Source organism: Mesorhizobium sp. M2A.F.Ca.ET.042.01.1.1, from assembly GCF_003997405.1.
Taxonomy (GTDB): Bacteria; Pseudomonadota; Alphaproteobacteria; order Rhizobiales; family Rhizobiaceae; genus Mesorhizobium.
Map to the genome: position 1 here is coordinate 1 of NZ_RZRX01000002.1, position 55,665 is coordinate 55,665.

52 protein-coding genes, 1 tRNA gene and 2 pseudogenes (1 of these 55 only partly in view) are annotated in these 55,665 nt (G+C 64.2%); 27 read left to right on the plus strand and 28 right to left on the minus strand.

Annotation, left to right across the window (positions count from 1 at the left end):
- Nucleotides 1–45: 45 nt before the first annotated feature.
- Nucleotides 46–753 carry a pyrimidine 5'-nucleotidase gene (locus tag EOA23_RS00430; RefSeq protein WP_126063409.1) on the minus strand — a complete coding sequence of 236 codons (708 nt, stop codon included), beginning with the start codon at nt 751–753 and terminating at the stop codon, nt 46–48.
- A 149-nt stretch (nt 754–902) separates the two neighbouring features.
- Here EOA23_RS00430 and EOA23_RS00435 point away from each other — a divergent pair, with 149 nt between their 5' ends.
- The 3 genes from EOA23_RS00435 (at nt 903) to EOA23_RS00440 (ending at nt 3,544) form a co-directional block, all read left to right on the plus strand.
- Entirely contained in the window at nt 903–1,664 is a 762-nt protein-coding gene (locus tag EOA23_RS00435; protein WP_127302511.1) for a GGDEF domain-containing protein, read from the plus strand.
- 291 nt (nt 1,665–1,955) lie between these two features.
- Nucleotides 1,956–2,108, plus strand: coding sequence for a hypothetical protein (locus EOA23_RS35495; RefSeq protein WP_189341461.1), 153 nt, complete (start codon nt 1,956–1,958; stop codon nt 2,106–2,108).
- On the plus strand, nt 2,105–3,544 hold the full coding sequence (locus EOA23_RS00440; RefSeq protein ID WP_127302512.1) for a GMC family oxidoreductase: 1,440 nt from the start codon (nt 2,105–2,107) through the stop codon (nt 3,542–3,544). Before EOA23_RS35495 ends, EOA23_RS00440 begins: the two co-directional genes overlap by 4 nt.
- Nucleotides 3,545–3,624: 80 nt before the next feature.
- On the opposite strand, the gene EOA23_RS35500 is transcribed toward EOA23_RS00440, so the two are convergent.
- Nucleotides 3,625–3,792 (minus strand): hypothetical protein, encoded by a 168-nt coding sequence (locus EOA23_RS35500; protein WP_189341460.1) that lies wholly within the window; start codon nt 3,790–3,792, stop codon nt 3,625–3,627.
- A 95-nt stretch (nt 3,793–3,887) separates the two neighbouring features.
- Between EOA23_RS35500 and EOA23_RS00445 the strand changes: the two genes are divergently transcribed.
- Complete coding sequence (locus tag EOA23_RS00445; protein WP_127302513.1) at nt 3,888–4,376, plus strand: MarR family transcriptional regulator; 489 nt, start codon at nt 3,888–3,890, stop codon at nt 4,374–4,376.
- Nucleotides 4,377–4,770: 394 nt separating this feature from the next.
- On the opposite strand, the gene phhA is transcribed toward EOA23_RS00445, so the two are convergent.
- Nucleotides 4,771–5,604: a phenylalanine 4-monooxygenase gene (gene phhA, locus EOA23_RS00450; protein WP_126063405.1), complete on the minus strand. Its 834-nt coding sequence runs from the start codon at nt 5,602–5,604 to the stop codon at nt 4,771–4,773.
- 139 nt (nt 5,605–5,743) lie between these two features.
- On the opposite strand from phhA, the gene EOA23_RS00455 reads away from it, so the two are divergent.
- Both EOA23_RS00455 and bchE read left to right on the plus strand, forming a co-directional pair.
- Complete coding sequence (locus EOA23_RS00455; protein ID WP_127302514.1) at nt 5,744–6,220, plus strand: Lrp/AsnC family transcriptional regulator; 477 nt, start codon at nt 5,744–5,746, stop codon at nt 6,218–6,220.
- A gap of 102 nt (nt 6,221–6,322) precedes the next feature.
- Nucleotides 6,323–7,882, plus strand: a complete 1,560-nt coding sequence (bchE, locus tag EOA23_RS00460) for a magnesium-protoporphyrin IX monomethyl ester anaerobic oxidative cyclase (protein WP_127302515.1) — start codon at nt 6,323–6,325, stop codon at nt 7,880–7,882.
- Between the two features lie 93 nt (nt 7,883–7,975).
- Here the strand turns inward: bchE and argB are convergent, their stop codons facing one another.
- Nucleotides 7,976–8,869, minus strand: a complete 894-nt coding sequence (gene argB / locus EOA23_RS00465; protein ID WP_127302516.1) for an acetylglutamate kinase — start codon at nt 8,867–8,869, stop codon at nt 7,976–7,978.
- Between the two features lie 387 nt (nt 8,870–9,256).
- Here argB and EOA23_RS00470 point away from each other — a divergent pair, with 387 nt between their 5' ends.
- From EOA23_RS00470 to msrB, 4 genes are all read left to right on the plus strand, one after another.
- Nucleotides 9,257–9,796, plus strand: a complete 540-nt coding sequence (locus EOA23_RS00470) for a sigma-70 family RNA polymerase sigma factor (RefSeq protein WP_127302517.1) — start codon at nt 9,257–9,259, stop codon at nt 9,794–9,796.
- On the plus strand, nt 9,793–10,515 hold the full coding sequence (locus EOA23_RS00475; RefSeq protein WP_127302518.1) for an anti-sigma factor: 723 nt from the start codon (nt 9,793–9,795) through the stop codon (nt 10,513–10,515). Before EOA23_RS00470 ends, EOA23_RS00475 begins: the two co-directional genes overlap by 4 nt.
- Nucleotides 10,516–10,729: 214 nt before the next feature.
- On the plus strand, nt 10,730–11,284 hold the full coding sequence (locus EOA23_RS00480) for a fasciclin domain-containing protein (RefSeq protein WP_127302519.1): 555 nt from the start codon (nt 10,730–10,732) through the stop codon (nt 11,282–11,284).
- A gap of 224 nt (nt 11,285–11,508) precedes the next feature.
- Complete coding sequence (gene msrB, locus EOA23_RS00485; protein ID WP_127302520.1) at nt 11,509–12,012, plus strand: peptide-methionine (R)-S-oxide reductase MsrB; 504 nt, start codon at nt 11,509–11,511, stop codon at nt 12,010–12,012.
- A 305-nt stretch (nt 12,013–12,317) separates the two neighbouring features.
- Here the strand turns inward: msrB and EOA23_RS00490 are convergent, their stop codons facing one another.
- Together EOA23_RS00490 and EOA23_RS00495 are read right to left on the minus strand one after the other, a co-directional pair.
- A complete protein-coding gene (locus EOA23_RS00490; RefSeq protein ID WP_245473933.1) occupies nt 12,318–13,904 on the minus strand; it encodes a DHA2 family efflux MFS transporter permease subunit in 1,587 nt (528 codons plus the stop codon).
- 148 nt (nt 13,905–14,052) lie between these two features.
- On the minus strand, nt 14,053–15,246 hold the full coding sequence (locus EOA23_RS00495) for an HlyD family secretion protein (RefSeq protein ID WP_127302522.1): 1,194 nt from the start codon (nt 15,244–15,246) through the stop codon (nt 14,053–14,055).
- Between the two features lie 130 nt (nt 15,247–15,376).
- On the opposite strand from EOA23_RS00495, the gene EOA23_RS00500 reads away from it, so the two are divergent.
- The gene (locus tag EOA23_RS00500; protein ID WP_127302523.1) at nt 15,377–16,075 is read left to right on the plus strand and encodes a TetR/AcrR family transcriptional regulator; all 699 of its coding nucleotides are present in this window, start codon (nt 15,377–15,379) and stop codon (nt 16,073–16,075) included.
- A gap of 197 nt (nt 16,076–16,272) precedes the next feature.
- Nucleotides 16,273–18,732: a DNA translocase FtsK gene (locus EOA23_RS00505; protein WP_127302524.1), complete on the plus strand. Its 2,460-nt coding sequence runs from the start codon at nt 16,273–16,275 to the stop codon at nt 18,730–18,732.
- 30 nt (nt 18,733–18,762) lie between these two features.
- Here the strand turns inward: EOA23_RS00505 and yihA are convergent, their stop codons facing one another.
- From yihA to EOA23_RS00520, 3 genes are all read right to left on the minus strand, one after another.
- Nucleotides 18,763–19,398, minus strand: a complete 636-nt coding sequence (yihA, locus tag EOA23_RS00510; protein ID WP_281058737.1) for a ribosome biogenesis GTP-binding protein YihA/YsxC — start codon at nt 19,396–19,398, stop codon at nt 18,763–18,765.
- A 32-nt stretch (nt 19,399–19,430) separates the two neighbouring features.
- Complete coding sequence (locus EOA23_RS00515; RefSeq protein ID WP_127302526.1) at nt 19,431–20,069, minus strand: CatB-related O-acetyltransferase; 639 nt, start codon at nt 20,067–20,069, stop codon at nt 19,431–19,433.
- Between the two features lie 122 nt (nt 20,070–20,191).
- On the minus strand, nt 20,192–20,554 hold the full coding sequence (locus EOA23_RS00520; RefSeq protein WP_245473922.1) for a hypothetical protein: 363 nt from the start codon (nt 20,552–20,554) through the stop codon (nt 20,192–20,194).
- Nucleotides 20,555–20,670: 116 nt separating this feature from the next.
- Between EOA23_RS00520 and EOA23_RS00525 the strand changes: the two genes are divergently transcribed.
- The 3 genes and pseudogenes from EOA23_RS00525 to EOA23_RS00535 all read left to right on the plus strand — a co-directional run bounded on the left by EOA23_RS00525 (nt 20,671) and on the right by EOA23_RS00535 (nt 23,963).
- Nucleotides 20,671–21,135, plus strand: coding sequence for a MarR family transcriptional regulator (locus EOA23_RS00525; protein ID WP_127302527.1), 465 nt, complete (start codon nt 20,671–20,673; stop codon nt 21,133–21,135).
- The gene (locus tag EOA23_RS00530; protein WP_127302528.1) at nt 21,128–22,423 is read left to right on the plus strand and encodes an HlyD family secretion protein; all 1,296 of its coding nucleotides are present in this window, start codon (nt 21,128–21,130) and stop codon (nt 22,421–22,423) included. The genes EOA23_RS00525 and EOA23_RS00530 overlap by 8 nt, the downstream gene beginning before the upstream one ends.
- A pseudogene (locus tag EOA23_RS00535) lies at nt 22,420–23,963 on the plus strand (DHA2 family efflux MFS transporter permease subunit). The gene EOA23_RS00530 and the pseudogene EOA23_RS00535 overlap by 4 nt, the downstream one beginning before the upstream one ends.
- Nucleotides 23,964–24,684: 721 nt before the next feature.
- Here EOA23_RS00535 and yidC read toward each other — a convergent pair.
- The 3 genes from yidC to rpmH are packed head-to-tail and all read right to left on the minus strand — an operon-like array spanning nt 24,685 to nt 27,036.
- A complete protein-coding gene (gene yidC, locus EOA23_RS00540; protein ID WP_127302529.1) occupies nt 24,685–26,517 on the minus strand; it encodes a membrane protein insertase YidC in 1,833 nt (610 codons plus the stop codon).
- Nucleotides 26,518–26,531: 14 nt separating this feature from the next.
- Nucleotides 26,532–26,885 (minus strand): ribonuclease P protein component, encoded by a 354-nt coding sequence (gene rnpA, locus EOA23_RS00545; protein ID WP_095819059.1) that lies wholly within the window; start codon nt 26,883–26,885, stop codon nt 26,532–26,534.
- 16 nt (nt 26,886–26,901) lie between these two features.
- Nucleotides 26,902–27,036: a 50S ribosomal protein L34 gene (gene rpmH, locus EOA23_RS00550; RefSeq protein WP_008833937.1), complete on the minus strand. Its 135-nt coding sequence runs from the start codon at nt 27,034–27,036 to the stop codon at nt 26,902–26,904.
- 253 nt (nt 27,037–27,289) lie between these two features.
- Between rpmH and EOA23_RS00555 the strand changes: the two genes are divergently transcribed.
- Together EOA23_RS00555 and EOA23_RS00560 are read left to right on the plus strand one after the other, a co-directional pair.
- The gene (locus tag EOA23_RS00555) at nt 27,290–28,780 is read left to right on the plus strand and encodes a HAMP domain-containing sensor histidine kinase (protein WP_127302530.1); all 1,491 of its coding nucleotides are present in this window, start codon (nt 27,290–27,292) and stop codon (nt 28,778–28,780) included.
- Between the two features lie 186 nt (nt 28,781–28,966).
- Nucleotides 28,967–29,043, plus strand: a tRNA-Arg gene (locus tag EOA23_RS00560).
- Nucleotides 29,044–29,313: 270 nt separating this feature from the next.
- Here EOA23_RS00560 and EOA23_RS00565 read toward each other — a convergent pair.
- The 5 genes from EOA23_RS00565 to EOA23_RS00585 form a co-directional block, all read right to left on the minus strand.
- Nucleotides 29,314–30,282: a quinone oxidoreductase gene (locus tag EOA23_RS00565; RefSeq protein ID WP_127302531.1), complete on the minus strand. Its 969-nt coding sequence runs from the start codon at nt 30,280–30,282 to the stop codon at nt 29,314–29,316.
- Complete coding sequence (locus EOA23_RS00570; RefSeq protein WP_127302532.1) at nt 30,279–31,055, minus strand: alpha/beta hydrolase; 777 nt, start codon at nt 31,053–31,055, stop codon at nt 30,279–30,281. The genes EOA23_RS00565 and EOA23_RS00570 overlap by 4 nt, the downstream gene beginning before the upstream one ends.
- A gap of 126 nt (nt 31,056–31,181) precedes the next feature.
- Nucleotides 31,182–31,655: a cytochrome P460 family protein gene (locus EOA23_RS00575; protein ID WP_348628537.1), complete on the minus strand. Its 474-nt coding sequence runs from the start codon at nt 31,653–31,655 to the stop codon at nt 31,182–31,184.
- A gap of 63 nt (nt 31,656–31,718) precedes the next feature.
- Nucleotides 31,719–32,780 carry an alpha/beta hydrolase gene (locus EOA23_RS00580; protein WP_127302534.1) on the minus strand — a complete coding sequence of 354 codons (1,062 nt, stop codon included), beginning with the start codon at nt 32,778–32,780 and terminating at the stop codon, nt 31,719–31,721.
- 58 nt (nt 32,781–32,838) lie between these two features.
- Nucleotides 32,839–33,255, minus strand: coding sequence for an organic hydroperoxide resistance protein (locus tag EOA23_RS00585; RefSeq protein ID WP_126063384.1), 417 nt, complete (start codon nt 33,253–33,255; stop codon nt 32,839–32,841).
- A 237-nt stretch (nt 33,256–33,492) separates the two neighbouring features.
- On the opposite strand from EOA23_RS00585, the gene EOA23_RS00590 reads away from it, so the two are divergent.
- A complete protein-coding gene (locus tag EOA23_RS00590) occupies nt 33,493–36,318 on the plus strand; it encodes a winged helix-turn-helix domain-containing protein (protein WP_127302535.1) in 2,826 nt (941 codons plus the stop codon).
- A 75-nt stretch (nt 36,319–36,393) separates the two neighbouring features.
- On the opposite strand, the gene EOA23_RS00595 is transcribed toward EOA23_RS00590, so the two are convergent.
- On the minus strand, nt 36,394–37,020 hold the full coding sequence (locus EOA23_RS00595; RefSeq protein ID WP_126063382.1) for a TetR/AcrR family transcriptional regulator: 627 nt from the start codon (nt 37,018–37,020) through the stop codon (nt 36,394–36,396).
- Between the two features lie 88 nt (nt 37,021–37,108).
- On the opposite strand from EOA23_RS00595, the gene EOA23_RS00600 reads away from it, so the two are divergent.
- Nucleotides 37,109–37,879, plus strand: coding sequence for an SDR family NAD(P)-dependent oxidoreductase (locus EOA23_RS00600; RefSeq protein ID WP_127302536.1), 771 nt, complete (start codon nt 37,109–37,111; stop codon nt 37,877–37,879).
- Nucleotides 37,880–37,953: 74 nt separating this feature from the next.
- On the opposite strand, the gene EOA23_RS00605 is transcribed toward EOA23_RS00600, so the two are convergent.
- A complete protein-coding gene (locus EOA23_RS00605) occupies nt 37,954–39,093 on the minus strand; it encodes an aldo/keto reductase (RefSeq protein ID WP_245473923.1) in 1,140 nt (379 codons plus the stop codon).
- Here EOA23_RS00605 and EOA23_RS00610 point away from each other — a divergent pair.
- From EOA23_RS00610 to EOA23_RS00620, 3 genes are all read left to right on the plus strand, one after another.
- Nucleotides 39,080–39,991: an AraC family transcriptional regulator gene (locus EOA23_RS00610; RefSeq protein ID WP_245473925.1), complete on the plus strand. Its 912-nt coding sequence runs from the start codon at nt 39,080–39,082 to the stop codon at nt 39,989–39,991. The genes EOA23_RS00605 and EOA23_RS00610 overlap by 14 nt on opposite strands.
- Nucleotides 39,992–40,277: 286 nt before the next feature.
- Entirely contained in the window at nt 40,278–41,195 is a 918-nt protein-coding gene (locus EOA23_RS00615; protein ID WP_127302537.1) for an NADP-dependent oxidoreductase, read from the plus strand.
- Nucleotides 41,196–41,420: 225 nt separating this feature from the next.
- On the plus strand, nt 41,421–41,951 hold the full coding sequence (locus tag EOA23_RS00620; RefSeq protein ID WP_127302538.1) for a dihydrofolate reductase family protein: 531 nt from the start codon (nt 41,421–41,423) through the stop codon (nt 41,949–41,951).
- Between the two features lie 21 nt (nt 41,952–41,972).
- Here the strand turns inward: EOA23_RS00620 and EOA23_RS00625 are convergent, their stop codons facing one another.
- From EOA23_RS00625 to EOA23_RS00640, 4 genes are read right to left on the minus strand one after another with little or no spacing between them, the layout of a single operon-like run.
- On the minus strand, nt 41,973–42,809 hold the full coding sequence (locus EOA23_RS00625; RefSeq protein WP_127302539.1) for an N-acyl homoserine lactonase family protein: 837 nt from the start codon (nt 42,807–42,809) through the stop codon (nt 41,973–41,975).
- 17 nt (nt 42,810–42,826) lie between these two features.
- On the minus strand, nt 42,827–43,819 hold the full coding sequence (locus tag EOA23_RS00630) for an ABC transporter permease (RefSeq protein ID WP_126063377.1): 993 nt from the start codon (nt 43,817–43,819) through the stop codon (nt 42,827–42,829).
- Entirely contained in the window at nt 43,816–45,369 is a 1,554-nt protein-coding gene (locus EOA23_RS00635) for a sugar ABC transporter ATP-binding protein (RefSeq protein ID WP_127302540.1), read from the minus strand. Before EOA23_RS00635 ends, EOA23_RS00630 begins: the two co-directional genes overlap by 4 nt.
- Before the next feature lie 19 nt (nt 45,370–45,388).
- Nucleotides 45,389–46,324, minus strand: a complete 936-nt coding sequence (locus tag EOA23_RS00640; RefSeq protein WP_127302541.1) for a sugar ABC transporter substrate-binding protein — start codon at nt 46,322–46,324, stop codon at nt 45,389–45,391.
- Nucleotides 46,325–46,480: 156 nt separating this feature from the next.
- On the opposite strand from EOA23_RS00640, the gene EOA23_RS00645 reads away from it, so the two are divergent.
- Nucleotides 46,481–47,539 carry a LacI family DNA-binding transcriptional regulator gene (locus tag EOA23_RS00645; protein WP_127302542.1) on the plus strand — a complete coding sequence of 353 codons (1,059 nt, stop codon included), beginning with the start codon at nt 46,481–46,483 and terminating at the stop codon, nt 47,537–47,539.
- A 250-nt stretch (nt 47,540–47,789) separates the two neighbouring features.
- Here EOA23_RS00645 and EOA23_RS00650 read toward each other — a convergent pair.
- Nucleotides 47,790–47,987 (minus strand): annotated as a pseudogene (locus EOA23_RS00650) (hypothetical protein); the annotation flags it as partial.
- A 167-nt stretch (nt 47,988–48,154) separates the two neighbouring features.
- Nucleotides 48,155–49,018 (minus strand): alpha/beta hydrolase, encoded by an 864-nt coding sequence (locus tag EOA23_RS00655; protein ID WP_245473926.1) that lies wholly within the window; start codon nt 49,016–49,018, stop codon nt 48,155–48,157.
- A 153-nt stretch (nt 49,019–49,171) separates the two neighbouring features.
- Here EOA23_RS00655 and EOA23_RS00660 point away from each other — a divergent pair, with 153 nt between their 5' ends.
- The 4 genes from EOA23_RS00660 to EOA23_RS00675 all read left to right on the plus strand — a co-directional run bounded on the left by EOA23_RS00660 (nt 49,172) and on the right by EOA23_RS00675 (nt 52,590).
- The gene (locus EOA23_RS00660; RefSeq protein ID WP_126063373.1) at nt 49,172–49,765 is read left to right on the plus strand and encodes a TetR/AcrR family transcriptional regulator; all 594 of its coding nucleotides are present in this window, start codon (nt 49,172–49,174) and stop codon (nt 49,763–49,765) included.
- A 186-nt stretch (nt 49,766–49,951) separates the two neighbouring features.
- Nucleotides 49,952–50,683, plus strand: coding sequence for an NUDIX domain-containing protein (locus EOA23_RS00665; protein WP_127302570.1), 732 nt, complete (start codon nt 49,952–49,954; stop codon nt 50,681–50,683).
- 13 nt (nt 50,684–50,696) lie between these two features.
- Complete coding sequence (locus tag EOA23_RS00670; RefSeq protein WP_127302543.1) at nt 50,697–51,680, plus strand: SPFH domain-containing protein; 984 nt, start codon at nt 50,697–50,699, stop codon at nt 51,678–51,680.
- 13 nt (nt 51,681–51,693) lie between these two features.
- Nucleotides 51,694–52,590 carry an NAD(+)/NADH kinase gene (locus EOA23_RS00675; RefSeq protein ID WP_127302544.1) on the plus strand — a complete coding sequence of 299 codons (897 nt, stop codon included), beginning with the start codon at nt 51,694–51,696 and terminating at the stop codon, nt 52,588–52,590.
- Between the two features lie 27 nt (nt 52,591–52,617).
- Here EOA23_RS00675 and EOA23_RS00680 read toward each other — a convergent pair whose 3' ends face one another.
- The 3 genes in view from EOA23_RS00680 to EOA23_RS00690 are tightly spaced (at most 19 nt apart) and all read right to left on the minus strand, a layout consistent with a single transcriptional unit that may run on beyond the window.
- Nucleotides 52,618–53,166: an NADH-quinone oxidoreductase subunit B family protein gene (locus EOA23_RS00680; RefSeq protein ID WP_126063370.1), complete on the minus strand. Its 549-nt coding sequence runs from the start codon at nt 53,164–53,166 to the stop codon at nt 52,618–52,620.
- Between the two features lie 4 nt (nt 53,167–53,170).
- Nucleotides 53,171–54,682 (minus strand): NADH-quinone oxidoreductase subunit C, encoded by a 1,512-nt coding sequence (locus EOA23_RS00685; protein WP_127302571.1) that lies wholly within the window; start codon nt 54,680–54,682, stop codon nt 53,171–53,173.
- A 19-nt stretch (nt 54,683–54,701) separates the two neighbouring features.
- On the minus strand, nt 54,702–55,665 hold the 3' portion of the coding sequence (locus EOA23_RS00690; protein WP_127302545.1) for a hydrogenase 4 subunit F. Its footprint extends 488 nt past the window's final position; 964 of the gene's 1,452 nt are visible here — the last part of the coding sequence; its start codon lies off the right edge, out of view; its stop codon occupies nt 54,702–54,704.

Sequence of the window (55,665 nt, forward strand, 5' to 3'; positions counted from 1 at the left end):
AGAGGGCATCGTCCGCAAGGGCGACGTACGGCCATCCGGAGTTGATCAGGCTACGACGTCGACGATCGCGGTCAGGAAGCCGGCGAGATCGTCGGTGACGAAATCGACGTCGTCATCATTCGCCGGGTCGCGTTCCCAGATTTCCGAAAAGGTCGGTTCGAAATTGCGCGGCACCACCAGCACGGTCGTCATGCCGAGCGATTTCGGCACGGCCAGATTGCGCGCCAGGTCCTCGAACATCACCGCATTGTGCCCGGTCACCGAGTGCAATTCGGCGAAGCGTTCATAGGTCTGGCGCTCCGGCTTGGGATTGAGCCCCGCCGCGACGATGTCGAAGATGGCGTCGAAATGCTCCAATATGCCGAGCTGGCGCGCGGTGCGCTCGGCATGCCTGCGGTCGCCATTGGTGAAGATGAATTTGCGTCCGGGAAGCTGGCGGATCGCCGCGCCCAGCACCGGATCCGGCACCAGCCTCGAATAGTCGATATCGTGCACCTTCTCGAGAAAATCGTCGGGATCGATGCCGTGCCGCTTCATCAGCCCGTTCAGCGTCGTGCCATATTCCAGGTAGAGTTCCTTCTGCAGCTTGCGCGCGTCGTCGCGCGAAAGCGTCAGCAGCTCGCCGACATAGGCGGTCATCTTCACATCGATCTGCGCGAACAGGTTCGAGTGATGCGGATAAAGCGTGTTGTCGAGGTCGAACACCCAGTCCGTGACATGGGCAAAGCGGGCGGGATCGGGTGTCATTGTCATGGCTTCTTATGGCATGCCGGCGCTGAAGTTATCCACAACTTATGCGCGTCACGAAATGTGAAAATGGCGTCTCGCTTCAAATTTTAAAAGTTCCGGAAAGGTCGCCTTCAGCGCTTGCTGGCACAGAGGCTATCCCTTGGGAGCAAGTGATGAGCCGCATATTTCTAAAGGCCGCTACCGTAGCATTCGCTTCGGTCGCCGTCTCGCTGTTGTTGACGCTGATTGTGGTTCCGGCGATGGGCTTTCCGATGAGCCGCACCATCTGGCTGGCATCGACGCTATGCCCGCTCGTGCTCGCCTGGGCCGCCAGCGCGGGCAGCTTCTGGCAAAGCGATCGGTTGCAGAACGCGCATCGCGAGCTTGCCCGCGCCCACGCGCAACTCGCAGCCGCGCACAGGCGCCTCTCCGAAAAGGCAAGCCGCGACGACATGACCGGCATGCTCAATCGCGAAACCTTCTTTGCCGCGCTCGATGGATCGCGGCGCAAGAGCGATCGCGGCGCGCTGCTCATCATCGACGCCGATCACTTCAAGAGGATCAATGACAGCTACGGTCATCTGACGGGGGACGAAGCGCTGCTTCTGATCGCCGGCGCCATCGAACGCGGCGTGCGCAACGGCGACGTGCTCGGCCGCATCGGCGGCGAGGAGTTCGCGGCTTTCCTGGTCGGCGCCAGCGAGCGTGAGGCCAAGCATGTCGCCGAACGCATCCGTCGCGAGGTCGAGCTGATCCGTTTCCACCCTAGCGACGGGCGCACCGTGCCGCTCACGGTCTCGATCGGCGGCATAAGCTGCGGCGAGGGTGCAACCGTTTCCGATTTGATGCGCGCGGCCGACCGCAGGCTCTACGAGGCGAAGAACCGCGGCCGCAACCTTTCGATACTCGACCGCGAGCTTCCCGAAGCGGCTTGAAGCCCCGTCGCGGGCGTTATGCATGTCGCCCAAAAGTGCGAAGCGGTTTTGGGGCAACGACATGCATCGAAAACTCGAAAGCGCGGCGCCTGAACCGCTCCAGTGCGCCGCGCTTTAGGAAAACCCTAACCATGTCCATATTCAACCGCGCTAAACTTCCAGGCGTAACGCCGTCTTCACCCTGGTTTGGCACGGAATTGGCCTCCTCGGCGGCATGTGTGCCGTTCAGGAACGGCATGCGTGGATCGGGGCCCTATCGAGAGACGTGTCATGAGCAGGTTGATAAGCAAAATGTCGCGCCGCGCGATCGTGCAGGCGCTGATCGCGTTGCCGGCACTGTCGCTGTTCCGCAACCCGCCGGCCCCTGACAATCCTGACGAAACCGACCGCGACGAAATCGTCGAGATCAATGGATGGATCCTGCGGCGGAGCGACCTCGCATGATCTTCGACAGCTACGAAGCCTACAAGCAGGTCGGCTTCAAACCCAGGGCCTGCATCCTCGGCTCCGGCCCGGCCGGCACCACGATCGCCAGGAAGCTGGGCGCCGCCGGCATCCCGGTCGTCGTCCTGGAGGCGGGCTCGCGCGAGTTCAGCGACGAGTCGCAGGATTTCTACCGCGGCAAGACGGTCGGCGACTTTTACTTCGACCTCGACATCACCAGGCTGCGCTTCATGGGCGGCTCGTCCAACCATTGGGCCGGCTGGTGCCGCGTGCTCGACAGCCAGGACTTCGAGCCCAAGGCCTGGGCGCCGGACACCGGCTGGCCGATCAGCCGCGCCGATATTGAGCCCTATCTGAAGGAAGTCCACGACATCCTCGAGCTTCCCGACTTCCGGCCCGACGTGCCGGTTTCGGACGACATACGCTGGGTGCAATTGATCAAGAGTCCCGCGGTCCGCTTCGGCGAGAAATTCGCCGACGAGCTCGACCGGAGCAAGAACATCGCTGTCGTGCTCAACACTTACGCGACCGAGCTTATCGGCGACGGCAAGCGCGTCACCAGCGCTAAGCTGTGGTCGAACGGCCAGGACGCCGGCACCTTCAGCGCGGACTATTTCGTCACCTGCACCGGCGGGCTGGAAAACTCGCGGCTGCTGTTATGGTCGAACGAGCGGTCGAATGGCGGCGTGGTGCCGAACGCGGCGGCGCTCGGCCGCTATTGGATGGAGCACCCGACCTTCGAGGGCGGCAACGCCATCCTCGCCAACTATTCGGAGTTCGAGGTCGATGCCTCGAACGAAGCCTTCTTCTCGCCGACGCTTGCCGCGATGGAGCGGCTGCAGATCATGAATTTCGGCATCCGCCTGATCGAGAGCCCCTATCCCAATGTCAAGAAGCTGATCGCCGACCTTGCTTGCACCGCGCCGAACATGGCGGAGTGGATGTCTTCGCAACTGGACCAGAGGCTGCGCTGTGCCGCCCAGCTCTATGTCGCCTGGGAGCAGGCGCCGCTCGCCTCGAACCAGATCGAGCTGTCGAAGACCGATGTCGACCACGCCGGCGTGCCGCGCATCGAATTGCGCTGGAAGAAGTCGCCGCTCGAGCGCCGCACGCTGCTCGAGGGGCTGAAACTCTTCGGCACGACGATGGCGCTGAAGAACCTCGGCCGCGTCCGCATCGACGACTGGATCAGCAATGGCGGCGACTATCCGACCAACGAGGAGACCGCCGGCCACCACCATATGGGCGGCACCCGCATGGGCACCGATGTCTTGAAGAGCGTCGTCGACGCCAATTGCAAGGTGCACGGCATGGACAATCTCTATGTCGGCGGCTCATCGGTGTTCTGCACGTCGGGCCAGTGCAACCCGACGACGACCATCACCGCGCTCGCCTGCCGGCTGGGCGAGCATCTCGGCAAGCTGATCGCCGTCTGATCTCCGAAACGCCGGCGGCGCCGGCGCCTGGAGCGGCAACCGGCGCCGCCCGGGCGCTTTTGGCGAAATTGCGACCGCGTTCAAAGGCCGTAGACGGCAATGCGCACCAGCACGGCCGCGGCGGCCAGCGCCACCAGCAGGATGCCGAGGCCGATGGGCGAGCCCCAGCCATACCATTCCATCGCCAGCTTGGCGTATTTGTATTCCTCCTCATTCGAGAGAGGGGCGCGCTGTTGGATCAAGCTCATTGGTCACTCCATGTCGGCGACTTTGCCCTTGCCTCGCAAAGGGCGTCATCGCATATTGATACAATAGTCTGAATGTTAGACAGATAGATAGTTAGATGATCGAAATAAAGTCGTCAAGCACGAAACGCGATGAAATGACCCGGGACGTCGGCCTTGCCGTCATGCGCTGGCAGGACGCCACCCAGGCTTATGACGAGGCGGTGGGCGCACGGCTGGGCCTGATCGCGGCCGAGCGGCATTGCCTTGGCCTGCTCTACGCCGGGCCGCAATCGGCGGGCGCCGTGGCGGCGGCGACCGGACTGACGCCAGCCGCCGTCACTGCATTGATCGACCGGCTCGAGGCGCGCGGCTACGTCACCCGGACCCGCAGCCTGGAGGACAGGCGCAAGGTGGTGATCGAGGCGACCGAACTGACCAGGAAATTGTCGGAGCGCTACTACGGCACGATCGCGCGGGAGGGCGAGAAGGTGGTGGCGAGCTTCAGCGACGCGGAGCTCGCGACCGTGCTGCGCTTCATCAATGCCGCGCTGGACCTGCAGAGCGAGCAACTGGCCAGGATCAAGGCCGAGCCGGACAAGGCATGACGAGAGATTCTGCGCAGGACTTTGAAGGGTTGCCGTTTGTCGACCGGCACGATTTTCACCGTTCCTTTCCGTGAAATCAGTGCAAACGCCGGGGGGGTGGCCGAAGCCTTCCAACCTCGTCATCCCTGGGCGGAGCAGCCGCGAAGCGACGCGCGAAGACCCGAGGATGACGACTGGGTGGGCGTTTGGGCCAATCTCCAAGGCATGCCACCTGCCCAACATAGCCGACCAGTCAAAATCCCTGTGCTGGGAAAGTAATTGCAAAAGGGACAAAGCAGCTCAGCCACCTCTCGGCAACTGAGCCGCCCTGAATGTCGGTTGGGCGAAAACCGACCTCAGAGCAACTCCAGGAAAAGTGCGTCGCGGTTTTCCGTCCGGAATTGCGTAAAAACAATCACACCGTTGCCGGGTCGAGCGCCGGCTGACCCTTGAACCGTGAGACGATGCCGGCAAGGTCGCCATTGGCGAAGGTATCGCGCAGCGCATCGAAGGACGGCAGCACGAAATAGGCGCGCTGGAACTTGTCGATCTCGTAGCCGGTGCGCATCACCGTCTCGAGGTCGAACGGCACATGGTGGGCGTCCTTGCTCTCGACCGCGAATTGCAGCTCGGTGAAGGACGACATCAAGCCGGCGCCGAAGGCCTTCACGGGCTGGCCGGGTTCCTGGATGAGGCCGTATTCGGCGCTGTACCAGTAAAGCCTGGTGATCATCTCGTCGCCGCCGAGCGCGATCATGTCCTCCGCCTTTTCGCCATACATCTGCATGAAATCGGCGAACACCGGCTGGGTCAGGATCGGCACATGGCCGAAGAAATCGTGGAACATGTCCGGCTCGACGATATAGTCGAGCTCTTTTTTCGTCCGCAGCCAGTTGGTGACCGGGAAGCGCCGGTTGGCGAGATGGTCGAAGAAGGGGCCGGCCGGAATGAGGCCGGGCACGGCGACGATCTCCCAGCCGGTCAGCTCACTGAGCTTTTCGCTCACCGAGTCGAAATCGGGAATCCTGTCGAGCAGGCCGAGCGCGGCGACGCCGTCCAGATAGGAACGGTGCGCGAGCTTCTGGGTCAGCTTCGTCTGGCGGTCGCACAGCGTACGCCACACCGCCTGTTCCTCGGCGGAGTAGTCGTAGCCCTGCGCCACCGTGAAATCGCTGCGGCAGACCGAATAGTCGCCGCGAAGGCCCTGCGCGGCGCATTCGGCGGCGTAATCGGCAACGCTGATCGTCATCGTTTCCTCCTCTAGGATCGTGATCCGTGGATCGTGAAGCGGAGTTTAGAGGCGCCAGATGAGGCAAATCAGCCTTGTTTGTGGCTTGCCGGGGGATTTTGAGGTAAAATCACTCTGATCAACGATAGATCGAGAAGATATGCCTCAATTCGACGAATTTGAGATCAGGATGCTCGACATCCTGCAGCGCGACGGCCGCAAGCCCGTATCGGAGCTGGCGCAGGCGATCGGGCTGTCGACAACGCCGTGCGCGCGCCGCTTCGAGGCCTTGCAGGAAACCGGCATCATCAAGGGCTTTGCCGCCGTGCTCAGCCGCCGCGCCGTCGGCCTGACCGTCGAGGTGTTCATCCAGGTGCGGCTGGTCAGCCACAGCGACGGCTCGCCCGAGAGCTTCATCGCGGCTGTGCAGCGTATGGACGAGGTGTCGTCCTGCTGGACGATGACCGGCGACCACGATTTCCTGCTGCATGTCATGGTGCCTTCGGTGGACGATCTGAACGCCTTCGTCATGCACCGGCTGATGCGGTTGCCCGGCGTGCGCGACGTCCACACGCAACTGGTGCTGCAGAACATCAAGGGCCCCGGCCACGTGCCGCTCAGCCATTTGCGGCGCTGACCCGGTCAAATCTGGCGAAAAGCTGCTTGGAAACTGCTGAACCGCGCCAAGGCGGCTTCGTCATCGGCGATTAGCACAAGCGGACCAACATGGAGGTCCGCCTTGAACATCGTGCTGATCAATCCGCCGCACACGGCCATCGGCAGCCGCGTGCCCGACGATCATCTGCCGCCGCTTGGGCTTTTGGCGATCGGCGGCCCGCTGATCGATTCCGGCCATCAGGTGCGCCTCGTCGATGCCGAGTTCGGGCCGATGCCGCTTGGCACGCTTGTCGACGAGGCATTGCGCGGCGATCCGGATTTCATCCTGATCGGCCATTCCGGCTCGACCTCGGCGCATCCGACCGCCTTGAAGATTGCCGAAATGATCAAGGCCCGCGCTCCAGGCGTCATCGTCATCTATGGCGGCGTGTTTCCGACCTATCACTGGCGCGACATCCTCGCTGCGACCGACGCCTTCGACTTCATCGTGCGCGGCGAGGGCGAGGCGACCGCGACGGCGCTGGTCGAGGCGATCGAAATGCGCCAGCCGGTGGGAAGTGTCGCCGGCATCGCCTATCGCGACGATCTCGGCCGCCCGGTCGCGACCCAGGCGGCCATGACGATTGCCGATCTCGACGCTTATCGCGTCGGCTGGGAACTGATCGACCATCGCCGCTACTCCTATTGGGGCGGCAAGCGGGCGGTGGTCATGCAGTTCTCGCGCGGCTGCCCGCATCTGTGCAACTATTGCGGCCAGCGCGGTTTCTGGACCCGCTGGCGGCATCGCGACCCGGTCAAATTCGCCAAGGAGATCGCCTGGCTGCATCGCGAGCACGGCGTCGAGCTGGTGAATCTGGCGGACGAGAACCCGACCTCCTCGAAGAAGGCATGGCGCGCCTTTCTCGACGCCATGATCGCCGAGAACGTGCCGGTGCTGATCGTCGGCTCGACCCGCGCCGACGACATCGTGCGCGACGCCGATATCCTGCACCTTTATCGCAAGGCCGGTGTCATCCGCTGGCTGCTCGGCATGGAAAACACCGATGAGGAGACGCTGTCATTGATCCGCAAGGGCGGCAGCACCAAGTCGGACCGCGAAGCGATCCGGCTGCTCAGGCGGCACGGCATCCTGTCGATGGCGACCTGGGTTGCCGGCTTCGAAGACGAGGGCCTTCGCGATCTCTGGCGCGGCTTCCGCCAGCTGATCGCTTATGATCCCGACCAGATCCAGGCGCTCTATGTCACGCCGCATCGCTGGACGCCATTCTTCCGCATCGCTGCCGATCGCAAGGTGATCCAGAAGGACGTGCGCCTCTGGGATTACAAGCATCAGGTTCTGCACATGACCCGGCTGAAACCGTGGATGCTGTTCTTCGCCGTCAAGCTGATCGAGGTCGCCGTGCAGTCGCGGCCGAAGGCGCTGGCGCGCATCCTCTTCCACCCTGATCCCGAGCAGCGGCATTCGATGCGCTGGTACACGAAGATGGGCCGCCGCGTGTGGCTCCGCGAAGTCTGGGGCTTTCTCGCCCGCGACCGCCGCGTCACGGACGGGCCGACATTAGCCGAATTCTGGGGCGCGCCACAGGACGCCGAGGAGGAATCGATGCTCGTGAAGCGGCCGGTTCGCAGACCTGCCGTCGAGAGCCAGCCTCTGCCGGAAGGACGAAGATTAGCCGGCTGAATATGGCAGTTCACCGAAACGGTGAACTTGCCGGTCTCCTTGACGCAATTCCGAACGGAAAACCGCGACACACTTTTCCTGGAATTGCTCTTCTTACGGAACGATCAGCGTGCCGGCGCCGTGCTCGGTGAAGAGCTCCAGCAGCACCGAATGCGGCGTCTTGCCGTTGAGGATGACCACGCCCTCGACGCCGCGCTCGATCGCCTCGATGCAGGTCTCGACCTTCGGGATCATGCCGCCCGACACCGTGCCGTCCTTGATCAGTCCCTTGGCCTCGGCGACGGTCAGCTCGTCGATCAGCTTCTTGTTCTTGTCGAGCACGCCCGGCACGTCGGTCAGGAACAAGAGGCGCGAGGCGCGGCACGCGCCGGCGATGGCGCCCGCGAACGTGTCGGCGTTGATGTTGTAGGTGTGGCCGTCGCGGCCGGGCGCCACCGGCGCCAGCACCGGGATCATCTCCGAGCGGGCAAGCAGATCGAGCAGCGTGCGGTCGACCTCGACCGGCTCGCCGACGAAGCCGAGATCCAGCACCCGCTCGATGTTGGAGTCGGGGTCGACCATGGTCTTGCGCGCCTTTTCGGCGAACACCATGTTGCCGTCCTTGCCGCAGAGCCCGATCGCCCACTCGCCCTCGGCGTTGATCAGCGCCACGATCTCCTTGTTGATCGAGCCGGCCAGCACCATCTCGACGATCTCGACCGTTTTCTGGTCGGTGACGCGCAAGCCCCCCTCGAACTTGGATTCAATGCCCATCTTGGTCAGCATCGCGCCGATCTGCGGCCCGCCGCCATGCACGACGATCGGGTTGACGCCGGACTGTTTCAAGAGCGCGATGTCGCGGGCGAAGGCCTTGCCGAGCTCATGGTCGCCCATGGCATGGCCGCCATATTTCACCACCACCGTCTTGTTCTCGTAGCGCTGCATGTAAGGCAGCGCGCGCGAGAGCAGCGCGGCCTGCATTTCGGCGTTGGCGGCGACGTCCGTCATCGGTATCGATCCCAGCTGAAGCATGTCTCCCGAAAGTGGGAACCGGTTTCGGGACGAAGACATGCTTGAACATCAAGTCTTGAATGGCGGCCTCTTAGCGGGAATTGCCGCAGGTCGCAAACGGCTTTGCGGTCACAATAACGAAATCACCGGCGGTCTAGCCATGTAACCAATATGGCAGCGCTAGCTCTCTCTCCGTCCGCGAAGCCGGGACCGGGACGTCCTATACGATTTAAGCCGGCAGCCTGAGCGGTCGTTGAAACGCTTTGGCGGACCCGATTTGCTTAGCAGCGGCTCACTGCCGACTCGCGCGAGCGTGCCGCAGGCCTTGACGCACACCGCTTCCGCGCCCGTTGCAATTAAATCGCAATCTTCTAATTTGCCGCCATGGCGCCGCAGGACATCAGCAAGCTGATCGTCCGGACTTCAATGAAGGACCGGGCCGCGTTCGATCTGCTCTACAAGCAGACCAGCGCGAAACTTTTCGGCGTTTGCCTGCGTGTCTTGAGGGACCGAGGTGAAGCGGAAGAAGCGCTGCAGGAGGTCTTCGTCAAGATATGGACGAAGGCGGACCGCTTCGCGGTTTCCGATCTGAGCCCGATTTCCTGGCTGGTGGCCATTGCGCGTAACCTTGCGATCGATCGCATCAGGGCGCGGCGAGGTCCTTCCGCCAACATCGATGTGGCCCTCGACGTCGCCGATCCGGCGCCGGGACCCGAGGCGATGGCTGTGGCGGGCGGCGAGGCCGAACGCATCCACCATTGCCTCGACGAACTTGAACAAGACCGGGCGGCGGCCGTCCGGGGCGCCTATTTGAGCGGCGAAAGCTATGCCGAGCTGGCGGAGCGCTTCAAGGTTCCGCTGAACACGATGCGGACCTGGCTGCGGCGAAGCCTGCTCAGACTGAGGGAATGCCTGGAAAGATGACGCTGGCGGAAGACAACGGACCGGAACGTGGAGGCGACGACCTGCTCGCCGCCGAATACGTTCTGGGCGTTCTGCCGGCCGACGAACGGCAGATCGCGTCTCGCCGCATCGACACCGAGACGGCGTTTGCCCGCCTGGTCGATGCCTGGGAGGTCCATTTCGCGCCGATGGCCGTGGCCTATGCCGCGATCGAGCCGCCGGCGTCGGTCAAGGTGGCGATCGACCGGCGGCTCTTCGCGTCGGCTGCTTCCACATCCTCGGCACCCGGTGGCAGCTTGTGGACGAGCCTTGCCTTCTGGCGCGGCCTTGCCGTCGCGGCCATTGCCGCCCTCGCTGTCTATGCCGCCCTGCCTTACGTCAATCCGCCGGTTCAGCCGCCCGGGACCAGGCTTGTCGCGTCGCTCGCCGCCGACAACAGCCCCGTCAAATACCTCGCCGTCTATGACGCCGCCCGACATGAAGTCGGCCTGTCGCTGGTCTCTGGCGAGCGCGGCGCCGGCAAGGACTTCGAGCTGTGGATGATCGAAGGCAAGAACGCGCCGGTGTCGATGGGCGTCATTCCGGCCGGCCAGACCGCGCGCATGGCAGTGGCACCGGCCGTCCAGCAGAAGCTCGCGCAAGGCGCTGTGCTCGCCGTCAGCCTCGAGCCTGCGGGCGGCTCGCCGACCGGCCAGCCGACCGGCCCTGTCGTCGCCGCGGGTGACCTCAAGGGCATCTGACAGCCACTTCGGCAGAATCGCGCCAATAAAGACTAATCGAAGTCTATTTTCTGTCAGCAGATGACAGGAGAATTCTGGGATCGTCGTGGCTAGGGCATGTGAAATAAATCGCGCCAAGAAAAAATTTGTAACAGTCGTGAAACTAGGTTTTCGACCACCCCGTATCTCCTCGCGTTCCCAAGAATGGGAAAAACAACCCGAGGAGACTGACACAATGCGTAAACTCGCCACCCTTTTGCTCGCCTCTACGCTCGGCCTTTCCGCGCTCGGCGCCATTGCTTATGCCAACCCGATGGTCGGCGGCGCGCCGATGTATGCCAAGAAGAACATCATCGAGAACGCCGTCAATTCGAAGGACCACACCACGCTGGTCGCCGCCGTCAAGGCCGCCGGCCTCGTCGAAACGCTGCAGGGCGCCGGTCCGTTCACCGTCTTTGCGCCGACCAACGAAGCCTTCGCGGCGCTGCCCGCCGGCACGGTCGACACGCTGCTCAAGCCCGAGAACAAGGACAAGCTGACCAAGGTGCTGACCTGCCATGTCGTCGCCGCCAAGGCGCTGGCGGCCGACGTCGCCAAGATGGCGAAGGCCGATGGAGGCGCCCACCAGGTCAAGACGGTCGGAGGCTGCGAGCTGACGCTGAAGGCCGAGAAGGGCAAGGTCACCGTCACCGACGAGAACGGCAATGTCGCCCACGTCACCATCGCCGATGTCCGCCAGTCGAACGGCGTCATCCACGTCATCGACAAGGTTCTGCTGCCCAAGATGTAACAAAGCGGGCCCCGAAGATGTAACAAAGCGGACCTGGCCGGCGAAAACATGGCTGAGCGCCGGCCGCGACATCCAAGATCCGCGCCGCTGGCAAGGGTGTGCTCCGCGCCGTCCCGCAAGGGCGGCGCGGGGCTGCATGCTTAAGCAATAACGGATAGGGCGTCACCGGCTTTTGATTTCCGGGCCGGGCTCTATCTTGGCAAAATGCGTCAGGAGGAACGGCCATGAACCGTCGCGATTTTCTCTGGAGCGGGGCTGCCGCCACCGCTCTCATCGTCGGATCCGGGGCGATGCTGCGCGCCGGCGGACCGAAGCCGGCCTTGGCCGCCGAGACCTTCGAGGTCACCAAGACCGACGCCGAATGGCACGCCATCCTTTCGGACGAAGCCTTCGATGTGCTGCGCAAGCAGGGCACCGAATATCCCGGCACCAGCCCGCTGCTCAACGAGCACCGCAAGGGCATCTTTGCCTGCGCCGGCTGCGACCTGCCGGTCTATTCGTCGGAGACGAAATTCGATTCCGGCACCGGCTGGCCGAGCTTCTGGCAGGAGATCGCCAACTCCATCGGCAAGACCGTGGACAATTCGCTCGGCATGACCCGCACCGAGGTGCATTGCCGGCGTTGCGGTGGCCATCTCGGCCATGTCTTCGACGACGGCCCGCCGCCCACCGGTCTGCGCCATTGCATCAACGGCGTGGCGCTTAGCTTCAAGCCGGCCGCGGCTTGAGCGGTCCCCCGGCGCCAACATAGGTCAATCGCATAGGGCAGCGCGGCCCCCTCATCCGGCCGCTTCGCGGCCACCTTCTCCCCCAGGGGAGAAGAGGTTGGCGCCGGCGCCGACAGTCTCCTCTCCCCTCGGGGGTCCGAAGGACGGGCGAGACCCGTGGCTCGCCCCGGAATGGTCAGCCGAGCGAAGCGGAGGCTGGGTGAGGGTGAGCGCCCTATGCGATTTCTCCAAAAAGAATGACCCCGGAAATCGTCGCCGATTTCCGGGGTCACGTGTTGAGGAGACCAGGCGGGGGTTCCGGCTCCTCAATGGCCTCCGCCGCCACCGCCGCGCTGCTGGGCCGGCTTGTTGATGAACAGCACGAAGAATCCGAGCGAGGCGAACAGCACGGTCAGCATCATGAACACGTCTATGAAGGACAAGAGCGCCGCCTGCTGATGCACCATGCCCGACAGTTTCGACATCGCCGCGCTGCCTGCGTCGAGGCCGGCGGTCTGCTCGAAGTTCAGCGTCATGTTCTGCAGCTTGGTCTGCGCGGCCTGGCTGCCCCACTGCACATGCTCGGCAAGCCGCGCATAGTGGAAGGCGTTGCGGTCGATCAGCACCGTGTTGATCAGCGCGAGGCCGACGGCGCCGCCGAGATTGCGGGTCAGGTTGAACAGGCCCGACGCATTCTTCAGCCGTTCCGGCGGCAAGGTGCCGAGCGCGATGTTGTTGATCGGCACCATGCACAGCATCATCGAGCAGCCACGCAGGATCTGCGGGATCAAGAGCTCATAGAAATCCCAGTCGGCGGTGAGATGCGTCATCCACCAGGTGCCGGTGGCGAAGCCGACGAAGCCGATCATCATCATCAGCCTGAGATCGATCTTGTTCGACAGGATGCCGGCGACCGGCGCGGTGAAGAACATCGCCAGGCCGCTGACGAACAGCGCTTCGCCTATCATCATCGAATCGTAGCCGCGGATGCGCCCCAGGAACACCGGATAGAGATAGGTGAGCCCGTAAAGGCCGATGCCGACGACGAAGGAGAACAGCGAACCGAAGGCGAAGTTGATGTTGCTGAACGCCCTCAGGTCGACGATCGGCTCCTCGGCGGTGAAGACGCGCCAGAAGAAGATGACGCCGCCTATGGTCATGATGATGGCGCAGGCAAACACGGCCGGCTCCTGCAGCCAGTCATGGTTCGGGCCTTCCTCCAGCACATATTCCATGCAGCCGAGGAAGGCGGCCATGCCGGCCAGGCCCCACCAGTCGAACTTGGAGAACAGTTTCAGGTTGGGCTTGTCGAAATCGATCAGCGCCCAGGCGGCAGTCGCCACCAAAATGCCAGGCACGACATTGATCAGGAACAGCCAGTGCCAGGACATGGCATGGCTGATATAGCCGCCCACCGTCGGGCCGATCGTCGGCGCCAGCGTCGCCACCAGGCCGATCATCGGCGAGACGACGGCGCGCTTGGAAGGCGGGAAGATGGTGAAGGCGGCCGCGAACACGCTCGGGATCATGCCGCCGCCGATAAAGCCCTGGATGGCGCGGTAGACGATCATCTGGTCGATGTTGGTGGCGGTGGCGGCCAAAGTGCTCGCCGCGGTGAAGCCGGCCGCCGCCGTGGTGAACAGCACGCGCGTCGACAGCATGCGGCTGAGGAAGCCCGACAGGGGGATCATCACCACCTCGGCGATCAGATAGGCGGTCTGCACCCACGGAATCTCGTCGGAGCTGGCGCTGAGACCCGCCTGGATCTCCGACAGCGAGGCCGAGACGATCTGGATGTCGAGGATCGCCATGAACATGCCGAACACCATCGCCAGGAAGGCGATGACGCGGCGCACAGGCATATGGTCCGCGGGCAGGGCCGGCGCGACGGCTGCGGCCGGGCGCCCGGGCATTGCTCCTGCGGTGATGGTTGCGGTTGCCATGTCATGGCCTCCTTAAACAATTCTCGAAGACTAGCGCGTGGGGGTCCGGAATTGCGTCGAAACGGATAAAGCAGGCTGGGCGGCTCGGCGCTCGATTGGCCACCGAACCGCCCCCCAATCAGTTGGTCGTCGAGGCCGGCGCGGTGCGGCTGTCGACCGCGACGACGACGCTGAGGCCGGCGCGCAGCTTGCCGGTCTTCAAGACGTCGGCCGGCACGTCGATGCGTACGGGCACGCGCTGCACCACCTTGGTGAAGTTGCCGGTGGCGTTTTCCGGCGGCAGCAGCGAGAACACCGCGCCGGAAGCCGGCGCCAGCGAGGAGACCGTGCCCTCGAAGCTCTGGCCGTCGATCGCGTCGACGGTGATGCGGACCTTCTCGCCGGGCACCATGCGGCCGAGCTGCGTCTCCTTGAAGTTGCCGACGATGTAGAGCTTGTCCATCGGCACGACGACGGCGAGCTTCTGGCCGGGGCTGACGAGGTCGCCCTGCTCGACCGAGCGGTTGCCGACGACGCCGTCATAGGGCGCCTTCAGCACGGTGAAGGAGAGGTCGCGCTGGGCCTTGTCGCGGGTGAGCTGCAGCGAGGCGAGCGTCGAGGCCTGCTCCGCGCGCTGGGCTTCCAGAACGCCGATATTGGCCTGCGCCGCGGCGATCTGCGCGTCGGCGCCGACAAGCGCCGCCTTGGCCTGGTCGAGCGCTGTCTGGGCGTCGTCGAGCTGCGCCTGCGTGCCGACATGGGTCTTGAGCAGCTGCGCGGCGCGGACCTGGGCGCGCGCCGCATTGTCGGCGGCGGCCTGGTCGGCGACCTTCTGCGCCTGAGCCTGCGACAGCGAGGCCTGGGCCGCCTTGGTCTGCGCGTCGATGCGGTCGAGCGTCTTCGCCAGCGTGGCGATCTGTGCTTCGGCCTGGGCGACGGCTATTCTGTAGTCGCCATTGTCGATGACGAACAGCGGATCGCCGGCCTTGACCTGCTGGTTCTCGCTCACCAGCACCTTGTCGATATAACCGGATATTTTCGGCGACACGAACGACATGTCGGCCTGGACATAGGCGTCGTCGGTGGAGATCATGAACCGGCCGTCGGTCCAGTAGTTATAGCCATAGTAGGAACCGGCGCCGAGCAGGGCGAGGCCGATGATCGGCAAAAGGAAAGAGCGCACCGAGCGCTTCTTCTTGGCGGGTGCTTCAGCCGCGGGCGCGGCGACCGGAGCGGCGGGCTGGACAGGGATTTCCGGAGCCTCGGTCGACGGTTGGACCTTGGCGTTGGGAAACGTGCGGACTTCGGCGGTGGCGGGCGCGTTGGAGGACATGGGTATCTCTCTGGATGTCAGTCAGACTGAACCGTTCGGTTCGAATTGGCGATTGACATAGCGCGGAAAGAGGACCATATCAAGAGGAAATCGAACCGAGTGGTTCGAAATATTTCAAGGAACGACTTCCATGGTCGACACGACAGCCGATAGCGATCTGCTCGACTTACGCAAGGGCCGTCCGGCAGCGGGGCAGGACCCGGTCAAGCGCGCCCAGATCATCGAAGGCGCCCGCCGCGTCTTTATAGACAAGGGCTTCGAGGCCGCCTCGATGAACGACATCACGCGCGAGGCCGGCGTCTCCAAGGGCACGATCTACGTCTATTTCGAAAACAAGGAAGAGCTGTTCGAGGCTCTCATCGAGGAAGAGCGCGGCACCATCTTCAAGAACATGTATGAGGTGCTCGATCATTTCGACGACCTGCGCAACACGCTGGTGAAGTTCGGCATGGGGCTCTCCGCCAAGATCACCTCGGCCAAGGTCATCCAGGCGCAGCGCACCGTCGTCGGCGCTGCCGACCGGATTCCCGAGCTCGGCGCGCGCTTCTACGAGCGTGGCCCGAAGCGCGGCCATGACAAGGTCATGGCTTTCCTCAATGAAGCCATAGAGCGCGGCCTGCTCAAGATCGACGACGTCGACCTCGCCGCCTATCAGTTCACCGAGCTCTGCCTCGCCGGTCTGTTCCGCCAGTGCATCTTTTCCTACCGCACCAAAGCGCCGACCCAGGCCGAGATCGAGCGTATCGTGAAATCCGGCGTCGACGTCTTCCTCAAGGCCTACGCCACTGAAAAATTCCTCGCCGAGGAAAAGGCGCTGCAATCGGCCTGACCGGCCCAGGGCACGGCAAATTCATAGCGTGCGAAGCAAGGCTGGGATGGCCTCGCCGCGTCGTGTGACGCTCGTCGCGATCGTCCGCCGACCCCTCTGAAAATATCGGTAGGCATCCGTCCGGCATGCGCTTTCGGAAGGACCTGTTAACCATCGCTTCCTATGTCTCGGGGACGTTCAATCGGCGAGTCTCGAGAATGACATCCATGCGTTTTCCCCGTGCCAATCTTTCCGGCGCTTCCGCTTATCAGGGCGACGACGATCGCGGCGCGGACGGGCGCCGGGGCGGGGTTCCGCAGGCGCAAACCGGGCAGGTGGTCGCGTTGCGCGTCGCGCCGGCGAGCGAATCGGAAGCGGCTCGCGCCGCGTCATCCGAATCGGCCGATGGCGAATTCAGCCGCCCGGCCTGGCAGGACTATTTCTTCCTTGCGCCGAACGTGCGGTTCACCCGCACGCCGGACACCGATCTCGCCCGGCGAGCCGCCCCGCAGGAAGATGCCGCGCCGGCCAGGACACCGGCCCGCGAGCCCGTCCGGCCTGCACCGCCAGCGCCGCCGCCAGCCAACTCAGTTCGGACGATTCCCGCGGCTCCCGCCGCTCGGGCAGCGGCGCCGGCGCAAGCCAAACCGGTCGTCGCGCCTTCCGCCGCCACGCCCGCCGCTCCCGCTGCGCCGCCCCAGCCCACGGCCGCTCCGGCACAAACGCCGCGCCCGAGCGGACTGCGCTGGTCCTATCTTTCCGATCATGCCTTCTTCGAATTCGGCATGCCTTTCCTCGCCGAGCGCCTGGCGCGGGCGCGCCTGAATGAAGCGGGCCAGACCCCCGCGGCTCCAGTGTCGCCGCCCGTCAGGCCGATGCCGGCGCCGTCGGCGCAACCGATGCCGCCCCGCGCCGCCTTCATGGGCGAGGCGACATCGTTCTACCGGGTCATCGAGTGGCGCTCCAACGCGACGGATATAAGCCCTGCTCCGGCGCAGGCACCGTCCCCAGTGGCCGCCCAGCCGGCACCTGCCGAGACCATGCCGGTTGCCGCGCCGGCACGCGCAAGGACGGCAAGGCAGGCACCCTCCCTGCCCATCGCCGGCGAGGTCGTGCCCTTGCCGGCTTCCGTCGGCTACGAGCTTCCCTCCGAGGAACTCCTGCAGATGCCGCCGGAAGGCCAGGGCTTCTACATGTCGCAGGAGCGGATGGAGCAGAACGCGGACCTGCTTGAGAGCGTGCTGGAGGATTTTGGCGTCAAGGGCGAGATCATCCATGTCCGCCCCGGTCCGGTCGTCACGCTCTACGAGTTCGAGCCGGCGCCGGGTGTGAAATCCAGCCGCGTCATTGGCCTCGCCGACGACATCGCCCGCTCGATGTCGGCGATCTCGGCGCGCGTCGCCGTGGTGCCGGGCCGCAATGTCATCGGCATCGAATTGCCCAACGAGACGCGCGAGACGGTCTATTTCCGTGAGCTGATCGGATCGGCCGGTTTCCGCAACACCTCCTGCAAGCTGGCGCTCGGCCTCGGCAAGACGATCGGCGGCGAGCCGGTCATCGCCGAGCTCGCCAAGATGCCGCATCTGCTGGTGGCGGGCACCACCGGTTCCGGCAAGTCGGTCGCCATCAACACCATGATCCTGTCGCTGCTCTACCGGATGAAGCCGGAGGAATGCCGCCTCATCATGGTCGACCCCAAGATGCTCGAACTGTCGGTCTATGACGGCATCCCGCATCTTCTGACGCCGGTCGTCACGGACCCCAAGAAGGCGGTGACGGCGCTCAAATGGGCGGTGCGCGAGATGGAGGATCGCTACCGCAAGATGGCGCGCCTCGGCGTACGCAATATCGACGGCTACAACCAGCGCGCGGCCAGCGCCCGCGACAAGGGCGAGGTCGTGACCATGCAGGTGCAGGCGGGCTTCGAGAAGGGCACCGGCGAGCCGCTGTTCGAGGAACGCGTGATCGATCTCGCGCCGATGCCCTATATCGTCATCATCGTCGACGAGATGGCCGACCTGATGATGGTGGCCGGCAAGGAGATCGAAGGCGCCATCCAGCGCCTGGCGCAGATGGCGCGCGCCGCCGGCATTCACCTGATCATGGCGACGCAGCGCCCGTCGGTCGATGTCATCACCGGCACGATCAAGGCCAATTTCCCGACCCGCATCTCCTTCCAGGTGACGTCGAAGATCGACAGCCGCACCATCCTCGGCGAGCAGGGCGCGGAACAGCTGCTCGGCCAGGGCGACATGCTGCACATGGCTGGCGGCGGGCGCATCTCGCGCGTGCACGGCCCCTTCGTTTCCGACCTGGAGGTTGAGCATGTCGTAGCGCATCTGAAGGCGCAGGGGCGTCCCGAATATCTCGACACTGTCACCGCCGACGAGGAGGAGGCTGAAGAGGCACCCGATACCGGCCCGGTCTTCGACAAGGGCTCGATTGCCGAGGAGGATGGCGACGCGCTTTTTGAGGAGGCGGTCAAGGTGGTCAAGCGCGACAAGAAATGCTCGACCTCCTACATCCAGCGCCGCCTCGGCGTCGGCTATAACCGCGCCGCCTCGCTGGTCGAGCGCATGGAGAAGGAAGGTCTGGTCGGCGCCCCCAACCATGTCGGCAAGCGCGAGATCCTCACCGGCCGGCGCGATCGCGAGCCCGAACGCGAAGAGACGGACTGATCCTGGCTGATCGGCCTCAGGCGGACGGCGTCAGCCGCCGTTCGCCACCAGCACGATCGCGGCGCGCAGCTCGTCGAGACCCGAGGCTTTTTCCGATGATGTCGCCAGGACCACGGGGAAAGCCGCCGGCCGTTTCTTGATCTTGGCCAGCGTCTCCTCGATCAGCCTCGGCACGCCGGCGGCCTTGATCTTGTCGGTCTTGGTCAGCACCACCTGGTAGGACACCGCCGCCTTGTCGAGCAGGGTCAGCACTTCCTCGTCCTTGGCCTTGATGCCGTGGCGGGCGTCGATCAGCACATAGACGCGCTTCAGCGTCACGCGGCCCTGCAGATATTCGTAGATGAGCTTCGTCCACTCATCGACCTTCTCCTTCGGCGCGCTGGCGTAGCCGTAGCCCGGCATGTCGACCAGCGCCATCGGCGGCAGGTCGGCGCCTTCGCCGGAAAACCCGTCCGGCACGAAATAGTTGAGCTCCTGTGTGCGCCCCGGCGTGTTCGAGGTGCGCGCCAGGCCCTTGTGGCCGACCAGCGCGTTGATCAGCGACGACTTGCCGACATTGGAGCGGCCGGCAAAGGCGATCTCCGGCGGTCCCTCCGGCGGCAGGAATTTCATCGACGGCACGCCGCGGATGAAGATCCAGCCGCGGGTGAACAGCTCCGGATCGATCTCAGTCCTGTCGCTTTTGGTGTCGGGCGCGCTCAAACCGCTGCCTCCAATCTTGCAATGTCGGCGCCGCGGATGGCGTTGAGATTGCGGCTGATCTTGTCGACCGGCCAGTCCCACCAGGCCGCCTTCAAAAGCCGCCGCACCGTGAATTCGTCGAAGCGCATCTTCACTGTCCTTGCCGGATTGCCGGCGACGATCGCATAAGGCGGCACGTCGTGCGTGACAACCGATTTCGCCGCAACGATGGCGCCATTGCCGATCCTGACACCCGGCATGGTCACCGCATCCATGCCGATCCACACGTCGTTTTCGACGATGGTGTCGCCGCGGATCCCCTTCGACCAGGTCTCAGGATCGAACCCTTCCTCCCAGCCATGGCCGAAGATGTTGAACGGGTAGGTCGAGAAGCCGGACAGGGCATGGTTGGCGCCGTTCATGATGAAACGCGCGCCTTCCGCGATGGCGCAGAACTTGCCGATCACCAGCCGGTCGCCGATGAAGTCGTAGTGGTGCAGCACGCATTTTTCGGCGAATTTGTCGGGACCGTCGGGATCGTCATAGTAGGTGAAGTCGCCGATCTCGATGTTGGGCGACGTCACTAGCGGCTTCAGGAAGCCGACGCGCGGATGCGTCGCCATCGGATGCTTGATGTTGGGATTGGGTCCGGTCATCGCGGTCGCTCCGTGGCTAGAGCAATTCTAGGAAAAGTGTGAGCGGTAAAAACAGAGAGACAGTGCGTTCCGGTGGTCAACGTCCGATCAAACTAACGTGATCCGGCCGCGGCACCAACCGTTCAGTGGCTGCCGCGGCAGATCACGATCGGGTTGGAAAGGGCGCTGTCGAATCCGCTGCCCTGATAGACCTGGACGTTCGACGCGCCGGGCGGCAGCGAGAAGCTGCCTTCGACGATCTTCTGGTCGCCGGTCATCGTGTGCAGCGCCCAGCTGAAGGTGCAGAATTGCGGCGGCGCCTTGGGTTGCACGTGGCTGCAGTTGAGCTGCGCGCCGCCCAGCATCGCCGCCCCGCCGCAGCTCACCGCGTCCTTCGCCGCGGCCGGAAAAGCGTATCCCACGAGCAGCGCCAGCATGGTGATCTTGAGCCGGTTCATCGTCTTGTCCTTGCCGAAACCCAAGCCGGTCCGGCGGTTCTGGCCCATCCGATATTTTTTCCAAGCGCCTTAGTCGGTCTTGCGCTCCGCGTCCAGCGGGATTATGTGCATGATGATAATAAGCATGCTTACGAAAGTTCGTCCACCGGCTCCGAAGTTCTCCCATGCCCTCCTCGCCCAATATCAGCTTCGTGCTGCACGACGTCGCGCGCCTGCTCAGGAAGCGGTTCGAGCAGCGCTCGTGCGCCTTTGGGCTGACCCGCGCGCAATGGCAGGTGCTGGCCTATCTTTCCGTGCATGAGGGCATCCACCAGAACAAGTTGGCCGACCTCATCGAGATCATGCCGATCACCCTCGCAAGGTTGCTCGACAAGATGGAAGCGCGCGGCTTCGTCGAGCGCCGGCCCGATCCGGCCGACCGCCGGGCGTGGCTCCTCTATCTGACCCCGCAGGCGCATCCGCTGATTGAAGTGATGCGCAGCAACGGCCGGAAGACGCGTGACGAAGCCTTCGCCGGCCTGTCCGCGGACGCGCAGCAGCAACTGCTGCAAGCCCTTTGCCTGATCAAATCCAATCTGCTCGAGGCCTGCACCCAGCCGGCCGTCGACCGGGAGAAAGTCCATGTCTGAAGGAACCTCACCCAGAAAGCCCGCCGACGGAGAAAATGCCGGCGAAAGAGCAGGCGACCAGGTCATTCGCCTGGACAGCCAGCGCGAGCAAAGGCGCGGCAATAATCAGCCTGTCGTCGAAGACGATGAGCTGGAAGCGCCCGTGGCGCCGGAGCCGGTGACGCTGGAGGCGCCTTCGGCGCAGCCGAAGCCGGCTTCCGTCACCGTGGCTCCACCCGCTCCCGCCAAGCCGCGCCGCAGCCTGACGCGGCCGATCCTGTTCGCGCTGCTGCCGGTCGCACTGGTGGCCGGCGGTTACTACTATGTCGTCGGCGGCCAGATCATGACCACCGACAATGCCTATATCCAGGCGCAGTCGCTCGGCGTGTCGACCGACGTCTCCGGCACCGTCGACGAGATCGATGTGCACGACAACCAAGCGGTGAAGAAGGGCGACGTGCTCTTCCGGCTGCGGCCGGCCTCCTTCGAGACCGCGCTCGCCGGCGCCAAGGCGCAGCTCGGCACGGTGCGCAACCAGGTGCTGACGCTGCAGGCGAGCTATCAGCAGTCGCTGGCCTCGATCGACCAGGCCGAGGCTGACATTCCCTATTACGAGTCCGCCTTCCAGCGTCAGCAGGACCTGCTCAAGACCTCGACCGCCTCCAAGGCGACCTTCGACAGCGCCCAGCACGATCTGATCGCGGCCCGCCAGAAGGTGACCGTCGCCAAGGCGCAGGCGCAGGCGATGCTTGCCCAGCTCGGCGGCGACGCCGGCCAGCCGGTAGAGCAGAACCCGTTCTACCTGCAGGCCCAGTCGGCGGTGGACGATGCGCAGCGCAACCTCAACGATTCCGTCGTCAAGGCGCCGTTCGACGGCATCGTCACCAATGTCGACGCCTTGCAGGTCGGCAAATACCTGCCGGCCTCGCAGCCGGCCTTCAGCCTGGTGTCGTCGACCGACATCTGGATCGCGGCCGAGCCGAAGGAAACCGAGCTCACCTATGTCCGGCCGGGACATAAGGCGACGATCAGCATCGACGGCTATCCCGGCGAGGTCTGGCACGGCACGGTCGGCTCGATCAGCCCTGCATCGTCGTCCAGCTTCTCGCTGTTGCCGGCGCAGAACACTAGCGGAAACTGGGTCAAGGTCGTGCAGCGCATCCCGATGCGCGTGACGATCGACGATCCGGACGGCAAGCCGCCCCTGCGCGGCGGCATGAGCGCCGTGGTCGACATCGACACCGGTCACGCCCGCGGCCTGCCCGACTTCATCGCCAGCCTCTTCAAGCAATCCGGACCAAAGTCATGACAACGGCTTCCGCGACAGGCGCGCGCGTGGTCGCCAATCGCGGCGCCATCACCGCCTGCGTCATCCTGGCGGTCATCATGCAGGCGCTGGACACCACCATCGCCAACGTCGCGCTGCCCTATATCCAGGGCAGTGTTTCGGCGAGCGCCGACCAGATCAATTGGGTGCTCACCTCCTATATCGTCGCCGCCGCGGTGATGACGCCCCCGTCCGGCTATCTCGCCAATCGCTTCGGCCGCAAGCGCATCCTTCTGGTGGCGATCACCGGCTTCGTCGTCGCTTCGGTGCTGTGCGGCTTTGCCCAGTCGCTGCCGCAGATCGTCGGCTTCCGCCTGCTGCAGGGCCTGTTCGGCGCAGCACTCGTGCCGCTGTCGCAGTCGATCCTGCTCGACATCTACAGCGCCGAGGAGCGCGGCTCGGCCATGGCGCTGTTCGGCGTCTCGGTCATGGTCGGCCGGTGCTCGGTCCGGTCATCGGCGGCTGGCTGACCGAGAACGTCTCCTGGCGCTGGGTGTTCTACATCAACGTGCCGATCGGCGCGCTGGCCTTTATCGGCGTCTTAATGTTCGTCCAGGAAACCAAGCTCGACTTGAAGGCAAGGCTCGACTGGCTGGGCTTCGGCATGCTCAGCCTCGCCATCGCCTCGCTGCAGATGTTCCTCGACCGCGGCGAGCAGCTCAACTGGTTCTCCTCGGCCGAGATCATCGTCGAGGCGCTGGTCTGCGCGTCGGCCTTCTACATCTTCATCGTCCACACTTTCACCGCGCGCGACACCTTCGTGAACCCACGGCTGTTCCTCGACCGCAACTTCGCCGTCGGCATGATCTTCATCTTCATCATCGGCATCACCTATCTCGCCTCGCTGGCCCTGATGACGCCCTACCTGCAGACGCTGATGGGCTATCCGGTGGTGACGGCCGGCATCGTCATGGGGCCGCGCGGCCTCGGCACCATGGCCTGCATGTTCCTGGTCGGCCGCCTGGTCGGCAAGGTCGACACACGCTGGCTGCTTTTCATCGGCCTCGCCATCACCGCTTGGGCGATGTACGACATGACCGGCTGGACGCCGGACGTCTCGCAATGGACGATCATCAGCACCGGCTTCATCCAGGGCGCGGGTCTCGGCTTCCTGTTCGTGCCGCTCACCACCATCACCTTCGCCACGCTGGCGCCGGAGCGGCGCGCCGAAGGCACCGGCCTCTACAATCTGTCGCGCAACATCGGCTCCAGCGTCGGCATCTCGGTGGTCTCGGCGCTTTTGACGCAGAACCAGCAGATCAGCCACGCCAACATCGCCACCTATGTGACGCCCTACAATCCGGCCTTCGGCGATCCGGCGATCTCGCAGGCGCTGAGCCCCTACACCGCCGCCGGCCGCGCCGCGCTCGACGGTCTGGTCACGCTGCAGGCCACGATCATCTCCTATATCGACGACTTCAAGCTGATGATGATCCTGTCTCTGGCCGCCATCCCGCTGGTGCTTCTGCTGCGCAAGCCGTCCACGCCGGCCAAGGTCGATCACAGCGCGGCCATGGAATAAAAGGACCGGGATCCCGCCGCCCGCGGGACCCCGGCCTGCCGGACGACCTCCCAAACACCGGCGTCGCTGCGCCGGAAGCCGCCCAGCCCTTTTTGGGGAGGACTGGAATCGTACGAATCGAGCAGGCGCGGAGTTTCAGGAACTCCGAATAGTTTCCCGAAAATCATTCCCGCCCCGGCGGATCGAGGCAATCACGTATGGGTTTATCGGCGAAGGCCAACGCAACGCCGTCATCCCCGAGCCACCTGAGGATCCATTCCATGACCCTTGCCGTAGAGTGTGACGGTGCAGAATTCTGTAACCGTTGCAACGCCTTGGCGTAACGGCATGGATTCCAGGGCCTGCGCGCGTCGCTCCGCTCCTTGCCCCGCCCTGTAATGACGACCGGGGTGTAAGCCACGGCCAATCGCGAATGTTGGCGCTGGCGCTTCTGTCGCGACGTTGGAGATTGGCCGAACCCCCCGTGACGTCGTCATCCTCGGGCTTGACCCGAGGATCCATTCCGTGACCTTTGCCACGGAGTGTGAGGGTGCAGAATTCTGTAACCGTCGCAACGCCTTAGCGTGACGGCATGGATTCCAGGGTCTGCGCGCGTCGCTTCGCTCCTTGCTCCGCCCTGGAATGACGACCGAGCTATTGTCTCTGCAAATCGCAAAGGTCAGGAGACAACAAAAAACCCCGGCCGAGGCCGGGGTTTGAACTGCGCCGTCTGGTGCGCCTTCTATTCCGCCGGCGATGGTTTCTTGCGGAACATCGCCGCCAGATTGTCCCATAATTCGATCTTGGCGCCCTGGCGCTTCATGATCACGCCCTGCTGCAGGATCGACAGCGTGTTGTTCCAGGCCCAGTAGATGACGAGGCCCGCCGGGAAGGAGCCCATCATGAAGGTGAAGATCACCGGCATCCAGGTGAAGATCGCGGCCTGCGTCGGGTCCGGCGGCGCCGGGTTCATGCGCATCTGCAGGAACATGGTGATGCCCATCACCACCGCCCAGGCGCCCATATGCGGCAGGAAGGCGGGCGCCGCGAAGGGCAGCAGGCCGAACAGGTTGAAGATCGACGTCGGATCGGGCGCCGCAAGGTCGTGGATCCAGCCGAAGAAGGGCGCGTGCCGCATCTCGATGGTGATATAGAGCACCTTGTAGAGCGAGAAGAAGACCGGGATCTGCAGCGCCACCGGCCAGCAGCCGGCCAGCGGATTGATCTTCTCGGTCTTGTACAGCTCCATCATCGCCTGCTGCTGCTTCATCTTGTCGTCCGCGTATTTCTCGCGGATCTCGACCATCTTCGGCTGCACCTTCTTCATGTTCGCCATCGAGGCGTACGACTTGTTGGCCAGGGGGAAGAAGATCGCCTTGACGATGACGGTGGTGGCGAGGATCGCCAGGCCGAAATTGCCGAAGAATTTGTAGAGCGTGTCGATGAGCCAGAACATCGGCTTGGTGATGAAATAGAACCAGCCCCAGTCGATCAGCAGGTTGAACTGGCGAATGTGACGGTCGGCCTCGTAGGCGTTGATCTTGGCGACTTCCTTCGCACCGGCGAAGATCTCGGACTCGATTGTCGTCGACTGTCCCGGCGCGACGCTGATCGCATCGGATAGGAAGTCGGACTGATAGCTGTGGCTGTGCGGTCCGTCCTTGAATTCGAAATACGAGAATTTCGGCTGGAAGGGCTGCTTCTCCGTCGGGATAAGCGTCACGGCCCAGTATTTGTCGGTGATGCCGAGCCAGCCATCGGTGGATTTGCCGGGCTTGACTTCCTTGTCCTTCTCGATGGCCGCGTATTTGTACTCGCTCAGCCCTTCGCTGCCGGTCACGCCGATCAGGCCTTCATGCAGCACATAGGTGCTGGCGACGGCCGGTTTGTCGAAACGGGTGACGCGCCCGTAATTGTAGAGCGAGACGGCGGCCGTTCCCGAATTCTGCACCGTGTCGGAAACGGTGAACATATATTCGTTGTCGATCGAGATGGTGCGCTTGAACGTCAGGCCCTTGTCATTGGTGAAGCTCAGCGTCACCGGCGTCGAGGGCGTCAGCGTCGGATTGCCTTCGACGCTCCACACCGTATCCGCGCCCGGCACAGCGCCGGTCGCATCGTTGCCGACGAAGCCGATCTCGGCGAAATAGCCGTTGGGCAGCGATGACGGGTTGAGCAGCTCGATCTCGGGCGAGTTCTTGTCGACCGTCTCGGTATAGTGCTTGAGCTTCAGGTCATCCAGGCGCGCGCCGGTCAGATTGATCGAGCCTTCGAGGCTGGGTGTGTCGATCTTGACGCGCTTGGTGGCGTCGATGGCCTGGTCGCGGCTGGCGGCGGTCACCGCTTCACCGCCGGGTGCGCCGGGGACGCTGCCGGCCGCCGGGGCCGGCGTTCCGGCCGCGCCGGAGTTGGCGCCGCCGCCCGCTTCCTTCTTCTGCGCCTCGACGCGCTGCTGCTCGATGCGGGCCTGCTCGCGCTGCTGCTCCATCTTCGGGTTCATGTAGAACACCTGCCAGAGCGTCAGGATCAGCACCGACAACGCGATGGTGATGAAGAAATTGCGGTTGTTTTCCATCGAAAGCCCTTGGCCTATCGTGTTCCGCGCAGCCGGCGGGAAAGCTCGGCCTTCAACTGGCCGAACGGAGTGGCAAGCACGTCTTCACGCCCGACGATGACATAGTCATTGCCGGGCGCCATGTCATCGGCGGCGTGAACGCGCACGGCTTCCCTCAGCCGCCGCCGGACGCGGTTGCGCACCACGGCGTTGCCGACCTTCTTGGTGACGGTGTAGCCGACGCGCGGCGCAAGGTCGTCGCCGCGGTCGAGAACTTCAACGAGAAAAAGCCGTCCGCGGCGTTTCTCGCCGCCGCGCACAGCCAGGAAGTCCGCGCGTTTCAGAAGCCGCCCGGGAGTTTTCCCCTTTGGCTTGCCGGTTGCGGGCAACGATCTCGTCTTTCGTTCAGGCGCTGAGCCGCTTGCGGCCGCGATTACGGCGGGCAGCAACGACGCCACGGCCACCCTTGGTGGCCATGCGGGCACGGAAACCATGCCGGCGCTTCCGGACGAGCTTGGACGGTTGGTATGTACGCTTCATTTGTTTTAATACCGCGGGGTGCGGCCCTTCTTGATTCTGTCACTCTGTAACAGGAGCTTTGCCGGGCCGGCTTAGGCGCGATCGAAACCGCGCCGGGACGAATGGCCCGAGCGTGAGCGGGCTTATAGAAAGAAGGTTTTTGGAAGTCAATCCGCCCCGCCGCGAGGCAATTTTCGCGGGGATGACGATGAATTGGCAAAAAAGCCGCAAATCGCATAATCTTGCCCGATCAAGCCTTTGTGAATGCGCGTCAATGACGAGTGAAACTCTGTCCACGAACGAGAAGGCAACCCCGGCGGCAAACCCGACGCGCCGGGTGCCGCTGTCGCGCGGCCTGTCGACAAAGCTTCTTCTGCTCACCATTGCCTTCGTGCTCTTGGCTGAAATCCTGATCTTCCTGCCCTGGATCGCCAGCTACCGGGTGAACTGGCTGAAGGAGCGGTTGAGCACCGCCGCCGCCGTGTCGATCGTTTTGTTGCAGGGCGAGCCCAACGCGCTGTCGCACAACGCCCAGAACGATGTGCTGATGGCGATCGGCGCCAAGGCGATCGCCGTGCGCGACGGCGGCGTCTCGCGGCTGCTCGTCGTTTCCGACATGCCGCCGCAGGTCGACGAGCATATCGACATCGCCAATGTCGGCCTGGTCAACGGCATGACCGGCGCGCTCGACACGCTGGTCTTCGGCGGCAAGCGCATGCTGCGCGTCTTCGGCCCGGTCGGCGACAGCGACAAGGAATTCGAGCTGATCATGCCGGATTACCGTCTGCGCGACGCTATGCTCAGATACTCGCGCAATGTCGCCGTCGTCTCGCTGCTCATCTCGCTGTTCACCGCAATGCTGGTCTATGCGGCGATAGACCTGATCATGATCGGGCCGATCCGCACCATGACGCGCTCGATCCTGTCCTTCTCCGAGGCGCCCGACGATCCCGGGCGCATAATCTGCCCGACCGAGCGCGCCGACGAAATCGGCGTCGCCGAGCGCGAGCTGGCGCAGATGCAGGACCGGCTGCAGAAGATGCTGTCGGAACAGAAGCATCTCGCCGACCTCGGCCTCGCCGTCTCCAAGATCAATCACGACATGCGCAACATCCTGGCTTCCGCGCAGCTGATGTCCGACCGCCTGCGCCAGGTGAAGGACCCGACCGTGCAATCCTTCGCGCCGAAACTTGTGCGCGCGCTCGACCGCGCCGTCGCCTATTCGGAGGGCGTGCTCGCCTATGGCCGCACGCAGGAGCCGGCGCCGTCACGCCGACGCCTCAGGTTGCGCCAGTTGGTCGACGACGTGCACGGCCTGCTCGATATCGAGACAGGCATCGAGTTCATCAATGGCGTCGAGCATGCCTTCGAGGTCGATGCCGATTCCGACCATCTCTTCCGCGTGCTCACCAATCTGTGCCGCAACTCCATTCAGGCGATGGCATCCGACAAGGAGAGGACGGTCGTGCGCCGGCTGGCGGTCGCGGCCGAGCGTCACGGCAGCGTCAGCCGCATCACCGTCACCGACACTGGCCCCGGCCTGCCGCCCAAGGCGCGCGAGAACCTGTTCGCCGCCTTCCGCGGCTCGGCGCGCAGCGGCGGCACCGGCCTTGGCCTGGCGATCGCGCACGAATTGATCCGCGCCCATGGCGGCTCGGTCGAGCTTGTCGAATCGATCGGCGGCCGCACCGTCTTCGCCGTCACCATCCCCGACCAGCCGGTCCGGCTCGATCAAGCGCGCAACGGCCTGCGCCGCCCGGCTTGAGGAGCACTTCATCCGGCTCAGACCGGCCTAAGTCGCGCGACGCCTCGACAGGGGCAAAACCGCCCTGCGACAAAACTTTTGCCGGATCGGCTTGCAATTCTCAAATTCAGTCGTTAGGGAACACTCCACATCGCGGCCGGCCGTCTCGACCGGAACGCGAGGCTTGTGTCACACACGGCCTGTTGCGCGCCCGTAGCTCAGCTGGATAGAGCACCAGACTACGAATCTGGGGGTCAGGAGTTCGAATCTCTTCGGGCGCGCCAATATTTCAATGACTTAGAGCAATTCCAGGAAAAGTGTGAGCGGTTTTCCGTCCGGAATTGCGTCAAAACAAAGAGATAGAGCGGTTCGCCGTTTCCGTGAAACGGTGAAACGCTCGAGCAAGGCACCGCAGACTAGAGAGAGAAATTAGTCTGCGGAGCGCGAGGTCTTCTCGCCAGCACACGAGGCATCACCCGTTGTGCCGAGAGTGACTGATGGCAGTCAAAGCAATCGCCGGAGCTTTTGCTGTGCTCTCTGGAAAATGCCGGAGATTACGGGATGAGCAGAAGCTTGCCTGTCGTGGCGCGGCTTTCCATGTCGGCATGCGCCTGTGCTGCCTCGGCAAGAGGGTAGATGCCGCCGATCCTAACCTTCAGCTTTTCGCTTGTTATCCAGTCGAATAGCTGACTGGAGCGAGCGTGAAGGAGTGCCGGCGTGTGGACATGATCGAAGAAGACGGCGTAGCCGATCTTGATGCTCTTCGGCAGGCTCATGATATCGAGCGGACCGGGACCGCCGAGCACCGGGCCGTACCAGCAGAAAGTGCCGGAACGGCGCAGTGAGTCGAGCGATCCCGGGAAGGTTTTCGGCCCTGAGCCGTCATAGACGACGTGGACGCCGTCGCCGCCGGACAGGCGAAGCACCTCTTGCCCGAACTGCCCTTTGGTATCCACGATCACATGGTCAGCGCCGGCCTCTTTGGCGATCGCCACCTTGTCCGCCGAGGAGACGCGGCCGATTACATGGCCGCCTCTCAACTTGATGATTTGGGTGAGCAGCAGGCCGAGACCGCCGGCCGCCGCATGCACAAGCGCGATATCGCCCGGCTGTACCGGATAGAAATCCGTTGCGAAGTGGCTGGCGGTAAGTCCCTGCATCATTACAGCCGCTGCGGTGCGGTCGTCGATCGCATCCGGTACCGGTACGAGCGCCTCGGCGGGAAGTACCGCACGCTCGGCATAGCTCCCCGGTGCATAGACCCAGGCGACGCGATCGCCAGGCGCGAGACGGTCAACTCCCTCGCCGACCGAAATCACGCGACCCGCCCCCTCGACGCCGAGAACTTTCGGATTGGGGACGTCGGTCCAGGCGAGCCCGCGCCGCACACCCGTATCCATGAAATTGACGCCCGCAGCGGCGACCTTGACGAGGACTTCGCCCGGGGCGGGCTCGGGCTCGGGCAACTCGGCAAATTCCATCACTTCCGGTCCGCCTTGAGTAGTCATCACGATCGCTTTCATCGTGATGCCTCCGTAGCGGCCTTCTCGATCAGCCGCGCTACGGGTTCAGGGTGCGAAACCATCACCACATGCGAGGCGCCCTTGATAACCACGGTATCCCGCGAGTGGGCCCGAGCAGCCATGAAAGCCAAGGCTTCCGCCGGTATGTTCTTGTCGCCGTCTCCGTAGATGAACCAAGCCGGAAGCTTTTTCCACGCTGCTGCTGTTTGGGTTTCGTTCAGCGCGGCTTCTGCGATGGGCCTCTGCCCCGCGGCCATCAGCCTGGCTTCGGCTTCGGGGACGTCGGCGGCGAACTGATCGTGGAATTTTTCCTGCTGGATGTAGAGATCCTTGCCTCCACTTGAGAGGGTGACCGGCGGCGCGAGGGTCGGACCGAGCGTGCTGCCGGGAAATTTGCCGGCGAGCTGCACGGCGGTCTCGCCCGCATCCGGCGCAAAGGCCGCGACATAGACCAGCGCCTTGACGTTCGAATGGCCTTCGGCCGCGTCGCTGATGACCGAGCCGCCATAGGAATGGCCAACGAGGACGACAGGCGATTTGATAGAACCAAGGATGTCGGCGACGTAGCCAGCGTCACTTTTGACGCCACGCAGCGGATTGGCGACAGCTACGACGGAATAGCCATCCTTCTCCAGGATCTTGACGACGCCGTTCCAACTCGACGAATCCGCGAATGCGCCGTGAACCAAGACAACGGTGGGTTTGTTGGCCTGCGCATATGCATTGCCGAACAAGGCGCTGGCAATTGCCAAGGCCGCAAAGAGTATTTTCATCCGATATGTCCTTCATGGTTGATTGACTCGGCCGGCTGGGCCGGCCAGGCAATGGGAAGACCGGATTTCTCCGGCAATGGCCGCAGACCCCCCGGTTCCTGCGGGAATCCATGGATCGGTGCCGGGTTACGGCGCGAGCCGCGTGAAGACATGGTCGTGCCCCCGAACGCGCGCCTCATGGCAAGCGAAGCAGGTCTGGTGCTGAGCCTCATCGACCGGTTTGCCGTCGACGAACCTGCCGAAGCCCCATCCGCCCGTGGCCGCATATTTCTTCGAATCCTTGACCATGACTTGGACGGTCGTCGCTGCCCCGGGAACAGAAGCGGGCTCAAACTCGGGCGATTGCGCCCGCTTCCATGCCAGCTTGACGAGAACAGCACCGTCCGGGAACGGCAGCGTGCAAGCACGATAGGCTTCGATTGCAACCGAATTGCCGACGACTGCACGAAGCTCGTTCAGCGGGTCCGCTTCCAACGCCGGGGCGACCAGTTCCCAACCCCGGTAACCGTCGGGGATCGTCACGCCATAGATCGGCGACGCATTCGTCGCCTCCGAACCCGCGCCGGCTCCAAGCGCATCACCCGCCGCTGTGACGAATATCGCCGCCAGCCCAGCCCATGCGAGATTAACGCGCCTCATCGCAATGTTCCTTCTGTCGAGTGGCTAGAACCGGTCGACGTCGATGACGGCCTGGGCGAAGGCCTGTGGTGCCTCCTGCGGCAGGTTGTGACCGATGCCGCCCGTGATCAGCCGGTGCTCGTACTTGCCGGAAAATCGCTTGGCGTAGACGCTGGGCTCCGGATGCGGCGCGCCATTGGCGTCGCCCTCCATCGTAATCGTCGGCACGCCGATCATGGGAGACGTAAAGAGCTGTTTTTCCAGGTCGTCATATTTGGGTTCGCCTGCGGCGAGGCCGAGACGCCAACGGTAATTGTGGATGACGACGTCGACATGGTCCGGATTGGCGAAGGCTGCCGCGCTGCGTGCGAAAGTGGGGTCGTCGAACTTCCATTGCGGCGAGGCGAGCCTCCAGATCAGCTTGGCGAACTCGTCCGTGTTTTTCGCATAGCCTGCACGGCCACGCTCGGTGGCAAAATAGAACTGATACCACCACTGGAGCTCGGCCTGCGGCGGCAGCGGCGCCACGTTGGCGGCCTGGCTGCCGATCAGATATCCACTGACAGACACCATGGCCTTGCAGCGCTCCGGCCAGAGCGCGGCAACGATATTGGCGGTCCGCGCGCCCCAGTCGTAGCCCGCGACGACCGCCTTCTGAATCCTGAGGGCATCCATCAAGGCTATGATGTCGACGGCGACCGCCGCCTGCTGGCCATTTCGGACAGTCGCGTCCGACAGGAAGCGTGTCGTGCCATAACCACGCAGATAGGGCACGATCACGCGGTAACCTGCATCCGCAAGCAGCGGTACGACGTCGACATAGCTGTAGATGTCATAGGGCCAGCCGTGCAGAAGGATGACCGGGGGCCCATCCACAGGGCCGTCCTCGGCGTATCCGACGCTCAGCAAGCCGGCTTCGATTGTCTTCAGCGATGCAAATGACGTCTGAGGCTTTGTGGAGGCCGAGCCGGAGGCCTCGGGAGCGGCACCTTGTGCGCTCGCACTATGGATCGCGCCGAGTTGAGCAGCCGCCAAGGTCGCGGCGGCGATGCCGAACAGGCGCCGGCGGGAATGATCGATGTCTTCCGGAGTTCTGATTGCATTCATTGGTGCACCGCCTTGCTGTGAGGTTTGGTCAGGGCCGACCGACAGTCGGGAGCGAGGGCTAGATCAGGTTAATTTCGACATCGATGTTGCCGCGTGTGGCCTTCGAGTATGGACAGGTCTGATGGGCCGCGTCGACGACCGCTCGTGCGACGTTGGGGTCGAGACCCGGCAGGCTCACATTGAGGCGCGCGCTGAGGGAGTAAGCACCTTCATCGACGTTCAGATCCACCTCAGCGTCGATTGCTGTGCCGGCAGGCAGCGCGACGTTCATCTTACGGGCGGCGATCGCCATCGCTCCCTCGAAGCAGGCCGACCAGCCGGCCGCGAACAGCTGTTCCGGATTGGTGCCGCTGCCTTGACCTCCGGGTGTCGATAGCCGGATATCCAGTCTCCCGTCGGAGCTGCGGGACGCTCCGTCCCGACCGCCGGTAGTGCGGACTTTGCCAGTGTAGAGCCGTTTTGTTTGTGCGGGCATGATCACTCTCCGTTGGTCGAGGGAAGGCTGTGCTGCTTCGACACATAGAGAGATGTCGCCCTGCTGGCCCGTTATGCGTTATGAGGAGCTGTTAGTGCTCGCCAGCAGCAGCAGTCTCGCCGCAGATCGTCACTCGGCGCGAATCTGTCCTGTGGGAAAAGCCCTTCTGCGAGCCGGGATCCTCCTCAATCAGGCGAAGGATGACTCCATGATACGACCGGAGCCCCGACGAGCGACATGATTTCGTTTGGTCCCTTCACTCTGGTTGCGAACGAAAGGCTCCTTCTGCGCCAGGGCGTGCCGGTTGACCTCGGTGCACGCGCCTTCGACATCCTGGCGACTTTGGCTGCCCGCCCAAACGAGGTCGTCAGCAAGAAGGATCTGCTGGCTCATGTCTGGCCCGATGCCACTGTGGAGGAGGGTAGCCTGCGATTTCACATGGCCAACCTGCGAAAAGCCTTGGGGGACGGCAAGGACGGCGCGCGCTACATCGCTACCCTGGCCGGACGAGGCTACTGCTTTGTGGCGCCGATCTCGCGATCGGGCAGTCGGAACGATGTGCACAGCGAGGTCGCCGCCAGCTACCACGCCAATCTACCAAGCCGGCTCATTCGTATGGTGGGGCGGGCCGATGATGCTATCGCGCTTTCAACCCAGCTCATTGCCACGCGCTTCGTCACAATCGTTGGCACGGGTGGGGTCGGCAAGACCACCGTTGCGGTGGCGGTCGGGCATGATGTGATCGAGATGTTCGCTGGCGCCGTGCACTTCATCGATCTAGGCGCGCTCAGCGATCCCAGCTTGGTCGCAACAACGGTGGCCTCGACGCTCGGGCTGTCACCACAGTCCGACGACGCCATCTCCGAGTTGATCGCCTATCTCGCGGGGCGGCGGACCCTCCTGATCCTCGATACCTGCGAGCATGTCATCGATGCGGCTGCAGACCTGGCAACCCGTATCTTCGCCGACACGCCGCAGACTCACATCCTCGCGACAAGTCGCGAGCCGCTTCTGGTCGAAGGGGAGAACGTTTACAAGCTGGCGCCGCTGGCATACCCGCCGGACGATCCGGAGCTCACGGTGTCAGTTGCGCAGGGCTTCCCCGCATCCCAGCTGTTCGTGGAACGCGCCGCGGCGAGCGGCGCTCGCCTCGATCTCGACGACGCGGATGCCAAGGTGGTGGCCGACATATGCCGGAAGCTTGATGGCATGCCGCTCGCGATCGAGCTGGCGGCCGGACGGGTTGCGAGCTACGGCCTTCATAAGACCGCGGCCCTTCTCGACGAGCGGCTGACCCTGCTGTGGCCGGGGCAGCGCACCGCCCCGCCGCGCCAGAAGACCCTCCAGGCCACTCTGGACTGGAGCTTCGGGCTTCTGTCCGAGTTCGAGCGTCTGGTGCTTCGCCGGCTCGCCGTGTTCGTTGGCCACTTTTCGATTGAGGCCGCCCTGACGATCGTGACGAGCCCCACCGCCGACGAAACTCTGGTGTTTGGTGCCATCGACAGCCTCGTAGCCAAATCGATGATCACCGCAAGACCGGCAGGCGCAACAATGCGGTATCGGCTGCTCGATACGACGCGGGCCTATGCCCTCCAGCTCGACGTCCACGATGCCGAACTCACGGAGCTGGCCGCCCGCCACGTCACCTACTATCTGCGATGGCTGGAGGAGACTGGAACTGAATGGCCGACCTTGTCGAGCGCCGCGCAGCGCGCTCTTCACCTCGCTGGCATTGCGAATGTGCGAACAGCCTTGGAATGGTGCTTCGGGCCCAACGGGAACACTCAGCTCGGCATCCGGCTTGCCACTGCCGCAGCGCCAGTCTTCCTGTCGATGTCCTTGCTCACCGAATGCCACCGCTGGGCTGCCCAGGCAATTCTCGCCCTGGACGACAGCACGCATGGAGGGCCCGACGAGATGCGTCTTCAGGCCGCCTCGGGTGTATCCCTGATGTTCACGCGCGGAGGACAGGACGCTGCGCGTGCGGCATTGAACAGAAGCTTCGCAATTGCCGAGGAGCGAGGCAATGCGCTCGATCAGATCCAGGTTTTGGGTCCACTGCAGATGTTCCATCTGCGCACGGGAGGGTTCAGGACGGCGCTTAGCTATGCGGAGCGCTGCTCCGTCATCGCTGGCACTATCAAGGACTCCGTGTCCACGACATTGGCGCACTCGTTGATGGGAATCTCGCTCCATCTGAACGGGGAGCATGGCCGTGCGCGGACTGCGCTCGAAGAGGCGCTGCGATACGGCCCCCGTTCTGACCGGTCCACGACGAACTATCTCGGCTTTGACGGCAGAATTCTCGCAGACGCGATTCTGGCCAGGACACTCTGGCTGCAAGGCTATCCGGATCGCGCGGTGGAGCGTGCGCTGCTGGCAGTCAAGGATGCGGAAACCTTGGACCATCCGCTAACGCTCTCCATCGCTCTGGTCTGGGCAGTTTCCGTGTTGGTCTGGGTTGGTGATTTCGACCGCGCGGAGGAGCACATCAATCGTCTTTTCTCCTGCGCCGAGCTGCACTCTCTCAGGCCTTACCTAACGGTTGGGCGAGGCTTCCAAGGAGAACTCGCGATTCGTCGAGGCGATGCAGAAAGCGGGGTTCGGAGCCTGCAACGCGTTCTTCAGGACCTTCACGCAGCCCCATACGAGCTGCTCACAACGCCGCTCAGCATCGCGCTCGTTCAAGGCTTCGCCGCGACGGGCCGGTTCCCGGAAGCCCTTGCGCTTATCGACGAGACAATTCGATCGGTCGAGGCAAATGGGGATCTTTGCTACATGCCGGAGTTGCTGCGGGGGAAAGCAAACCTCGTCCGCGTGACGAAGCCGTATGCTGATGACGAGGCGGAATTGTATCTCAGGCGGTCGCTCGAAATGAGCCGCGGTCATGGTGCACGGGGGTGGGAGTTGCGCGCTGCGATGGACCTGGCTACCTTTCTGGCTGCCCGCAGCCAATACGAAAGCGCGCGAGCTTTACTCCAACCGCTGTTCGAGCGTTTCGCGGAGGGCTTGGATACGGCTGATCTGAAGTATGCGGCACGCCTGCTGGCGACACTGCACTAGAGGTGGCATTCTGGATCATCCAGTTTTTCTGCAATCCAAAATGCTCTTTTGGTATGGCGGCATGCATTAGCGCGTTCAACGACTTCTATCACCACGGCTTCCCGGCCAAGCTGAAAGCGCGATATCGACCAGACGTCTCAACCTTTCGGTACAGGCGCCGTCACAGGCTTGAACCGACATTCCTTGCACGAAAGCTCCGTAGAAGCGTGCAAGCGAATCCGTGTCGGTGCCGGCGGCAAGTTCCCCTTCGATGACTGCCCTGTCGAAACGTTCGCGTATGGCTTTGATGGCAGCCTCGCGCCTTGCGGTTACGGATTTCGCGACCGTCTCGTTTTCCGCCGCGCATTGAACAACCGCTGTCGAGACGATGCACCCGCGCGGATCGTCGGGACGCGAGATGCCGGTCGCGACGTCGTGCAGGTAGAAGGACAAAGCCTCATAAGCGCTCATATCGCTCTGTAGCGCGTCCATCCGGGCCTTGCTCTCACGCTCGGTGGCACGGTCGAGCGCCTGCCTGTACAACTCCTCCTTGGAGCCGAACGTCGCATAGAGCGACGGCGGGGTCACGCCCATGGCCGCCGTCAAGTCGGCGATCGATGTTCCTTCATAGCCGTGTTCCCAGAACAGTCGCGCCGCGACATCAAGCCCGACATTACGATCCAGGGTCCTCGGCCTGCCCCGTTTTTTCGGAGGCTCGGTCATTTATATATCGATCCCTATAAAATCTGTTGACAACCATCGACCGGCATTAATATATCGATCGCTATTAAAAATCGCAACGGAGTTGCAAATGTCCGGGCGCCTCTCGAACAAGGTCGCACTCGTAACCGGCGGATCGCGCGGTATCGGGCGCGCAGTGGCGCTCGCCTTCGCCAGGGAAGGCGCTGCACTCATCGGCGTGCACTACGCCAGCAACAAGGAAGCCGCGGACGCTACGGTGCGGGATATCGAGGCACTGGGGACGCGAGCTGTCGCCATCGGCGCGGATTTGCGCGACGCGAAGGCGGCTGCCGACAGCATTGCCGGAGAGTTTAAGGCCGCGGCGCTGGCCGCGACCGGCAAAGCCGGCCTCGACATCCTCGTCAACAATGCGGGCATCGCGGTGGCAACGCCGTTGGCGCAGACCAGCGAGGCCACGTTCGATGACCTCATGACCATCAACTTCAAGGCGCCGTTCTTCCTGATCCAGGCGCTGGCGAATGGCATCCGAGACGACGGACGCATCATCAACATTTCCACTGGCTTCACACGCATCGCAGCGCCGACGCACCCTGCCTATGCGGCGTCAAAGGGCGCGCTCGAAACGCTGACGCTGGCGCTCGCGCCCGATTTCGCAAGCCGCGGCATAACCGTCAACTCGGTCATGCCCGGTGTCACCGAGACCGACATGAACGCGGCCTGGCTTGCGACGGACGCGCGTGCGGGCGCGGAAGCATTGTCGGTGTTTTCACGTGTCGGCCAGCCCGCCGACGTGGCTGACGTCATCACCTTCGTCGCGTCAAACGACGCACGGTGGACGACGGGGCAGTCCATCGACGCCACAGGCGGCGCTCGGATCTAGCCGCCCCTCCTGACGGCCGGGTCATATTCCCGTAGTTCTTGCGAACAACGGCAGGCAACTCGATCCGAGGGAGCTCAGACGTCCATCTCTTTCTCCCACCAGCCGCGGGTGTTCACGTTGGCGGCGACAGCGAGAGCTTCCAGCTCTGCGATGTCGTCGCTGGAGAGCGTCATGCTGGCGGCCCGGACCAGACCATCGATGTAGCCGGGCTTGGTGACCCCGATGATCGGCGTCGCGCCCTTGGCGATGGCCCAAGCTGTCGCGACATCGGCGGCCGCGGCACCTTGGCTCTGGCCGATCGAGGCGAGCTTGTCCGTCAGCGCCTGCAACTGAGGCAGCATGCCATTGTAAGCCTTCGCCCGGCTGCTGCCTTCCGGCAGCGGGTTCTGCGGACTGTACTTGCCGGTCAAGGCGCCCTGTTCAAGCACCATATAGGCGAAGAACGGGATGCCCTGGCCGCGGCAGTAATCCAGGATTCCGGCATCCTCGGAGCTGCGATAGAGGAGGCTGTAATGGTTCTGGACGGCCTCGACCCGGAACCCGGCTTCTCCGAGGATCCGGTTGGCGAGCTCGATTTCGCCAAGATTGTGATTCGAGACGCCGACATGTCTGACGTTCCCGCTCTTCAGCAACGGGATCAGGCATGGAGTCCAGCGTGCTACATCCGCTGGATTGTGGATCCAGTAGAGGTCGATGTAGTCGGTGCCGAGGCGTGCCAGGCTCTGCTCCAGCATGTCCGCCACCGGATCGTCGCCGGTTCCCACGGCTTGCGGGGTGAACTTGGTGGAGAGCTGGTAGTCGCCGCGGTCGAGGCGCTTCAGGACTTCCCCGAGAACGGTCTCGGAACGGCCCATGCCGTACACCATGGCGGTGTCCCACAAGGTGAAGCCGGCCGCATGCGCCTTGTCCGCGACCTCTTCCAGGCCGGCCCGGGTTAGGGGGCTGCCGAAATAACCATCACCAGTCTGCCCGCTGTCGCCCCAGGCCCAGGTTCCCAGTGCTACCGTGGGTCTCTTCAGTCTATCGATCGTCATGTTCGCTCCATGCTTGCTCACTTTGTTCTGCGGCCTGGTTCGCCTGACCAGAACCTGCTGACACCATGGAGCGCGGCGACGCCGGCCCGTTAGCCCGATGCGCCGGGATTGCTGCCTGATCCTCCAGAAGCTGCGGTTCGCATTGCCGCGCTTGCGCACGCGTGCGATGGTCGCATTCATGGAAAAACTCTCGAAAATCGCGGCCTTGATTGCCCGGAACGCCTCGAAGGATGGCTTCCACGCCACTCCCATCGAACGTGTGACGCTTGCTCGATCCTCCACCGTGACGATGCCGATGCCGAGTGTTTACCGGCCGCAGCTGTGCCTCGTCGCCCAGGGGCAAAAGGAGGTAACGCTGGGCGACCGCGTGTTCAGATATGCGCCGGGGCGCTATGGGGTCGTGACTTACGACCTGCCAGCCACAGGTCATGTGGTCGAGGCGATGCCCGACAAGCCCTATCTTTGCCTGTACCTCGATTTCGATCCGGTCATGCTGGGGGACTTGGCACAGCGCGTGCCGCCGCCGCCAGGAACGCCCTTCTTGCCCATAGGCAAGACCGTGTCCGAAGCCGGCTCCAGCCTGCTCGACGCGGTCCTGCGCCTGCTGCGCCTGCTCGACGATCCGGCGGCGCTGCCCGTGCTCGGGCCGCTTGCCGAGCAGGAAATTCTCTATCGCCTGCTTGCCGGCCCGGACGGCGCCAGGATGCGCCACATCACCTCCAGCCAGGGTCGGGTGGCCCAGGTCGGCCGCGCCATCGCCTGGATCGGGCAGAACTTCCGGGAGCGGTTCAGCATCGAGCGGCTTGCCGCGGAAGTCGGCATGAGTCCGTCGAGCCTGCACGAGCATTTTCGCGCGGTGACGGCGATGACGCCACTGCAATTCCAAAAACAGCTCAGGCTGCAGGACGCGCGCAGCCTGATGCTGGTCCAGGACATCGATGCGACGACCGCCGCCTTCCGCGTGGGCTACGAAAGCCCGTCGCAGTTCAGTCGCGAATATCGCCGCCATTTTGGCGAACCGCCGGCGCGCGACATAGCCCGCCTGCGTGCTTCGCCGGGCCTGGCGGTGGTCGCTTGAGCACAGCCTGCCGATTGATGTTGGTTCAAAAATCGCCCCCGGTGGCTCCAGCGCGATCTAGACCGGAGCAAGGCTTCGACGGAAAATGGCTGATGGTTGCCGTCTCATCGGCGGATGGATCTCCGTGATGTGACGCAGCTTTTGGCTGTGAAGCGCGCCCGCCGCCGTCGCTCGGCAAATCGACATCGAGGTTGTAACGGGCGTCTTCGAGCCGACGAGCAGTCGCGTGAGGAACCGAAAAGACCTTCCGCCTGCAAACCAGCAAATATCCGAGGAGACAATTCCTATGAAAGCAATCGTTGTTACGGACCAGTCGGCGGGAGCAGCCGGAATGAAGCTGGTGGAGCGGCCCGAGCCGCGGGCGGCGATAAACGACGTCGTCGTTCAGGTCCACGCGGCGGGGTTCGTCAACACCGAACTGGAGTGGCCCTCGACCTGGGCCGATCGGGCCTTCGGTGACCGGACGCTGTCGATCCTCGGTCACGAGTTGGCCGGCGTGGTCACTGCCCTCGGCTATGGGACGACTGGGCTCTCAATCGGTCAGCGGGTGTTCGGCCTGTCGGACTGGCATCGCGACGGCACACTCGCCGAGTACGTCGCCATGGAGGCGCGCAACCTCGCGCCGCTGCCCGGCGATGTCGACTTTACGGTGGGCGCGAGCTTGCCGATCTCGGGCCTGACGGCATGGCAGGGCCTGTTCCAGCACGGCCGCCTTGAGGCGGGACAGAGCGTGCTTGCGCATGGCGCGGCCGGTGCCGTCGGTTCGGTCGTGACGCAACTCGCACGGGAAGCCGGAGCCTATGTCATAGGCACCGGACGCGCCGCCGACCGGCGGAAGGCTCTCGATTTCGGTGCAAACGAGTTCGTCGACCTCGGGAACGATACGCTGGAGGACATCGGCGGTGTCGACCTGGTGTTCGACGTCATCGGCGGCGATATCCAGAAGCGCTCGGCAGCGCTGATCCGTCCTGGCGGCACGCTGGTAACCGTCGTCGCGCCGACGGATGTCCGACCCGCCGACGGTCTGACGATCGACTTCGTCGTCGAGGCTGACCGCGCCCAGCTTTCCGAGATAGTCCAACGGGTGCGGGACGGAAGATTGCGGACGAACATCGGCAAGGTCTCAAGCCTGGATGATGCCCTCGCAACCTTTAACTCCACCGAGCGGCGCTCGGGAAAGACGGTCATTCGCATCCGCTCGTGAGGGTTCGGCGAGAACGTGCCTGCCGGCGGATTGGCCTTGAGTGCGAAACGTCGAATGTTGTTCGCAACCGGATAGGACCGCTTGGCGGAACGACGATGCGCGCTCGGATTGATCCGGTAGACTCGCGCACCATCAAAACCCAATTGCAAAATAAACCGGTCAGCTTAACCTGAACCGATTGCACAACGCAATCGGATCGCGCGAATGCCATGTGAGGAACAGGCAATGGCCAAGCTCGTCTTCGGAATGAACCAGTCGCTGGACGGCTATGTCGATCACACGGCGTTCGGGCCAAGCCCCACGCTCTTCCGCCACTTCATCGAGGAGACCGAGCGGCAGTCGGGCAGCGTCTACGGTCGCCGCATGTATGAGATCGTGCGCTACTGGGACGACGAGCATCCTGAATGGGATACCGATCGGCTTGCCTACCCGGCGGCGTGGCGGCGCCAGCCGAAATGGGTCGTCTCGCGCTCGTTGCAGTCGGTCGGCCCCAACGCCAGCCTCGTCGGGGATGACCTTGAGGGCGAGATGCGCAAGCTGAAGGCCGAGTACGACGGCGAGATCGAAGTCGCCGGCCCGGACTTGGCGCGAAGCCTCACCGAACTGGGCTTGATCGACGAGTATCGGATCTACCTGCACCCGGTCGTGCTTGGCCGCGGCAAGCCTTATTTCGCCGGACCCCGGCCGCCGCTTCGCCTGATGGCGCATGACCGGATCGGCGATGATGTGATCAGGTTGAGCTACGCTCCGGCATGATCTCGCGACGGTCTCCCGTGATCAGGTGAGCCGGACGATCTTGAAGCCCTCGACCTCCTTGACGACCGGATGGTCCTTCCAGCGCTCGACGTCATGCAGCACGACAAGCTTCGACAGGTCGCCGCCGAGCTCGTCATTCATCTTGTCGATGGTCTTCAGCTGCTCCCAGACGCTGCCCACCGCATTGTTGAGCGGGACATAGACGCCGTCGTGATTGTGCCCGGTGAACTGGCGGCGCGAATAGACGCAATCGCCGGAGATCACCCGGCGACCGGCATCGGTGTCGACGAGCACGAATTGCTGGCCGATCGTGTGGCCGCTGCCGAGCCGCGCATGGATGCCGGGCAGGATGTTGTCCTTGTCGCCGTCGATGAGCGTCACGCGATGCTCGATCGAGGCTTCGAGGGCGGTGCGCAAATTGTCGGGATCGATGATGGCGGTCAGATGCGCGAAGCGTTTCGGCAGCGCGATCGCCTCGTACCACGAAAGCAGTTCGCTCTTCTGGATGTGGATATGCGCGCGCGGGAATTCTGCGATCGAGCCCATATGGTCGAAATGCGCATGGGTGACCACGATGTCGCTGATCTGATCGGCTGCGATGTCGAGCGCCGCCAGCATCCGCACCGGCGAGATCCATGTCGGGATGCCGAACTTCTGCGAGAAGCTGTGGTCGTCCTGCATGAAGCCGGTATCGATCAGCACGTTGCGTTCGCCGTTGCGCGCGAGCACGAAGGAGAAGGGCAGGTCGACCACGCCGTCATTGTACATGCCGCTGATGAGATCGACCCAGGGTTGCTCCTTGGAGCGCGCATATTCCAGCACGAAGACTTGCCATTTCGCGGATTGCGGAACGGTCATCGGTATCCTCCTCCAATTCAGCTTTCGGCAAGCGAGCGGCCAAGGCTGGCGAGTCCGACCGCGACGATCAGGATGGCGCCCTGAAACACGAATTGCGAGAAGGTCGGCGCGCCGAAGATGTTGAGCCCGTTGAAGCCGAGCACGATGATGAGCGTGCCGATGAGCGTGCCCAATATGTGGAATTCGCCGTCGCGCAGCGTGGCCGATCCGAGGAAGACGGCGGCGAAGGCGGTCAGCAGATAGGAATCGGCGGCATTGGTCGTGCCGCTGCCGAGCCTGGCGGCAAGCAAGGTGCCGGTGAGGGCCGCGCACATGCCGGAAAGCACGAAGCCGAGGATCTTGATGCGGTCGACATTGATGCCGGCGAGCCTCGCAGCGGCGGGATTGCCGCCGACCGCCTGGATCTCCTGGCCGATCGCCGTGCGCTCGACCAGCAACCACAGGCTGCCGAACACCAGCGCCATGAAGATGATCGGGTTGGGGATGCCGAACAGCCAGCGTCCCAGCGCCAGCTGCAGGAAGGATTCCGGTACGCCGGAGACGATCGGCACGCCGGCCGAATAGGCAAAGGAGAGGCCGACCAGCACGGTGCCGACGCCAAGCGTGGCGATCACCGAATTGACCTTGAGCTTGGTGACGATCACGCCGTTGACGACGCCGATGAGGGCCCCCAGCGCGAGCTCGATCAGAACCGCCACCGGGATCGGCAGATGGTTTGCCACGATCAGCCCCGTGACGAGCACGCCGTGCAGGCTGGCGGCATAGCCGACCGAGAGGTCGAGCTCGCCGACGATCACGGCCATGGTCAGCCCGCCGGCGATGATCATGGCGAGGGATGCCTGGCTCAGCACGTTGATGAAATTATTGTAGGTCGGAAAGGCGTGCGGCGACAGGAACGAGAAGACCAGGATCATCACGAGCAGGCCGATGATCGTGCCATAGCGCGCGAAAACACCGAGCGCGGCCCTGGTGCCGGGCGAGAGGCGTCGCGTGTAACCGGCGTCACTCATGCGGAAACCCTTTCCTCGGTTAAGGCATAGCTTGCCTCGATGATGGCGCTGCGGGTGAGGTCGGTGCCGGCGAGCTCGCGCACGATCCGTCCTTCCGCCATCACCAGGACCCGGTCGCACAGATCGGGGAGTTCGTCCGGTTCGGACGAGATGACGAGCACGGCCATGCCGTGTCCGGCGAGCTCGCGGATGAGCCGATGGATTTCCCCGCGAGCGCCGATATCGACGCCGCGCGTCGGCTCGTCGAGGATGAGCACCTTCGGCTTCGAGCGCAGCCAGCGGCCGATGACGACCTTCTGCTGGTTGCCGCCGGAAAGCCGCCCGACCGGCTGTTCCGGCGAGCCGGCCTTGATCGACAGGTCGCGGATCGTCGCCTGCGCCAGCCGCGCCCGCTTGCGCAGGCTGATGAAGGGCAGGACCGGGCTGGCGAGGAGAGGCGTGAGATTGCCGAGGCTGAGATTGAAGGCGACGGATTTGCCGAGGAGCAGCCCCTCCGTACGGCGCTCCTCCGGCACAAGGCCGAGCCCGGCGCGCACCGCGCCGGCCGGGGTGCGCGGCGCAAAAGGCCTTCCCTCTATCGTCATGCTGCCGGCGTCGGGCCGGTCGGCGCCGTAGAGCAGACGCGCAAGCTCGCTGCGCCCGGCGCCGACAAGGCCGCCGAGCCCAAGTACCTCGCCGCGGCGGAGGTCGAAGCTTGCTTCCTCCACGCGCGGCAGGCGGCGCAGGCCCCGCACTGACAGCACGATCTCACCGCCCGTCGCCTCGCGCGACTTGGGCAGCTGTTCGACCGCCCCGCCGACGATCTCCTGGACCAGCCGGCGCCGGGTCAGTCCGGAGCCGTCGAGGACCGCAACAGACCGGCCATCGCGGAAAACGGTGACCCGACTGCACAGATCGAGGATTTCGTCCAGCCGGTGCGAGACGTAGAGCACTGCCACGCCCGCCGCCGAAAGCCCCCGAATGATGGAGAAGAGCTTGCGGCATTCGCCTGCCGAGAGCGAAGCGGTCGGCTCGTCCATGACGATGAGGCGCGCCTTCCAAACCAGCGCCCGGGCAATGCTGATCAGCCAGTTCTCGGCCGTCGACAGGCTCTTGGCCGCGGCGTCGAGCGGCGCGGTTATACCGACGCGTTCGATGATCGGCGCGACGTCGCTCTGGATCGCGGACCAGTCGACCAGGCCGAGCCTCGTCTTCTTCTTGGGCAGGCCAAGCATTATGTTCTCGAGCACCGTCATATCCGGCACGAAGGCGAGCTCCTGATGGATGAAGCTCATGCCGAGCCCGCTCGCCGCGTGCGGCGACACGATCGCCACCGGCCTGCCCTCGATGGCGATTTCGCCCGTGTCCGGCTGAGTCACGCCGGCCAGGATACGGATCAATGTCGACTTGCCGGCGCCGTTGGCGCCGACCAGCCCATGCACTTCGCCGGGCAGCACGGAGAGCGAAGCGCCGCGCAGCGCCTGCGCTCCTCCGTAGGATTTGCTGATCGCATTCGCCGCCACGAACGGCACCGCCGGCGGCGCCGCCATCGCTGTCGGGACTGGGTTCATGGGTGAAGCGTTGAGGTTCCTATTTCATGGCGTCCGGATGCTTGGCGATGAAGTCGTCGATAGTGTCCTTGGTGACGAGCACCGCGGGCACCTCCACCGCCTTCGGCGTCCAGTCCGCGCCGGCCTTGCGGATCTCCGGCAGCAGTTTGATCATATTGTAGCCTTCAGTATAGCTGTCTTGCCAGGCGGTCGCGGTCATGAAGCCGTTGTTGATGTTCTCCAGCGCCTGCGCGTTGCCGTTGACGCCATAGACCTTGACGTCGTCGCGGCCCTGCGCCCTGAGCGAGCCGATGGCGCCGATCGCCGGATCGTCCCAGCAGCCCCAGATGGCGAGATTCTCCTGGCCCGCCGGGTGCGAGGCCAGCCAGGCATTGGCATATTGCGCGCCATCCTCGAAATAGCCGGGGATGCGCACCTCGTTCTTCGTGACCTTGATGTCGGGATTGGCCGCGAGCGCCTTGTCGAGCTCGACCTCGCGGTTCCGGCAGACCTCGCCGGTGTGATAGGTCAGCGCCAGGATGGAGCCCTTGCCGCCCATCGTCTTCAGCATCAGCTCATTGACCGGCACCACCATCGGCCCGCCCGAGCCATTGGTGGCGGCGACCGAGCTTCCGAGCCCGCCACCCCAGGTGACGACCGGGATATTGGCCGACTTGGCGGCCTGGAGCCCTGCCCCGATCGAGGAATAGGGAAACACCATATCGACGATTGCCGCCGAGCCGCGCTGCGCAAAATTCTGGATCGCGGCATTCGCCTGGTCGGCGCTGCCCGCCGCATCGATGACCGAAACATCCCAGCCGATCTCCTTGGCAGCGGCCTTGGCGCCGACGATATAGCGGGCGTTGTTCGCCTCCGTCGCCGAGATCGAGACGATGCCGACCAGCGGCGTGTCCGCCCGAGCGGGAAACGCTGCGGCCGCGGCCGCCAACGCAGCCCCAATGACTATCCACTTCATGATCTCCTCCCTTTGACGTTGCGGCGCCTACCTCGCCGAACCGTTTCGCTAGATTATGCGGATAACAACGGCAATCAAGCAAATTCTCGGTGATTTAGCCTAGACAAAGGCCGTTCTGGCGACCAAAACTCAACTAATCGATTAGCTGAGTTCGCTATGGCCACCATCAAGGACGTCGCTCGCAAGGCAGAGGTATCGACGGCAACGGTGTCGGCGGTGATCAACGATTCCGCCTATGTGAGTCCGGAATTGCGGGCCCGCGTCCTGGCCGCCATCCGTGACCTCAGCTATGCGCCCTCGCTCGCCGCGCGGAACCTGAAGCGCGGGCGCAGCCAGTTGATCGCCCTGGTCGTGGCCGATCTCGCCAACCCCTTCTTCTCGCGCGTCGTGTGGGCGGCGGAAGCGGCGGTCGCCGCCTGGGGCTATTCGCTGCTGATCTTCAACAGCGACGAGAAGCCGGAGGTCGAGCGTCGCATCCTCGCCCGCGTGCGAACACTCTCCTGCGACGGGGTGATCCTGGTCCCGGTCGGCGACTCGACGGAGCATCTGCAGAACGATCCCGACGGCAAACCGATCCCGACCGTGCTGTTCGGCCGTACCGTCGCCGATGACAGGTCGGACACGGTGACGATCGACAACATATCGGCCGGCAGGCAGGCGACGGAATATCTGCTCGATCTCGGCCATACCCGCCTAGGCACGGTCACCGGCCCGCTGCATGTCACCACCGGGCGTGGCCGACTCGACGGGATGCTGGCGGCCATGCGGTCGCGGGGCCTGACGCTTGAATCGCGCTATATACGCTCGGGTGAGTTCCGTGAGGATGCCGCCTATTCTGTGGCGCGCAGCCTGTTGGAACAGCCGGCGCGGCCAACGGCGCTCTATGTCGCGAGCGGCCTGATGGCGCTCGGCGTGATGCGGGCAGTCGCGGATCTCGGCCTGCGCTGTCCGGGCGACATCTCCATCGCTTCCACCGATACCATCCCTGGCATCGGAGGCTTGCGTCCGCGCTTGACGCGCACCGAGCATCCGCTTGTCGACATGACCAACGAGGCGGTCCGGCTTCTCGTCGATCAGATCAGGCGTGGCGGTCCTGCCGAACCGCGCAACGTCGTCTTCCAGCCTTCACTGGTGGTCGGCGACAGCTGCGCGCCGGTCGTGGCGCAACCCGTGGCGTCGCCGCCCAGTTCCGCCCCAATGACCCCTGCGCCTTGATCAGGATCGAGGCTTGCGTTTTCGGGCGGCGCCCATCCCTCGTCTCGACAGCGGAAAGTTCGCAAGGGCCTCAGCCCGCCTGCGGGGCCGTTCGGGCCTGCACGGGCAGGCGGCGTTCGAACCCCCACAAAAGGACCGGGCAGGCTAGAGCAATTCTAGGAAAAGTGTGAGCGGTTTTCCGTCCGGAATTGCGTCAAAGAGGTAGTGCGTTTCACCGTTTCCCTGAAACGGTGAAACGCACCAGACTCTTTTACGTTTTGACGGAAGCGCACCCGGCGTTTGCGAAGTAGTTGTTGCATTCGGCTGCCTCGATGGTTTCGGCGAGGTGGCCGATGTGGCGCCGGGTGTTCTCGACATAAGCGCGGAAGCATTGACGGTTGATCGGTCCGTCAAAGACGCATGGCGCCGCGAGCCGATCACAACGCAGCGCGCCGAGGAAGATCAGCGTGCCAGACTCAAGAGGATAGAACCACGCTGGCGACGACGGCCAACAGATTGGCGTAAACCAGGGTTGACATAGCTCTCGGTGCGCATCCGCGGCGCCATTGCTTCATGCCAGGGGCAAGAACTGCCACGCGCCGGCTAAGCCATCGGGTTCTCCGACAGGCCGCCGGATCAGTTGCGCTTCAAAAATTCCTGCACGGCGCTGATTGTCGGTCCGGGAGCCTCTTCCATCAGCCAGTGCCCGGACTCGGGGATGACGACTTCGGTCACGTTGGTGGCGGCGTTGCGCATCAAGACCGCCTCCGTCTCGCCAATTGATTTCGCGCCGCCGATGGCAAGCACGGGCATCGGCAATTTCCTGGCCAAGGCAGCCCGGTTGTCGACGGCGTCTTTACGGATCGATCGGAACTGGGCGAAGGCGGCGCGCATGGCGCCGGGCCTTGCATAGAGCTTCGCGTAGTGCCGGCGGGTCGCCTCGTCGAATTTCGCCGGCGTGCCTGCGAACTCGTTCCAGAACCTGTCGAGATAGATGCGTTCGCGGCCGCGCACGAGGCGCTCCATGTCGGGGCCTCCGAAGTCGAAATGCCACAGCCTCGGATCCAGCACGATATCGTTCCACGGCGGAATGCCCGGCACCGGCGCATCCATGACGACAAGCTTGTCCGTCTTTTCAGGATAGCGGGCCGCGTATGCGTAAGCGACCATCGTGCCGATATCGTGCCCGATGATGTCGGCGTTGCCGATGCCCAGATGATCGAGCACGGCCCTGATGTCCGCGGCCTGGTTCCATTTTTCGTAGCCGCTCTCCGGGATCGAGGAAAGCCCCATGCCGCGCAGATCGGGAACGATGACGGTATGATCTTTGGAGAGATCGAGAGCCAGCGGCTTCCACATGTCGCCGGTGTCGCCAAATCCGTGTATCAGCACCACCGCCGGCCCCGATCCGCCGATGCGCGCATAGATTTTGGCGCCGTTGGCGGCGACCATTTCAGTGTGGAAACCCGGAAAGGTGCCGCCTTCCGCGTGAGCAGTCATCGGCGCTGATATCGCCAGCAACAACGATAGCGCTATCATCACCTTGCCGAGCATTTTTCCCCTCACCATCTCAATCCGTAGGTGCCGAAATGTAGAACGATCATTCTACATTTAGCAAGCACTATTATGAAGACGCTGAGTCGGAGAGTTGACATGGGAGCAGGAAGACCACGCGAGTTCGACATCGACCAGGCGCTCGACCGTGCGGTGCAGCTCTTCTGGCGCCATGGCTACGAGGGGACTTCAATTGCAGACCTCACCGAAGCGCTGGGCATTACCCGCGCCAGCCTCTACGCCGCCTTCGGCAGCAAGGAGGCCTTGTTCCAGCGCGTCATGGATCGCTATGAGAGCCGGGCCGGTTCCTACAGACGCGCCGCGCAGCAGGCCGCGGCGCTTGAGGACGCAATTAGGCTCCTGATGACCGGGCCTGTCGAGCTGCACGGAGACAGCCGCAATCCGCAAGGTTGTCTGGGTGTCCAAGGAGCGCTGTCAGTCAGCCCGATATCGCAGGCGGTCAGAGGCGACCTGTCCGCCCGCCGCCGCCGCGGGGAGGCAGGCATATTAAAACGACTGCAGCGCGCACAGGCTGAGGGCGAGTTGCAGGCCAGCGCGCAACCCGCGGATCTCGCCCGGTACCTTTCCGCGCTGATATACGGAATGGCGATATTGTCGGCTGATGGAGCGAACAAAAAGGAATTGGAAGCGGTCGCGGATATCGCCCTTCGGGGCTGGCCGAACGTTCGTTAGGCGATGGCGATTGTATGAAGCCGCAGCGGCATAGGGACACTTGCCGCGACGCACGGCCTGCGGATACCTCTCCCGCCCAGACTGCATTCCAGCCGCTCGAGTCTGTCCGGTGACAGGCGGAAATGTCCCTTGACATATATGCAAATTAGATATATGTAATTTGCATATTATGGATCAGGGCATATGATGAACGAGACCGATTTCCTCAAGGACTACGACCCGAGCGCCTTCCAGCGGCCGTCGGTGGCGGTCGACCTTGTGCTGCTCGGTATCCGCGCCGGGCGGCCGGCCGTGCTGCTGGTCAAGCGCGACCAGCTTCCGCATGCGGGGCGCTGGGCGCTGCCGGGCGGCTTTGTCGGCATCGACGAATCCCTCGACGCGGCCGCCGCGCGCGTGCTGCGCGAAAAGGCCGGCATGGGCGAGGCGCATCTCGAGCAGCTCTACACGTTCGGCGCGGTGGAACGCGATCCGCGCATGCGCATTATCAGCATCGCCTATCTGGCGCTGCTCACCGAGCAGGCATTCGATGCGGCGCTCGGCGCGAAGCCGGCGCTGCTGCCGGCCGCGATCCATGTGGCCTGGGCCGGAGAGACCGGCGGACCGGTCGATGTGCTCGCGCCGGAAGGCGAAAAACTGACGCTCGCTTTCGACCATGCCGATATCCTGGCGACGGCCATGCTCAGGCTGCGCGGCAAGCTCGACTATTCCGATGTCGCCTTCGCGCTGCTGCCCGAATTCTTCACGTTGCGGCAGCTGCAGGACGTGCACGAGGCGATCCTGGGCACGTCGCTCAACAAGCCGGCCTTCCGCCGCCGCCAACTCGACAAGGGCTGGCTGGCGGCGACCGGCGCCTATGAATCGGGCGCTGCTTTCCGCCCGGCCGAACTCTATCGTTTCCAACGTCTCATGGCTGATTGAGGGAGAGACCATCATGGCCACCATCCGCAGTTTAGGCTTTGTCGCCCAGCTTCGCAGCGAGGCAAGCAGCCACGTCATCCGCTACCGCGACGGCCGCGAAATGCAGAGCGGCCGCGGCCTGGTCTTATGGTTCGTGCCCGAGACCGCCAGCATCGCCGAGCTGCCGATGGACGACCGCGAGATGACGCTCTTCGTCAAGGGCCGCAGCCAGGATTTCCAGACCGTCGCCGTGCAGGGCACGATCGGCTGGCATGTGGTCGATCCGGCGCGGCTTGCCGAACGTGTCGATTTCAGCATCGATCTCAAGACCGGCAAGCTGCGCGGCGAACCGATCGAGAAGATCCAGGCCCGCATTGCCGGCATCGCTAACCAGGCGGTGCAGCAATATCTCGGCCAGGCGCCGGTGCGCGCGCTGCTCGACGCCGGCCCGGCGCCGTTGCGCGAACGGCTGCAGGCGCTGGTCGCCGCCGATCCGGCGCTGACCGACATCGGCGTCGCCGCCGTCGCCGTGCGTCTCACCAACCTGACGCCGACCAGCGAACTCGAGCGGGCGCTGCAGACGCCGACCTTCGAGGCGCTGCAGCAGAAGGCCGACGAGGCGACCTTCCAGCGCCGGGCGCTTGCCGTGGAGAAGGAGCGTGCCATCGCCGAGAACGAGCTGGCGAATAAGACCGAGCTGGCCCGACGCGAGAAGCTGCTCATCGCCGAAGAGGCTGAGAACGTCCGCAACCGCGCCACCGGCGCGGCCGAAGCGCAGCAGATCGAAGCCGGCGCCGAGGCCGAGCGGATCCGCGCCATCGAGGGCGCCAAGGCGGAAGCCGAACAGCAGCATATCGCCATCTACCGCGACCTGCCGCCCGCGATCCTGCTCGGCCTTGCCGCCCAGCAGCTCGCCGGCAAGCTGGACAAGATCGAGCATGTCAACGTCACGCCCGACCTGCTCGCCACGGTGCTTGGCGAGTTCCGCAAGGGCCGGGCGGTCATCGAGGCGCGCTGAGGAGGGGGCATCAATGGCCGCGAACCGTCCCCGCGCGGTCTTCGTGACGCGCGAGACCGACTACGAGCTGCTGATCGCGCATCACGCGACGCGCGGCCAGGCGCGCTTCTTCCTCGAGACGCGCGGCCAGCGGCTGGAAGACGTCGAGGCCCGGCACGATCGCTTCCACGCGGTGCTCGGCACGGCGCGCGCCTCGGTGCCGGCCGACTGGCGCCAGACCCTGGTGATGCGCGCCGACCTTAACCGCTTCCTGTTCGCGCCCGACGACGTCATTGTCGCCGTCGGGCAGGACGGCCTGGTCGCCAACGTCGCCAAATATCTCAACGGCCAGCCGGTGCTCGGCGTCAATCCGGCGCCGGATCTCTATGACGGGGTGCTGGTGCGCATCGGCGCCGGCAGGCTGGCCAGGCTGCTTGTCGCCAGCGTCGCCGGCGACGTCGACATGGAGTCGCGTACCATGGTCCAGGCCGAGCTCGGCGAGGGCGAGATGCTGCTTGCGCTCAACGAGATTTTCGTCGGCCATCGCAGCCACCAGTCGGCCCGTTACCGGATCGAGGCGGAAGGCGAGGCGGAGGATCATTCCTCCAGCGGCCTCATCGTCGCCTCCGGCACCGGTGCGACCGGCTGGGCGCGCTCGATCATGGAAGCGACGCATCTGGAGCTGTCGCTCGGCCGCGAGGAACATGCGGTCGGCTTCTGGGTGCGCGAGCCCTTTCCAAGCATCGCCACCGCCACGAAATTGCAGGCGGGAAAGATCACCGAGAAACCGCTCTTCATCACCTCGCGCATGAACGAGGGCGGCGTGATTTTCGCCGACGGCATAGAGCAGGATTTCATCGCCTTCGACTGGGGCCGGCAGGTGCGGCTGTCGCCGGCGTCAAGGGTGCTGCGGCTGGTGGTCGACCGGTAGGACCGAGTTGGCCGCAAACTGCGGCAGTCAGCCCTTGACGGCGCCGGTCTTCCCAGCCTTCCCGTTCGCGCCGTCGAGCAGGGCGATCAATCCCTTGAGGATCTCGATCGGCGGCGGCGGGCAGCCTGGAATATGCAGGTCGACCGGCACCACGTCCGACACGCCGCCGACGACGGCGTAGCTGCCGGCGAAGCAGCCGCCGTCCTTCGCGCAGTCGCCTAATGCAACCACCCATTTCGGGTTGGGCGTCGCCTCAAAGGTCCGCTTCAGCGCCTCGCGCATGTTCTTGGTGACCGGACCGGTGACCATCAGCACGTCGGCATGTCGCGGCGAGGCGACGAAGCGGAAGCCGAAGCGCTCGATGTCGTAGAAGGCGTTGTTGAGCGCGTGCATTTCGAGCTCGCAGCCATTGCAGGAGCCGGCGTCGACCGCGCGGATCGAAAGGCTCCGACCGAGTTTCCGGCGCGCCATGCCGTCAAGCGCGCGCGCCAGCTCGTCGACGGCAGCATTGCTGACTTGCGGCGCGCGTTCCGTCAGGGGCGGGCGGATCAGGCTTTCGAAGAGCAGTTTTCGCATGGTTCTACAGGTCGTGGCCGGAATAGGAGCAGTTGAACGATTTGTTGCAGAGCGGGAAATCGGCGACGATGTTCCCCTCGATCGCCGCCTCCAAGAGCGGCCACTGGAACCATGACGGGTCGCGCAGGTGGCAGCGCTCGATCAGGCCGTCCTCGCCGATGCGGAGCCAGGCAAGAATGTCGCCGCGAAAACCCTCGACCAGCGCCATGCCTTCGCGCGGCCCTTCTGGCGCAGCGAGGTCGACGAGGGTCGGGCCGGTGGGCAGCCGCCCGAGAATCTGCTCGATCAGCGACAGGCTCTGCTCGACCTCCCGCACGCGGATCCAGACGCGCGCGTTGACGTCGCCCTCCTGCAGCACCGGCACATCGAAGGCGAGCTCGTCATAGGGCGCGTAACCCGGCATGCGGCGCGCGTCGAAATCGCGGCCCGAGGCGCGCCCGACATAGCCGCCCGCGGCATATTGCCGAGCAAGCTCGCCCTTGAGCCGGCCGGTCGCCACCGTGCGGTCCTGCAGCGAGGCGGTGTTGTCGTAGAGCTCCACCAGATGCGGGAAGCGCCGCCTGATTTCCGCGACCAGCGACCGGATGGCATCCGTCCCCGCCTCGTTCAGATCGCTTGCCGTGCCGCCGGGCAGGATGCGGTCGCGCATCAGGCGATGGCCGAAGGCCGCATCGGCGGCGCGCAGCACGCGTTCGCGCAACACGCCGCAATGCGCATGCATGATCGCGAAGGCGGCGTCGTTGCAGATGGCGCCGATGTCGCCGAGATGGTTGGCAAGGCGCTCCAATTCGGCCATCAGCGCCCGCAGCCAGATCGCGCGCGCCGGCGGCGTGATGCCGAGCGCCGCCTCTACCGCGCGAGCGAAGGCCAGCGAATAGGCGACGGTGCTGTCGCCTGACGCTCGCCCCGCGAGTTTCGCGGCACGATCGATCGATGCGCCCTGCATCAACCCTTCGATGCCCTTGTGCACATAGCCCAGCCGCTCCTCCAGCCGCACCACCGTTTCGCCGCCGGCGGTGAAGCGGAAATGTCCCGGCTCGATGATGCCGGCATGCACCGGTCCGACAGGAATCTGATGAAGGCTCTCGCCCTCGGCCGCCAGGAACCGGTAGGATGACGCGGCCGCGGGCCCGCCGGGCCGCGCCGCCAGCGGGTGGCTGATGCCCCACTGGCCATGGTCGAGCCAGCGGCGGGTGTCGGGCAGGCCTTGCGGCGCCAGCCCGAACAGATCCGCCGCGGCGCGTTCCAGCCGGAGCGCCGGTGGATGGAGCTGGCCGACCGACGGGTAACGGCCGCCACGGCAATCCAGGCTGATCACGCCGATGGTCTGCGCCTCGTCGAGAAGCGCCATGTGCACCTTGTCCGGCTCCCCCCAGAGGCCGAGCAGGCTCCAGCGTCCGGCGGCGAGCTGCTCGATGGCGAGGTTCCAGGCCTTCGGGGCGACCACGGCGCGCCGCCAGGGCGCGTGATGTTCGACCTGGCGGTCGGCCTCGATGAGATCGGCAAGCGCGGGTATGTTTTTCCTCACCATGCGCCTACCCCAGGATACCGGCGACATGCTGGAACCACGCCACCAGCGGCGCCGGCAGATAGATGCCGGCGGCAAACACCAAAGCGAGGTGCGAATACATCGGCACGTAGGACGCCTCGACTGGCGCCATGCCGCCGCGCGGCTCGCCGAAGGCGACGCCGGTCAGCCGTAAAAGCAGCGCGCCGAAAGCGATGAGCAGCCCGAACACCAGCGGGATCGCCAGCCACGGATGCCTGGCGAAGGTCGAGCTGACGACCAGGAACTCGCTCATGAAGATGCCGAGCGGCGGCAGGCCGGCGATGGCCACGACGCCGATGACCAGCGCCCAGCCAAGTCCGGGATGGCTTTCGGTCAGCCCCCTGATCTCGGAGATCTTCTGCGTGCCCTTGACCTGCGCGATATGGCCGACGGCGAAGAAAATCGCCGATTTGGTCAGGCTGTGCATGACCATGTGCAGCAGGCCGGCGAAATTGGCGAGCGGGCCGCCCATGCCGAAGGCAAAGACGATGATGCCCATATGCTCGATCGAGGAATAGGCGAACAGGCGTTTGATGTCGCGGCGGCGGTAGAGCATGAAGCCCGCGAAGATCAGCGAGGTCAGTCCCATCGTGACCATCAGCGGTCCGGGGCCGATCGCCTGTGGGCTCGCCGCGAGCAACAGCTTGAAGCGCAGCACGGCATAAAGCGCGACATTGAGCAGCAGGCCCGACAGCACCGCCGAGATCGGCGTCGGGCCCTCCGCATGGGCGTCGGGCAGCCAGGCATGCAAGGGGGCAAGGCCGACCTTGGTGCCGTAGCCGAGCAGCAGGAAGATGAAGGCGACGCTGAGCAGCGCGGGATCGAAACGCGCCGCCTTTTCGATCAGCACCGACCAGACCATGGCGTTGGTGCCTTCGCCGACGACCGGCTGCGCGGCCATGTAGACGAGGATCGTTCCGAACAGCGCGAGCGCGATGCCGACGCTGCCG

Bases quoted from the DNA above. Each gene is read 5' to 3' on its own strand.
- EOA23_RS00670 (WP_127302543.1), top strand. From the start codon at position 50,697: ATGGCCACCATCCGCAGTTTAGGCTTTGTCGCCCAGCTTCGCAGCGAG.
- EOA23_RS00470 (WP_127302517.1), top strand. From the start codon at position 9,257: ATGGCGCCGCAGGACATCAGCAAGCTGATCGTCCGGACTTCAATGAAG.
- rpmH (WP_008833937.1), bottom strand. From the start codon at position 27,036: ATGAAGCGTACATACCAACCGTCCAAGCTCGTCCGGAAGCGCCGGCAT.
- EOA23_RS00475 (WP_127302518.1), top strand. From the start codon at position 9,793: ATGACGCTGGCGGAAGACAACGGACCGGAACGTGGAGGCGACGACCTG.
- EOA23_RS00520 (WP_245473922.1), bottom strand. From the start codon at position 20,554: ATGGGCCAGAACCGCCGGACCGGCTTGGGTTTCGGCAAGGACAAGACG.
- EOA23_RS00455 (WP_127302514.1), top strand. From the start codon at position 5,744: ATGCCTCAATTCGACGAATTTGAGATCAGGATGCTCGACATCCTGCAG.
- EOA23_RS00555 (WP_127302530.1), top strand. From the start codon at position 27,290: ATGACGAGTGAAACTCTGTCCACGAACGAGAAGGCAACCCCGGCGGCA.
- EOA23_RS00595 (WP_126063382.1), bottom strand. From the start codon at position 37,020: ATGACCGAGCCTCCGAAAAAACGGGGCAGGCCGAGGACCCTGGATCGT.
- EOA23_RS00605 (WP_245473923.1), bottom strand. From the start codon at position 39,093: ATGAATGCGACCATCGCACGCGTGCGCAAGCGCGGCAATGCGAACCGC.
- EOA23_RS00480 (WP_127302519.1), top strand. From the start codon at position 10,730: ATGCGTAAACTCGCCACCCTTTTGCTCGCCTCTACGCTCGGCCTTTCC.
- EOA23_RS00675 (WP_127302544.1), top strand. From the start codon at position 51,694: ATGGCCGCGAACCGTCCCCGCGCGGTCTTCGTGACGCGCGAGACCGAC.
- EOA23_RS00440 (WP_127302512.1), top strand. From the start codon at position 2,105: ATGATCTTCGACAGCTACGAAGCCTACAAGCAGGTCGGCTTCAAACCC.
- EOA23_RS00515 (WP_127302526.1), bottom strand. From the start codon at position 20,069: ATGACCGGACCCAATCCCAACATCAAGCATCCGATGGCGACGCATCCG.
- EOA23_RS00660 (WP_126063373.1), top strand. From the start codon at position 49,172: ATGGGAGCAGGAAGACCACGCGAGTTCGACATCGACCAGGCGCTCGAC.
- EOA23_RS00635 (WP_127302540.1), bottom strand. From the start codon at position 45,369: ATGAACCCAGTCCCGACAGCGATGGCGGCGCCGCCGGCGGTGCCGTTC.
- EOA23_RS00525 (WP_127302527.1), top strand. From the start codon at position 20,671: ATGCCCTCCTCGCCCAATATCAGCTTCGTGCTGCACGACGTCGCGCGC.
- EOA23_RS00665 (WP_127302570.1), top strand. From the start codon at position 49,952: ATGAACGAGACCGATTTCCTCAAGGACTACGACCCGAGCGCCTTCCAG.
- EOA23_RS00565 (WP_127302531.1), bottom strand. From the start codon at position 30,282: ATGAAAGCGATCGTGATGACTACTCAAGGCGGACCGGAAGTGATGGAA.
- EOA23_RS00445 (WP_127302513.1), top strand. From the start codon at position 3,888: ATGATCGAAATAAAGTCGTCAAGCACGAAACGCGATGAAATGACCCGG.
- EOA23_RS35495 (WP_189341461.1), top strand. From the start codon at position 1,956: ATGTCGCGCCGCGCGATCGTGCAGGCGCTGATCGCGTTGCCGGCACTG.
- EOA23_RS00490 (WP_245473933.1), bottom strand. From the start codon at position 13,904: ATGCCCGGGCGCCCGGCCGCAGCCGTCGCGCCGGCCCTGCCCGCGGAC.
- EOA23_RS00610 (WP_245473925.1), top strand. From the start codon at position 39,080: ATGGTCGCATTCATGGAAAAACTCTCGAAAATCGCGGCCTTGATTGCC.
- EOA23_RS00505 (WP_127302524.1), top strand. From the start codon at position 16,273: ATGACATCCATGCGTTTTCCCCGTGCCAATCTTTCCGGCGCTTCCGCT.
- EOA23_RS00655 (WP_245473926.1), bottom strand. From the start codon at position 49,018: ATGACTGCTCACGCGGAAGGCGGCACCTTTCCGGGTTTCCACACTGAA.
- EOA23_RS00585 (WP_126063384.1), bottom strand. From the start codon at position 33,255: ATGCCCGCACAAACAAAACGGCTCTACACTGGCAAAGTCCGCACTACC.
- EOA23_RS00495 (WP_127302522.1), bottom strand. From the start codon at position 15,246: ATGTCCTCCAACGCGCCCGCCACCGCCGAAGTCCGCACGTTTCCCAAC.
- EOA23_RS00620 (WP_127302538.1), top strand. From the start codon at position 41,421: ATGGCCAAGCTCGTCTTCGGAATGAACCAGTCGCTGGACGGCTATGTC.
- EOA23_RS00500 (WP_127302523.1), top strand. From the start codon at position 15,377: ATGGTCGACACGACAGCCGATAGCGATCTGCTCGACTTACGCAAGGGC.
- EOA23_RS00580 (WP_127302534.1), bottom strand. From the start codon at position 32,780: ATGAATGCAATCAGAACTCCGGAAGACATCGATCATTCCCGCCGGCGC.
- EOA23_RS00625 (WP_127302539.1), bottom strand. From the start codon at position 42,809: ATGACCGTTCCGCAATCCGCGAAATGGCAAGTCTTCGTGCTGGAATAT.
- EOA23_RS00630 (WP_126063377.1), bottom strand. From the start codon at position 43,819: ATGAGTGACGCCGGTTACACGCGACGCCTCTCGCCCGGCACCAGGGCC.
- phhA (WP_126063405.1), bottom strand. From the start codon at position 5,604: ATGACGATCAGCGTTGCCGATTACGCCGCCGAATGCGCCGCGCAGGGC.
- EOA23_RS00435 (WP_127302511.1), top strand. From the start codon at position 903: ATGAGCCGCATATTTCTAAAGGCCGCTACCGTAGCATTCGCTTCGGTC.
- EOA23_RS35500 (WP_189341460.1), bottom strand. From the start codon at position 3,792: ATGAGCTTGATCCAACAGCGCGCCCCTCTCTCGAATGAGGAGGAATAC.
- EOA23_RS00640 (WP_127302541.1), bottom strand. From the start codon at position 46,324: ATGAAGTGGATAGTCATTGGGGCTGCGTTGGCGGCCGCGGCCGCAGCG.
- EOA23_RS00680 (WP_126063370.1), bottom strand. From the start codon at position 53,166: ATGCGAAAACTGCTCTTCGAAAGCCTGATCCGCCCGCCCCTGACGGAA.
- argB (WP_127302516.1), bottom strand. From the start codon at position 8,869: ATGACGGACGTCGCCGCCAACGCCGAAATGCAGGCCGCGCTGCTCTCG.
- EOA23_RS00615 (WP_127302537.1), top strand. From the start codon at position 40,278: ATGAAAGCAATCGTTGTTACGGACCAGTCGGCGGGAGCAGCCGGAATG.
- EOA23_RS00645 (WP_127302542.1), top strand. From the start codon at position 46,481: ATGGCCACCATCAAGGACGTCGCTCGCAAGGCAGAGGTATCGACGGCA.
- yidC (WP_127302529.1), bottom strand. From the start codon at position 26,517: ATGGAAAACAACCGCAATTTCTTCATCACCATCGCGTTGTCGGTGCTG.
- EOA23_RS00600 (WP_127302536.1), top strand. From the start codon at position 37,109: ATGTCCGGGCGCCTCTCGAACAAGGTCGCACTCGTAACCGGCGGATCG.
- EOA23_RS00570 (WP_127302532.1), bottom strand. From the start codon at position 31,055: ATGAAAATACTCTTTGCGGCCTTGGCAATTGCCAGCGCCTTGTTCGGC.
- EOA23_RS00530 (WP_127302528.1), top strand. From the start codon at position 21,128: ATGTCTGAAGGAACCTCACCCAGAAAGCCCGCCGACGGAGAAAATGCC.
- EOA23_RS00430 (WP_126063409.1), bottom strand. From the start codon at position 753: ATGACAATGACACCCGATCCCGCCCGCTTTGCCCATGTCACGGACTGG.
- msrB (WP_127302520.1), top strand. From the start codon at position 11,509: ATGAACCGTCGCGATTTTCTCTGGAGCGGGGCTGCCGCCACCGCTCTC.
- EOA23_RS00590 (WP_127302535.1), top strand. From the start codon at position 33,493: ATGATTTCGTTTGGTCCCTTCACTCTGGTTGCGAACGAAAGGCTCCTT.